General features: G+C 67.4%; 55 protein-coding genes, 7 tRNA genes and 1 pseudogene (2 of these 63 only partly in view). 54 read left to right on the top strand and 9 right to left on the bottom strand.

The genetic code is table 11. The features are described from left to right. The 3 genes from E3T34_RS15985 to E3T34_RS06200 all read left to right on the top strand — a co-directional run. Window positions 1–112: the final stretch of a LuxR C-terminal-related transcriptional regulator gene (locus E3T34_RS15985; RefSeq protein WP_198412266.1), read on the top strand. Its footprint begins 1,313 nt before the window's first position; the window shows 112 of its 1,425 coding nt (coding positions 1,314–1,425); its start codon lies beyond the left edge, outside the window; it ends in the stop codon at window positions 110–112. A gap of 132 nt (window positions 113–244) precedes the next feature. After that, a complete protein-coding gene (locus E3T34_RS06205) occupies window positions 245–1,690 on the top strand; it encodes a flotillin family protein (protein ID WP_166785842.1) in 1,446 nt (481 codons plus the stop codon). A 152-nt stretch (window positions 1,691–1,842) separates the two neighbouring features. Beyond that, complete coding sequence (locus E3T34_RS06200; protein ID WP_104099625.1) at window positions 1,843–2,574, top strand: YqjF family protein; 732 nt, start codon at window positions 1,843–1,845, stop codon at window positions 2,572–2,574. A gap of 574 nt (window positions 2,575–3,148) precedes the next feature. Here E3T34_RS06200 and E3T34_RS15780 read toward each other — a convergent pair. Further along, on the bottom strand, window positions 3,149–3,304 hold the full coding sequence (locus E3T34_RS15780) for a hypothetical protein (protein ID WP_166785841.1): 156 nt from the start codon (window positions 3,302–3,304) through the stop codon (window positions 3,149–3,151). A gap of 534 nt (window positions 3,305–3,838) precedes the next feature. Between E3T34_RS15780 and E3T34_RS06195 the strand changes: the two genes are divergently transcribed. After that, window positions 3,839–4,342 carry a GNAT family N-acetyltransferase gene (locus tag E3T34_RS06195; RefSeq protein WP_104171045.1) on the top strand — a complete coding sequence of 168 codons (504 nt, stop codon included), beginning with the start codon at window positions 3,839–3,841 and terminating at the stop codon, window positions 4,340–4,342. A gap of 24 nt (window positions 4,343–4,366) precedes the next feature. Here E3T34_RS06195 and E3T34_RS06190 read toward each other — a convergent pair whose 3' ends face one another. After that, a complete protein-coding gene (locus E3T34_RS06190) occupies window positions 4,367–5,077 on the bottom strand; it encodes a M50 family metallopeptidase (RefSeq protein WP_104100479.1) in 711 nt (236 codons plus the stop codon). Between the two features lie 78 nt (window positions 5,078–5,155). Here E3T34_RS06190 and E3T34_RS06185 point away from each other — a divergent pair, with 78 nt between their 5' ends. Next, the gene (locus E3T34_RS06185) at window positions 5,156–5,329 is read left to right on the top strand and encodes a CsbD family protein (RefSeq protein ID WP_104100480.1); all 174 of its coding nucleotides are present in this window, start codon (window positions 5,156–5,158) and stop codon (window positions 5,327–5,329) included. A 61-nt stretch (window positions 5,330–5,390) separates the two neighbouring features. Next, entirely contained in the window at window positions 5,391–5,552 is a 162-nt protein-coding gene (locus E3T34_RS06180; protein WP_134342478.1) for a hypothetical protein, read from the top strand. Between the two features lie 76 nt (window positions 5,553–5,628). Here the strand turns inward: E3T34_RS06180 and E3T34_RS06175 are convergent. Further along, window positions 5,629–5,701, bottom strand: a tRNA-Val gene (locus E3T34_RS06175). Between the two features lie 155 nt (window positions 5,702–5,856). Between E3T34_RS06175 and E3T34_RS06170 the strand changes: the two genes are divergently transcribed. The 19 genes from E3T34_RS06170 (at window position 5,857) to E3T34_RS06080 (ending at window position 20,289) form a co-directional block, all read left to right on the top strand. Continuing rightward, window positions 5,857–5,928, top strand: a tRNA-Gly gene (locus tag E3T34_RS06170). Between the two features lie 49 nt (window positions 5,929–5,977). Beyond that, a tRNA-Cys gene (locus E3T34_RS06165) sits at window positions 5,978–6,051 on the top strand. Between the two features lie 39 nt (window positions 6,052–6,090). Further along, a tRNA-Val gene (locus E3T34_RS06160) sits at window positions 6,091–6,162 on the top strand. A 178-nt stretch (window positions 6,163–6,340) separates the two neighbouring features. After that, a tRNA-Gly gene (locus tag E3T34_RS06155) sits at window positions 6,341–6,412 on the top strand. A 49-nt stretch (window positions 6,413–6,461) separates the two neighbouring features. Then, window positions 6,462–6,535: transfer RNA gene (locus tag E3T34_RS06150), tRNA-Cys, on the top strand. A gap of 25 nt (window positions 6,536–6,560) precedes the next feature. After that, a tRNA-Val gene (locus E3T34_RS06145) sits at window positions 6,561–6,632 on the top strand. 162 nt (window positions 6,633–6,794) lie between these two features. Continuing rightward, window positions 6,795–8,717 (top strand): threonine--tRNA ligase, encoded by a 1,923-nt coding sequence (gene thrS, locus E3T34_RS06140; protein WP_241977352.1) that lies wholly within the window; start codon window positions 6,795–6,797, stop codon window positions 8,715–8,717. A 1-nt stretch (window position 8,718) separates the two neighbouring features. Then, on the top strand, window positions 8,719–9,282 hold the full coding sequence (locus E3T34_RS06135) for an HIT domain-containing protein (protein ID WP_104100482.1): 564 nt from the start codon (window positions 8,719–8,721) through the stop codon (window positions 9,280–9,282). Window positions 9,283–9,350: 68 nt separating this feature from the next. Continuing rightward, complete coding sequence (gene pdxS, locus E3T34_RS06130; RefSeq protein WP_104100483.1) at window positions 9,351–10,247, top strand: pyridoxal 5'-phosphate synthase lyase subunit PdxS; 897 nt, start codon at window positions 9,351–9,353, stop codon at window positions 10,245–10,247. Window positions 10,248–10,257: 10 nt separating this feature from the next. Further along, a complete protein-coding gene (gene pdxT, locus E3T34_RS06125; RefSeq protein WP_134342476.1) occupies window positions 10,258–10,851 on the top strand; it encodes a pyridoxal 5'-phosphate synthase glutaminase subunit PdxT in 594 nt (197 codons plus the stop codon). Between the two features lie 9 nt (window positions 10,852–10,860). After that, window positions 10,861–11,403 (top strand): DUF1697 domain-containing protein, encoded by a 543-nt coding sequence (locus E3T34_RS06120; protein WP_134342475.1) that lies wholly within the window; start codon window positions 10,861–10,863, stop codon window positions 11,401–11,403. A gap of 150 nt (window positions 11,404–11,553) precedes the next feature. Beyond that, a complete protein-coding gene (locus E3T34_RS06115) occupies window positions 11,554–12,318 on the top strand; it encodes a YebC/PmpR family DNA-binding transcriptional regulator (protein WP_134342474.1) in 765 nt (254 codons plus the stop codon). 6 nt (window positions 12,319–12,324) lie between these two features. Next, window positions 12,325–12,927: a crossover junction endodeoxyribonuclease RuvC gene (gene ruvC / locus E3T34_RS06110; protein WP_104100487.1), complete on the top strand. Its 603-nt coding sequence runs from the start codon at window positions 12,325–12,327 to the stop codon at window positions 12,925–12,927. Continuing rightward, complete coding sequence (gene ruvA, locus E3T34_RS06105; protein WP_134342473.1) at window positions 12,924–13,547, top strand: Holliday junction branch migration protein RuvA; 624 nt, start codon at window positions 12,924–12,926, stop codon at window positions 13,545–13,547. Before ruvC ends, ruvA begins: the two co-directional genes overlap by 4 nt. A gap of 14 nt (window positions 13,548–13,561) precedes the next feature. Next, the gene (gene ruvB / locus E3T34_RS06100; RefSeq protein ID WP_369827955.1) at window positions 13,562–14,611 is read left to right on the top strand and encodes a Holliday junction branch migration DNA helicase RuvB; all 1,050 of its coding nucleotides are present in this window, start codon (window positions 13,562–13,564) and stop codon (window positions 14,609–14,611) included. 97 nt (window positions 14,612–14,708) lie between these two features. Then, window positions 14,709–15,095, top strand: a complete 387-nt coding sequence (gene yajC, locus E3T34_RS06095; RefSeq protein WP_104100489.1) for a preprotein translocase subunit YajC — start codon at window positions 14,709–14,711, stop codon at window positions 15,093–15,095. A 67-nt stretch (window positions 15,096–15,162) separates the two neighbouring features. Continuing rightward, complete coding sequence (gene secD, locus E3T34_RS06090) at window positions 15,163–16,899, top strand: protein translocase subunit SecD (protein WP_104100490.1); 1,737 nt, start codon at window positions 15,163–15,165, stop codon at window positions 16,897–16,899. Continuing rightward, a complete protein-coding gene (gene secF, locus E3T34_RS06085) occupies window positions 16,899–17,912 on the top strand; it encodes a protein translocase subunit SecF (RefSeq protein ID WP_104100491.1) in 1,014 nt (337 codons plus the stop codon). The genes secD and secF overlap by 1 nt, the downstream gene beginning before the upstream one ends. Before the next feature lie 103 nt (window positions 17,913–18,015). Continuing rightward, window positions 18,016–20,289, top strand: a complete 2,274-nt coding sequence (locus E3T34_RS06080; RefSeq protein WP_104100492.1) for a bifunctional (p)ppGpp synthetase/guanosine-3',5'-bis(diphosphate) 3'-pyrophosphohydrolase — start codon at window positions 18,016–18,018, stop codon at window positions 20,287–20,289. A gap of 38 nt (window positions 20,290–20,327) precedes the next feature. Here E3T34_RS06080 and E3T34_RS06075 read toward each other — a convergent pair whose 3' ends face one another. The 3 genes from E3T34_RS06075 to E3T34_RS06065 form a co-directional block, all read right to left on the bottom strand. Next, a complete protein-coding gene (locus E3T34_RS06075) occupies window positions 20,328–20,906 on the bottom strand; it encodes a hypothetical protein (protein WP_104100493.1) in 579 nt (192 codons plus the stop codon). A 105-nt stretch (window positions 20,907–21,011) separates the two neighbouring features. Continuing rightward, on the bottom strand, window positions 21,012–22,244 hold the full coding sequence (locus E3T34_RS06070) for a DUF349 domain-containing protein (RefSeq protein ID WP_134342472.1): 1,233 nt from the start codon (window positions 22,242–22,244) through the stop codon (window positions 21,012–21,014). Between the two features lie 89 nt (window positions 22,245–22,333). Continuing rightward, complete coding sequence (locus tag E3T34_RS06065) at window positions 22,334–23,134, bottom strand: peptidylprolyl isomerase (protein ID WP_134342471.1); 801 nt, start codon at window positions 23,132–23,134, stop codon at window positions 22,334–22,336. Window positions 23,135–23,309: 175 nt separating this feature from the next. Between E3T34_RS06065 and E3T34_RS06060 the strand changes: the two genes are divergently transcribed. The 13 genes and pseudogenes from E3T34_RS06060 to E3T34_RS06000 all read left to right on the top strand — a co-directional run bounded on the left by E3T34_RS06060 (window position 23,310) and on the right by E3T34_RS06000 (window position 37,826). After that, window positions 23,310–24,650, top strand: a complete 1,341-nt coding sequence (locus tag E3T34_RS06060) for a replication-associated recombination protein A (protein ID WP_104100496.1) — start codon at window positions 23,310–23,312, stop codon at window positions 24,648–24,650. A gap of 218 nt (window positions 24,651–24,868) precedes the next feature. Continuing rightward, entirely contained in the window at window positions 24,869–25,498 is a 630-nt protein-coding gene (rpsD, locus tag E3T34_RS06055; RefSeq protein WP_104100497.1) for a 30S ribosomal protein S4, read from the top strand. A gap of 134 nt (window positions 25,499–25,632) precedes the next feature. Next, window positions 25,633–26,010, top strand: a complete 378-nt coding sequence (locus E3T34_RS06050) for a DUF948 domain-containing protein (RefSeq protein WP_134342470.1) — start codon at window positions 25,633–25,635, stop codon at window positions 26,008–26,010. Window positions 26,011–26,141: 131 nt separating this feature from the next. Next, on the top strand, window positions 26,142–26,372 hold the full coding sequence (locus E3T34_RS06045; protein WP_104100499.1) for a hypothetical protein: 231 nt from the start codon (window positions 26,142–26,144) through the stop codon (window positions 26,370–26,372). A 72-nt stretch (window positions 26,373–26,444) separates the two neighbouring features. Further along, window positions 26,445–29,099, top strand: coding sequence for an alanine--tRNA ligase (gene alaS, locus E3T34_RS06040; protein ID WP_134342469.1), 2,655 nt, complete (start codon window positions 26,445–26,447; stop codon window positions 29,097–29,099). 3 nt (window positions 29,100–29,102) lie between these two features. Beyond that, on the top strand, window positions 29,103–29,627 hold the full coding sequence (ruvX, locus tag E3T34_RS06035; protein WP_174720173.1) for a Holliday junction resolvase RuvX: 525 nt from the start codon (window positions 29,103–29,105) through the stop codon (window positions 29,625–29,627). Beyond that, the gene (mltG, locus tag E3T34_RS06030; RefSeq protein ID WP_134342468.1) at window positions 29,624–30,865 is read left to right on the top strand and encodes an endolytic transglycosylase MltG; all 1,242 of its coding nucleotides are present in this window, start codon (window positions 29,624–29,626) and stop codon (window positions 30,863–30,865) included. Before ruvX ends, mltG begins: the two co-directional genes overlap by 4 nt. After that, a complete protein-coding gene (locus E3T34_RS06025) occupies window positions 30,858–31,763 on the top strand; it encodes a shikimate dehydrogenase (RefSeq protein WP_104100502.1) in 906 nt (301 codons plus the stop codon). Before mltG ends, E3T34_RS06025 begins: the two co-directional genes overlap by 8 nt. A gap of 5 nt (window positions 31,764–31,768) precedes the next feature. After that, entirely contained in the window at window positions 31,769–32,974 is a 1,206-nt protein-coding gene (gene aroC / locus E3T34_RS06020) for a chorismate synthase (RefSeq protein ID WP_104171053.1), read from the top strand. Window positions 32,975–32,992: 18 nt separating this feature from the next. Beyond that, window positions 32,993–33,508 (top strand): shikimate kinase, encoded by a 516-nt coding sequence (locus E3T34_RS06015; RefSeq protein ID WP_174720172.1) that lies wholly within the window; start codon window positions 32,993–32,995, stop codon window positions 33,506–33,508. Beyond that, the gene (aroB, locus tag E3T34_RS06010) at window positions 33,505–34,611 is read left to right on the top strand and encodes a 3-dehydroquinate synthase (RefSeq protein ID WP_104100503.1); all 1,107 of its coding nucleotides are present in this window, start codon (window positions 33,505–33,507) and stop codon (window positions 34,609–34,611) included. The genes E3T34_RS06015 and aroB overlap by 4 nt, the downstream gene beginning before the upstream one ends. 1,152 nt (window positions 34,612–35,763) lie before the next feature. Beyond that, a pseudogene (locus tag E3T34_RS16425) lies at window positions 35,764–36,810 on the top strand (aldehyde dehydrogenase family protein); the annotation flags it as partial. Between the two features lie 515 nt (window positions 36,811–37,325). Beyond that, window positions 37,326–37,826 (top strand): histidine phosphatase family protein, encoded by a 501-nt coding sequence (locus E3T34_RS06000; RefSeq protein WP_134342467.1) that lies wholly within the window; start codon window positions 37,326–37,328, stop codon window positions 37,824–37,826. Between the two features lie 454 nt (window positions 37,827–38,280). Here the strand turns inward: E3T34_RS06000 and lepB are convergent, their stop codons facing one another. Beyond that, window positions 38,281–39,015 carry a signal peptidase I gene (lepB, locus tag E3T34_RS05995; RefSeq protein ID WP_134342466.1) on the bottom strand — a complete coding sequence of 245 codons (735 nt, stop codon included), beginning with the start codon at window positions 39,013–39,015 and terminating at the stop codon, window positions 38,281–38,283. Window positions 39,016–39,143: 128 nt separating this feature from the next. Next, window positions 39,144–39,320 carry a DUF1508 domain-containing protein gene (locus E3T34_RS15775; protein ID WP_166784711.1) on the bottom strand — a complete coding sequence of 59 codons (177 nt, stop codon included), beginning with the start codon at window positions 39,318–39,320 and terminating at the stop codon, window positions 39,144–39,146. 185 nt (window positions 39,321–39,505) lie between these two features. Here E3T34_RS15775 and cyoE point away from each other — a divergent pair, with 185 nt between their 5' ends. From cyoE to E3T34_RS05965, 5 genes are all read left to right on the top strand, one after another. Beyond that, entirely contained in the window at window positions 39,506–40,456 is a 951-nt protein-coding gene (gene cyoE / locus E3T34_RS05985) for a heme o synthase (protein ID WP_166784712.1), read from the top strand. A gap of 46 nt (window positions 40,457–40,502) precedes the next feature. Next, a complete protein-coding gene (locus E3T34_RS05980) occupies window positions 40,503–40,952 on the top strand; it encodes a type II 3-dehydroquinate dehydratase (protein WP_104100508.1) in 450 nt (149 codons plus the stop codon). Window positions 40,953–41,062: 110 nt separating this feature from the next. Beyond that, window positions 41,063–41,623 carry an elongation factor P gene (gene efp, locus E3T34_RS05975; protein ID WP_104100509.1) on the top strand — a complete coding sequence of 187 codons (561 nt, stop codon included), beginning with the start codon at window positions 41,063–41,065 and terminating at the stop codon, window positions 41,621–41,623. Further along, the gene (nusB, locus tag E3T34_RS05970) at window positions 41,623–42,042 is read left to right on the top strand and encodes a transcription antitermination factor NusB (protein ID WP_104100510.1); all 420 of its coding nucleotides are present in this window, start codon (window positions 41,623–41,625) and stop codon (window positions 42,040–42,042) included. The genes efp and nusB overlap by 1 nt, the downstream gene beginning before the upstream one ends. Window positions 42,043–42,067: 25 nt before the next feature. Further along, window positions 42,068–43,057, top strand: a complete 990-nt coding sequence (locus tag E3T34_RS05965; RefSeq protein WP_134342463.1) for a DUF4190 domain-containing protein — start codon at window positions 42,068–42,070, stop codon at window positions 43,055–43,057. 17 nt (window positions 43,058–43,074) lie between these two features. Here E3T34_RS05965 and E3T34_RS05960 read toward each other — a convergent pair whose 3' ends face one another. Further along, on the bottom strand, window positions 43,075–43,284 hold the full coding sequence (locus tag E3T34_RS05960) for a hypothetical protein (RefSeq protein WP_134342462.1): 210 nt from the start codon (window positions 43,282–43,284) through the stop codon (window positions 43,075–43,077). Between the two features lie 170 nt (window positions 43,285–43,454). Here E3T34_RS05960 and pyrR point away from each other — a divergent pair, with 170 nt between their 5' ends. The 11 genes from pyrR to metK all read left to right on the top strand — a co-directional run. Then, entirely contained in the window at window positions 43,455–44,021 is a 567-nt protein-coding gene (gene pyrR, locus E3T34_RS05955) for a bifunctional pyr operon transcriptional regulator/uracil phosphoribosyltransferase PyrR (RefSeq protein WP_134342461.1), read from the top strand. Next, complete coding sequence (locus E3T34_RS05950; RefSeq protein ID WP_104100514.1) at window positions 44,021–44,971, top strand: aspartate carbamoyltransferase catalytic subunit; 951 nt, start codon at window positions 44,021–44,023, stop codon at window positions 44,969–44,971. Before pyrR ends, E3T34_RS05950 begins: the two co-directional genes overlap by 1 nt. Next, a complete protein-coding gene (locus E3T34_RS05945) occupies window positions 44,972–46,321 on the top strand; it encodes a dihydroorotase (protein ID WP_134342460.1) in 1,350 nt (449 codons plus the stop codon). Further along, window positions 46,314–46,847, top strand: a complete 534-nt coding sequence (locus tag E3T34_RS05940; protein ID WP_104194880.1) for a hypothetical protein — start codon at window positions 46,314–46,316, stop codon at window positions 46,845–46,847. The genes E3T34_RS05945 and E3T34_RS05940 overlap by 8 nt, the downstream gene beginning before the upstream one ends. After that, window positions 46,831–48,024: a glutamine-hydrolyzing carbamoyl-phosphate synthase small subunit gene (carA, locus tag E3T34_RS05935; RefSeq protein ID WP_174720171.1), complete on the top strand. Its 1,194-nt coding sequence runs from the start codon at window positions 46,831–46,833 to the stop codon at window positions 48,022–48,024. The genes E3T34_RS05940 and carA overlap by 17 nt, the downstream gene beginning before the upstream one ends. Continuing rightward, complete coding sequence (gene carB / locus E3T34_RS05930) at window positions 48,024–51,311, top strand: carbamoyl-phosphate synthase large subunit (protein ID WP_134342459.1); 3,288 nt, start codon at window positions 48,024–48,026, stop codon at window positions 51,309–51,311. Before carA ends, carB begins: the two co-directional genes overlap by 1 nt. After that, window positions 51,308–52,222: an orotidine-5'-phosphate decarboxylase gene (gene pyrF, locus E3T34_RS05925; protein ID WP_174720170.1), complete on the top strand. Its 915-nt coding sequence runs from the start codon at window positions 51,308–51,310 to the stop codon at window positions 52,220–52,222. Before carB ends, pyrF begins: the two co-directional genes overlap by 4 nt. Then, complete coding sequence (gene gmk / locus E3T34_RS05920) at window positions 52,215–53,135, top strand: guanylate kinase (RefSeq protein ID WP_134342458.1); 921 nt, start codon at window positions 52,215–52,217, stop codon at window positions 53,133–53,135. Before pyrF ends, gmk begins: the two co-directional genes overlap by 8 nt. Before the next feature lie 61 nt (window positions 53,136–53,196). Then, window positions 53,197–53,454, top strand: coding sequence for a DNA-directed RNA polymerase subunit omega (gene rpoZ, locus E3T34_RS05915; protein ID WP_104100518.1), 258 nt, complete (start codon window positions 53,197–53,199; stop codon window positions 53,452–53,454). 20 nt (window positions 53,455–53,474) lie between these two features. Beyond that, a complete protein-coding gene (gene coaBC, locus E3T34_RS05910) occupies window positions 53,475–54,689 on the top strand; it encodes a bifunctional phosphopantothenoylcysteine decarboxylase/phosphopantothenate--cysteine ligase CoaBC (protein WP_134342457.1) in 1,215 nt (404 codons plus the stop codon). A 167-nt stretch (window positions 54,690–54,856) separates the two neighbouring features. Next, window positions 54,857–55,954, top strand: partial view of a methionine adenosyltransferase gene (metK, locus tag E3T34_RS05905; protein WP_134342456.1) — the 5' portion only. It continues 96 nt past the right edge of the window; 1,098 of the gene's 1,194 nt are visible here — the first part of the coding sequence; its start codon is at window positions 54,857–54,859; its stop codon lies off the right edge, out of view.

Genomic DNA, 55,954 nt, shown 5'->3' with positions numbered 1-55,954 from the left:
CAATGTGAGCCCGAACACCGTCAAAACTTATCTGCGCAACATCTATCAGAAGCTTGAGGACACCGACCGCACCCGGGCCGTGACTATTGCTCAGGAGCGCGGCCTGCTCTGACCTGCACCCCCCGAATGGGAATGGTTCCGCCTGACCCAGACCACTAGGCTTCGAGGGTCTCGTGCCCGCGCGCGCCGCGCGAAGTGCCAGGCCACGTGCATGATCTTCGTGCCGGCGGAACGGAAGGACCCCATGTTTGAATTCCTGCTCAGCCCCATCCCCGGTCTCATCATGCTGTGTATCGTCGTCTTCCTGATCGGCCTGTTCTATGCCAAGAGCGTCTACAAGAACGCCGGGCCGGACGAAGCCCTGATCATCACCGGCAAGAAATCGAAGAAGACCATCGTCGACGGCGCCACGCTGGAGGAATCCGGGCAACGCGTCGTGCACGGCCAAGGCGTGTTCATCACCCCGTTCTTCCAGAAGGCGTTCAAGATCAGCCTGCGCAGCCGGGCGATCGAGATCACGGCCGTCGCCCAGGACCAGAACGGCGTCACTCTCACCGTGGAAGCAGTCGCCATTGTGAAGGTCGGCGACGACCCGGCCGCCATTCGTGCCGCCGCGCAGAGGTTTCTCGGCCAGGACAAGAACATCGACGGCTTCGCACAGGAAGTACTGTCGGGATCCCTGCGGTCGTCGATCGGTGGCACGAACGTGATGACCATCATCCAGAAGCGCGACGAGCTCGGCTCCTCGGTGCTGGCGACCGCCCGGGAGTCCCTGGCCAACCAGGGCGTCGACGTGGACTCGTTCGAGATTAAGGGCATCACTGACGAGAACGACTACATCCGGGACCTCGGACGCGCCGAGCAGGCTAAGGTGCGGCGCCAGGCCGAGGTTGCCGAGCACGCGGCCAACCGGGAGGCACAGGAGGCCGCCATTCTGGCCGAGCAGGCCATCGCCGAGGCCCAGAACACGCTCGCACTTCGAAAAGCGGCGCTGCAGCTGGACACCGACAAGGCCGCCGCCGAAGCCGCCGCGGCCAAGCCGCTGGCCGAGGCCAAGGCCCAGCAGGCCATCGTGCAGGAGCAGGAGCTCACCGCCCAGCGGCGCGCATCTCTCCGCAAGGCCGAGCTTGAGTCCGAGGTCAACGCGATCGCCGACGCCGAGGCGTACCGCATCCGGGTGACCGCCATCGCGGCGGCGGAGGCCGCCGTGGCCGGCGCGAACGCCGACCGCGACAGCCGCATCGCCAACGCCGAGGCCCTCCGCGCGGAGGGGCAGGCCGAGGCCGACGCCATCCTCGCCCGCGGTACCGCTGAGGCGACCGCTACCCGGCTGTCCGCCGAGGCCGTCGCCGAGCAGAGTGAGGCGCTGATCCAGCTTCGCATGGTGGAAATGCTGCCCGAGATCGCCCGCGAGCTGGCCGCTCCGATGTCGAACATCGACAACCTGACGGTCATCTCCACGGATGGCGCCAGCCAACTGACCAAGAATGTCGCTTCCGGTATCACCGAGGTCGACGGCGTGCTCAAGTCGACCATGGGTATCGGCATCCGGGAACTGCTCGGCAACCTCGTCGGTGGAGCCGCTGTCGGAGCGGCCGCGACCAAAACCGCCAAGCCACAGGCCTCACTCACGACCGCCCAGCAGGCCGACGTCGACAGCGCTCTGGCCGCGCCGGCCGTCGAGGCATAGCACGCAGTCAGGTCGGACGCTGATTCAGGCCTTCGCGCCTGGATCGCTCGCATTTCGAGGGCGTCGACCTGGTCCCGGTGCGAGTAGCGTTGATGTTCACAGAATGCCGCAGTCCGGTCCGCATGGGCTCGGGAACAAGGGGAGATTTCCAGATGACGGATGCCGCGATGGACCCGGTCTCGGCCGTTGCGCCCCTGCTGGCCGGGCGAGCGTCCTCGAGCCAGCGCTGGTCGAATCTGATATTCGTGCACTGGCGCGTGGACGCCGCTCTCGTGGCTCCGCTGCTGCCGGACGGTCTCGTGCCCGACGAATTCGACGGCGCTAGCTGGGTTGGGCTGATCCCGTTCGTGCTGGACCGGGCCACCGTCTTCGGCAGTCCGCCCATTCCCTACTTCGGCACCTTCGTTGAGGTGAACGTGCGCCTGTACGCGGTGGATGCGAACGGGCACCGCGGCGTGGTCTTCGTCTCGCTGGAGGCCTCCCGGCTGGCGGCTGTGCTGGCGGCCCGGGCATTGTTCTCGATCCCGTACATGTGGTCCCGCACCAAGCTTGAGGTCGGGGCGGGGGAGTACCGCTACACCGCGCGCCGACACCTGGCCGCCGGGGCGCACACCGAGATCGTGGTGCGGCCGACTGCCCGCCCGGTCGTCGGCGACCCGCTCGCCGATTTCCTGACCGCCCGCTGGGCTCTATTCACCCGTACGCGTGGCCGCACGGTGCACCTGCGCAACCACCATGAGCCGTGGGAGCTCTTCGAGGCCGAACTGGTGAGCCTTGACGACACCCTGCTCGCCGTGGCGGGGTTCCCCGGGCTGGCCGGACGCGAGCCGGATTCCGTGCTGTATTCGCCCGGGGTCACCACCTGGTTCGGCGCCGCCGGCTGAGTCGCGGGCCGACGCTATCGAGGCAAGGTAGGACGGGGCGTTCGCTCGGCGGGCGGAACCGGTCGAGGCGCGCGTCGCTTCGGGCTGGCCCGCGCCGTGTTGGAGCCGGGTGAGATCAGTTGTCAGCATGCGAGGGTGGTGATCGTTCAGGCGTGGTCGGTGCCGACGAGGTGAGGCCGGCGTTCGAGGTGGAGGTTCTGCGTTCGGCAGGCAGGTTGCCGGCGTCGAAGTTGACGTACCAGGCCCCGCGGCATGGCGTCGCGGACGCTCTACGACCGTGCTGAGAAGGTGGCGCTGCGGTCCGATCGCCGCGGAGACGGCCCGGCGGATCGCGGTCGGGTGCCGAGCTTCACCCGGATTCTGGTGCGTCCGGAGGCGGGGGCGGTGCTCTTGGTCGGCCGCGACCGGTAGATGGTGCCGGAAGACCCGAAACGGTTCCTGCGGGTGTGGGTCAAACCTGCCGGTTTCCAGGCTGCAACCGGTCGGTCGCAAACTGCGATATCGAGCATTCCCTGGATTGATAGTTCGATGGGCTGACCGCGCACGACAATCCGGCACGTCTGTCTGCGGGCTGTCATGCGCTGACGAGCGAGACCGGTTGGCGGGTGTTGCACCGCGGCGGCGGCTTACGTGAGTGGACGTCGCCGACGGGGCGCAGGCTCGTGAGCGAGCCTGCCAGGGTCATCCGCTCGGCTCCGACCGAACCGTCGAGCTCCTGGTGCGCCACCATGCCACGATCATGAGCGTAGTGCTGCTGGTCATCGGCGCGGCCCTGATCGGAGGGGGCCGGTCCGATCGGGGAAGCCCCCGGCCCGACCACCTGCGCCGAGGATGTCGCCTGGGTCGCACTCTCCCGGGTGCAGCCCCACGATCGACATCTCGTGCGCATGCTCGCGCATGGAGTCGACCGCAACCGTCAAGCCGCGTTACGCGGACTCAACGCGGTCTGACACAGCGCGGACTTCATGAGCGTTGTCGTCGCCAGCGTGAGAGCGGCAGGCTCTCCCGAACGAATTCGACGGTGATTTTGTCAAAATCGGCCCTAAATCGTTTGGAAATCCCGTTTTTCCGGAGAATCTCCGTCGAATTGGTTCCGGCTGCTCACCCAGCGAGACCCCAGTGGCACAATCATGGGCTGGGGCTGGGGCTGGGGCTGGGGCTGGGGCTGGGGCTGGGGCTGGGGCTGGGGCTGGGGCTCGGGCCCAGACCCGGGCCCAGCTCACCCGAGCACAGACGCGAAGGCGGCATTTGGGATACTCGGAGAATGGTCGACGTCACCCTCACCCTTCCCGCCGGCGCTGTGCTCCTTCGGCGCGCCCTGTCCCAGGATCTGTCTGCAATCGTGGGGCTTCTCGCCGACGACTCCATCAGCGCTTCCCGAGGCGACGCCGACCGGCCGGAAGATCGCGTCGCCTACGAACGGGCATTCGCCGCAATCGACGCAGATCCGGCCCAACAGTTGCTGGTCGCGACGTCGCTTTTGGGCGAGGTGCTGGCCACCATGCAGCTCACCGTCATCCCTGGGCTCGCCCGTGTCGGGTCCACCCGGTTGCAGATCGAGGCCGTCCGGGTTCGCTCGGATCAGAGGAGCCGCGGGCTCGGCGGAGCCATGATTCGGTGGGCCGTGCAGAATGCCCCGGCCTTCGGGGCTCAACTCGTCCAGCTCACGTCGGACGCAGCGCGCGTCGACGCGCACCGGTTCTATGAACGGCTGGGCTTCACCGCGTCCCACGTGGGCTTCAAACACGCCGTGCCGACGGTCTCCTGACGGCAGCACCCTCGCGGGGCAGGATCAGGCAAGCAGACCGAGGAGCCGTCCGGCGAACCCTGCGCATGCGATCGTCGCGGTGAAGAACACGGCCACCCAGACCACGCCCGGGATGTGGGTCAGACGGGCCAGCTGGTCGGCGTCGGAGGCGGTACCGCGGCTCCGCGACCGGGACCGCTGGAGCTCGACCACGGTGCGCACAGCCCCGAGCAGCAGAAACGCCGTGATCAGCAGGGCGAAGACGCTCTGCACCGGAGGAGTGCCGAACCAGGTGATGCCGAAGACCAGTCCAGCGGTAACGAGGACGGACCACAGTCCGAACCAGTTGCGGATCTGCACGAGCAGCAGTGCCAGGGCCGCCAGCGACAGCCACAACAGGCCGATGTCGTAGCCGAGGCTGAGCATCCGTGCCGCGCCGAGCCCCAGCAGGGCAGGGGCGGTATAGCCGGCCAGCAGGGTCAGCACCATGCCGGGTCCGCGCGGGCGTCCGCTGCTGACGGTCAACCCCGAGGTGTCGGAATGCAGACGGATACCGCCGAGCCGGCGACCGCTCACCGTCGCGACCACCGCATGGCCGCCCTCGTGCGCGATCGTGATGACGTGGCGGGTGACCCGCCACGCGGCCGGCACCAGCACGAGCACGGCAGCGGCCGCGATGGTCAGCCAGGCCGTGATCGCGGGCAGAGGCTCGTTTCGGGCGGAGAGTTGCCCCCAGAGATCGACAAGCCCGTCCATGGATTTCAGCCTAGATTACCTTGGGCGGGAGCTTTATACTGATCGCAAAAGCTGGATACGAGTGAAAGGACGGTCCCCATGAGTGCTTCGGACAAGATGAAGAACTCGGCCGAGGAAGCCGTGGGCAAGGCAAAGGAGGCCGCCGGCAAATTGACCGACAACGAGCGGCTGGAAGCCGAGGGCAAGGCTGAACAGGCCAGGGCAAACCTCAAGCAGGCCGGTGAGAACGTCAAGGACGCCGTCACTGATTGAGTCGAATCCGCATCTCCACACCATCAGTGCACGTCAATCAAAAGAAAGGACGGCGAGCAGGATGAACGTAATCCTCGTCATTGTTGCCATCATCGCCATCGCGCTTCTGTTCACCGGAGGGTTCGTCGAGTCGCTCAACTTCCTAATCTGGGTCGGCATCGTGCTCGTCGTGATCGCGCTGATCGTCTGGCTTGCCCGGACGATCTCCGGGAAGCGGGCCTGACCGGGCCGCGCATGTGGTCTCCAACCCGTACCGAGAAAAAGAAAAAGCCCCGACTTTCGGGGCTTTTTCTTGGCTGTGGGCGATACCGGACTCGAACCGATGACCTCTTCCGTGTGAAGGAAGCGCGCTACCAACTGCGCCAATCGCCCCTGTGGCCTCGTACTGTAGCCACAAGTCTCGATACTAACCCAGACCGGGTGGAAGGCGCACATCGTGGGGGCCTCAACACGCCGGAACGACTCGGTTTGAATATGAACAGGACTATCGGCTAGAGTCTTCCAAGCGCGCAGAAATGCGGGCAGTTGCGGATGTGGCGCAGTGGTAGCGCATCACCTTGCCAAGGTGAGGGTCGCGAGTTCGAATCTCGTCATCCGCTCGAATGGGATCGGCCGCGAGGCCGGTTTCTTTCGGTACGAATCCCAAGTGGTGGGTTGGCCGAGAGGCGAGGCAACGGCCTGCAAAGCCGTGTACACGGGTTCGAATCCCGTATCCACCTCCAATCCCGGAAGTCGCAATGCAGGAATGATTTTCAGGAAATGGGCGATTGGCGCAGCGGTAGCGCGCTTCCCTGACACGGAAGAGGTCACTGGTTCGATCCCAGTATCGCCCACAGAGTTGGGAAACAGATAACCCCCGGTAAAGCGGGGGTTTTTTTGCCCGCACAGCACCGGAAATCCAGGTGCAGTCGGGCCTTCCTCGGGCTCGCCGCGATGAATCGCCGGGGAGGGTGCGGCGGGTTCGGCCGGAATCGGCTAGAGTCTTTCAAGTCAGCGGAAACGTTGATAAGTGCGGATGTGGCGCAGTGGTAGCGCATCACCTTGCCAAGGTGAGGGTCGCGAGTTCGAATCTCGTCATCCGCTCGAATGGAATCGGCCGCAAAGCCGGTTCTTTTTGGTACGAATCGTATGTGGTGGGTTGGCCGAGAGGCGAGGCAGCGGCCTGCAAAGCCGTGTACACGGGTTCGAATCCCGTATCCACCTCCACTTCTGGATTGTCTTTTCAGAGAATGGGCGATTGGCGCAGCGGTAGCGCGCTTCCCTGACACGGAAGAGGTCACTGGTTCGATCCCAGTATCGCCCACAGGCAAACCCCCGGTAACTCGGGGGTTTTTCTTTGCCCAAAATGGCCGTGCCCGTCGTGGTCGAGGCGCGCCGCTAAAGTTATTGGGGTTCGAACAATACTGAAGGAGTAATACACGTGGCTGACGGCTTTGAGCTATTCACCGACCGGTCCGTTGTCGCAATGCGCGTCAACGGCGAGCTCAAGGATCTCGCCACGACGGTGACTCCGACGGATGTCGTCGAACCGGTGACCATCGGCTCGCCCGACGGCCTCAGCATCCTGCGCCACTCGGCCGCGCACGTGCTCGCACAGGCCGTGCAGACCGTGAACCCGGCGGCGCGCCTGGGCATCGGCCCGCCCGTCACCGATGGTTTCTACTACGACTTCGACGTTGAAGAGGCATTCACCCCCGAGGACATCAAGTCGCTCGAGAAGGCCATGGACCGCATCATCCGCCAGGGCCAGCGGTTCGTGCGCCGCGTCGTCACCGACGACCAGGCCCGGGACGAACTCGCCGCCGAGCCGTACAAGCTCGAACTGATCGGGCTCAAGGGCGGAGCCGCCGAGACCGTCGACAACGAGTCGGTCGAGGTCGGCGGCGCCGAACTCACCATTTACGACAACGTGGACCCGAAGACGGGGGAGACGCTCTGGAAAGACCTCTGCCGCGGTCCCCACCTGCCGAACACGCGCATGATCGGCAACGGCTACTCCCTGACCCGTCTGGCCGCCGCCTACTGGCGCGGGTCCGAGAAGAACCCGCAGCTGCAGCGCATCTACGGCACCGCCTGGGCCACCAAGGACGAACTGCGGGCCTACCAAGCCCGCCAGGAGGAGGCCGCCAAGCGCGACCATCGCAAGCTCGGCGCCGAACTCGACCTCTTCAGCTTCCCCGAGGAGATCGGCTCCGGCCTGCCCGTCTTCCACCCCAGGGGCGGCATCATCCGTCAGGAGATGGAGAACTACTCCCGCAAGCGCCACACCGAGGCCGGCTACGACTTCGTCTACACGCCGCACATCACCAAGTCGAACCTGTTCGAGACGTCCGGTCACCTCGACTGGTACGCCGATGGCATGTTCCCGCCGATGAGACTCGACGCGGAGTACGACGCCGACGGCCACATGACCCGTCAGGGCGTCGACTACTACCTCAAGCCGATGAACTGCCCGTTCCACAACCTGATCTTCCGCTCCAGTGGCCGCAGCTACCGCGACCTGCCCATGCGCCTGTTCGAATTCGGCTCGGTCTACCGCTACGAGAAGTCCGGCGTCGTGCACGGCCTCACCCGCGTGCGCGGCATGACCCAGGACGACGCGCACATCTACACGACCCGCGAAGGCATGAAAGAGGAGCTCACCAGCACCCTCAACTTCGTGCTCAAGCTGCTCGCCGACTACGGCCTCGAGGACTACTACCTCGAGCTCTCCACGAAGGACCCGAAGAAGTTCGTCGGCACCGACGAGGCCTGGGCGGAAGCGACCGACACCTTGCGCGAAGTCGCCGAAGCATCCGGTCTCGAACTCGTGGCCGACCCGGGCGGCGCCGCCTTCTACGGCCCGAAGATCTCCGTGCAGGCCCGCGACGCGATCGGCCGCACCTGGCAGATGTCCACCATCCAGCTGGACTTCAACCTGCCGGAACGGTTCGACCTCGAGTACACCGCCTCCGACGGCTCCCGCCAGCGCCCGGTGATGATCCACCGGGCCCTGTTCGGTTCGATCGAACGCTTCTTCGCCGTGCTCACCGAGCACTACGCCGGGGCGTTCCCGGTGTGGCTGTCCCCGGTGCAGGTCGTCGGCATCCCCGTGTCCGAGCAATACGGTCCATACCTCGACGAAATCATCGGCCGGCTCGAGACGGCAGGCGTGCGCGCCCAGGTCGACCACTCCGACGACCGCATGCAGAAGAAGATCCGCAACCACACCAAGGCGAAGGTGCCCTTCCAGCTGATCGTCGGCGAGGATGACCGCTCCAATCGCTCGGTGAGCTTCCGGTTCCGCGACGGCACCCAGGAGAACGGCGTACCGGCCGACGAGGCCATCCGTCGCATCATCGCCGCGATCCATGCGCGCGCGCAGGTCACGACCCAGGGCCAGGTCTGAGATGGACACGCACAGCGACGAGTTCGAGGGGCTCGAGCAGTCGTCCGAGTTCGCCGCGGTTCCGGATGCCTTCCAACGGCTATGGACCCCGCACCGCCTGGTCTACATCCAGGACGGCCAGCAGCCGCACCCGGATGACTGCCCCTTCTGCCTGGCCCCGAGCATGACCGACGAGAAGGCACTGATTGTGGCCCGCGGCACGCACGCCTACGTGTTGCTGAACCTGTTCCCGTATAACAGCGGGCATCTGCTGGTCTGTCCGTACCGGCACGTCGCGACTTACGATGAGGCCAGTCCGGAGGAGGTCGCCGAGATCGGCAGTCTCACCCAGGTGGCCATGCGTGTGCTCAAGGCGGTGTCGCACTGCGACGGCTTCAACATCGGCATGAACCAAGGCCGAATTGCCGGCGCGGGCATTGCCGAGCACCTACACCAGCACATCGTTCCCCGCTGGGCGCTCGACTCGAACTTCTTCCCGATCATCGCCGGAACGAAGGCGATTCCCCGTCTTCTGGGCGATGTGCGGCGCGAAGTCGCCGAGGGCTGGCCCCAGGATGGCAACTAGCCGTATATACCCCTCCACCGGCACCCGCCGGGCGGAATCGACACCACCCAAGGAATAGAATCAAAGCTATGACTGAAACCACTTCCGCCTTTGGTTCGAGCCGCGTCAAGCGTGGTCTCGCCGACATGATGAAGGGCGGCGTCATCATGGACGTCGTCAACGCCGAGCAGGCTCGCATCGCCGAGGACGCCGGTGCTGTCGCCGTCATGGCCCTTGAGCGCGTTCCCGCCGACATCCGTTCCCAGGGTGGCGTTGCCCGCATGAGCGACCCCGACCTGATCGACAGCATCATCGCCGAGGTATCCATCCCGGTGATGGCCAAGGCGCGCATCGGCCACTTCGTCGAAGCTCAAATCCTTCAGGCCCTGAACGTCGATTACATCGACGAGTCCGAGGTGCTGAGCCCGGCTGACTACGTCAACCACATCGACAAGTGGAACTTCACGGTCCCGTTCGTCTGTGGCGCGACCAACCTGGGTGAGGCGCTTCGCCGCATCAACGAGGGCGCGGCCATGATCAGGTCCAAGGGCGAAGCCGGCACCGGCGACGTCTCGGAGGCCATGAAGCACATCCGCACCATCAAGGGTGAGGTCGCCCGCCTGTCGGCTCTGACCAAGGACGAACTGTACGTCGCCGCGAAGGAACTGCAGGCGCCGTACGAACTCGTCGCCGAGATCGCCGCCACCGGCAAGCTCCCCGTCGTGCTCTTCGTCGCGGGTGGCGTGGCCACCCCCGCCGACGCGGCCCTGATGATGCAGATGGGTGCGGACGGTGTATTCGTCGGCTCCGGCATCTTCAAGTCGGGCAACCCGCAGGCCCGCGCCAACGCCATCGTCAAGGCCGTCACCTTCTACGACGACCCCAGCGTCATCGCATCCGTCTCGCGCGGACTCGGCGAGGCCATGGTCGGCATCAACGTGTCCGATCTGGCTGCGCCGCACCGCCTCTCAGAGCGCGGCTGGTAGATACCCGTTCGTGAGCGTTGGAGTTCTCGCCCTGCAGGGTGACTTTCGTGAGCACGCCGAGGTACTGCGGTCCCTCGGCGCCGAAGTCGAACTCATCCGCCGCCCAGAGGAACTGGACCGCATCAGCGGGCTCGTGATCCCCGGCGGCGAATCCAGCGTCATGGACAAACTGGCCCGCGCGTTCGGCGTGGCGGAACCGCTGGCCGAGGCCGTGCGGGCCGGCCTGCCCGTCTACGGCACCTGCGCGGGCCTGATCATGCTCGCCGACACCGTCATCGACGGGATCGAAGGGCAGCAGAGCATCGGCGGCTTCGACATCGCCGTGCGTCGCAACGCCTTCGGTTCGCAGACGCTCTCTTTCGAGACCGACCTCGACGTGCCGGTGCTCGGTGAGCCGCCGGTGCACGCCATTTTCATCCGCGCCCCCGTGGTGGAGTCCGTCGGGACCCGGGCCCGCGCGATAGCCACGCTCTCGGACGGGCGCTGCGTCGCGGTCGAGCAGGACAACCTGCTCGGAACCTCATTCCACCCCGAGATCACCGGGGAGCACCGGTTCCACGACTATTTCCTGCAGAAGGTGGCCACCGCCGGCTTCCGCTACTAGGCTCCGGTCATGGCCGGCTGGGTGGCGCTCCTGCGCGGAATCAACGTCAACGGGATCACGATCACGATGACGGACCTGCGGGCCGTGTTCCGCGGGCTCGGCTACACGGATGTCCGCACGGTTCTGGCCAGCGGTAACGTGCTCTTCACGGCGGGCGAGACGGATGCCGCGGCCCTCAAGGCCACAATCGAACGCGCTCTCTCCGACAACTTCGGTTATCAGGCGTGGATCGTGCTGCTCGGCGTCGACGCACTCGACATGGTGGCGCGGGCGTTCCCATTCGATGCGGAGCGGGACGGTTGGCATCCGTATGTCGTGTTCGGATCGGCGCGGACCGCGCTCGACGAACTGCTCGAGGCGGCTGGGGAACCGGACCCGGAAACGGAGCAGGTTCGGCCCGGAACCGGCGTGCTCTACTGGCAGGTGCGCCGAAGCATCGGCATCAACAGTCCGTTCAGCAAGCTGAGCGGCAAGGCCCGGTACCGGTCGACCACCACCACCCGCAACCTCCGCACCCTGAACAAACTGATCGCCGCGGCCCCGGGCGCGTGAAGCCCGGCCCATCAGGCATCGCGGGTTAGAATGAGGCGCACCTCACGGTGCAGCGACCAATGGCACCAGTAGTGCAGCGACCAGCACGGCGGCGGCACCTCCGCGCCAATCGACAGCCACGTCACGACAGCCAAAGACAACGGGAGACTTATGTCCGGACATTCCAAGTGGGCGACAACAAAGCACCAGAAGGCGGTCACCGACTCGCGTCGGGCCAAGGCCTTCGCCAAGTTGATCAAGAACATCGAAGTCGCGGCCCGCATGGGTGGCGCCGACCTGTCGGGCAACCCGACCCTGGTCGACGCGATCCAGAAAGCCAAGAAGACCTCTGTTCCCAACGACAACATTGACCGTGCCGTCAAGCGCGGCGCCGGCCTGTCTGGCGAAGTAGTCGACTACACCACCATCATGTATGAGGGCTACGCCGCGCACGGCGTCGCCGTCATGATCGAGTGTTTGACCGACAACAAGAACCGCGCGGCCGCCGAGGTGCGCACCACCATGTCCAGAAACGGCGGCAACATGGCCGACCCCGGCAGCGTCGCGTACAACTTCCACCGCAAGGGCATCGTCGTCGTGCCGAAGAGCAACGGCCTCAGCGAAGATGACGTGCTCCTCGCCGTGCTCGACGCGGGCGCCGAAGAGGTCGTCGACGACGGTGAGAAGTTCGAGGTTTTCAGCGAAGCGCACGATCTCGTCCCGACCCGGACCGCCCTGCAGACCGCCGGGATCGACTACGACTCCGCCGACATCGCGTTCGTGCCCCAGCTCAAGGTAGAGGTCGACGCCGAAACCGCCCGCAAGGTGTTCCGACTGATCGACGCCCTCGAAGAACTTGACGACGTGCAGAACATCTACAGTAACTACGACGTGTCGCCCGAGGTCGTCGCGGAGCTTCAGGCCGAAGCCGAGTAGCGCGCTGTGTCGGTCCGGGTTCTGGGCATCGATCCCGGGCTGACCCGCTGCGGCGTCGGAATCGTAGACGTCGCCGCCAACCGATCCGCGTCCCTGGTCGACGTGACCGTGCTGCGCAGCTCGCCGGACTTGCCGCTCGAGCAGAGGCTCCTGCTGATCAGCCGGGGCCTGGAAGACCTGCTCGACCGGCACAAGCCGGCGGTCGTCGCCATCGAGAGGGTGTTCGCTCAGGACAATGTCAGCACCGTGATGGGCACCGCCCAGCTGAGCGGCGTCGCGCTGCTCCTGGCCGCTCAGCGTGGGCTGACGGTCACCCTGCACACCCCGAGCGAGGTCAAGGCAGCCATCACCGGCTACGGGTCCGCCGACAAAGCCCAGGTCGGCGCCATGGTGGCGCGGGTGCTGGGCCTGGCCGAGGTGCCCAAGCCCGCGGATGCCGCAGACGCGCTGGCCATCGCGATCTGCCATGCCTGGCGCACCGGGGCGGCCGGCGGCACCCTGCCCACCAGCGCCGACGTGGTCCCCGGCACCCTGACCCCGGCCCAGAAGGCGTGGCGCGCCGCCGAGCGCAGCGCAGTGTCGCCGGTGCCCCGTAGTCTGAAGCGGTGATTGCTTCCGTTCGTGGCCTTGTCCTGTCTGCCGTGGGTTCCACGGCCGTGATCGAGGTCGGGGGAGTCGGTCTGGCCGTACAGGTCACCCCGGCCACTGCGCTCTCCCTGCGCGTCGGCACGGAGGCCCGGCTTTCGACCACCCTTATCGTGCGCGAGGACTCGCTCACCCTCTTCGGATTCCCGTCCGCCGACGAACTCGAGGTCTTCGAGCTTTTGGTCGGCGTCACCGGGGTCGGCCCGAAATCGGCCCTCGGCGTACTCGCGGTGCTCAGCCCCGTCCAGATCGCGCAGGCCGTCTCGGCAGAAGACGACGGCGCTTTCCGCAAGGTCAGCGGCATCGGCCCGAAAACGGCCAAACTGATCGTGCTCTCCCTGGCCGGCAAGGTGTTCGTGACCGTCACGGCCGCGGCATCCGCCCGCCCGGAGCCCACCAGCGTGTCGGCGAACGTGCAGGCCGCCCTGATCGGGCTCGGCTGGTCGGAGAAGGTGGCCGCCGAGGCCGTCGACGAGACCCTCGCGGAGACCGTGGAACCCGGGCAGGTCGGCGTCGCAGCGCTCCTTCGCCTCGTACTCGTCAGGCTCGGCCCGGCCCAGCAGGCATCGGAGCGTCGCCCGTGACCGGCGCACAGGGTCTGGCCGGAGATCCCGGCGTGGAGCTCACCAAGCCGGAACTCGGGGGCGACGCCGAACTTGCCTTCGAGGGTGCCCTCCGTCCGCGCAGCCTCGGCGAGTTCGTCGGCCAGCAGAAGGTTCGCGGGCAGCTGCAGCTGCTCCTGACCGCCGCTACCATGCAGAGCCGCACTCCCGACCACATCCTTCTGGCCGGCCCGCCCGGACTCGGCAAGACCACTTTGGCCATGATCATCGCCTACGAGGGCAACCGCCCGCTGCGGATGTCCAGCGGCCCGGCCATCCAGCACGCCGGTGATCTGGCGGCGGTACTCTCCTCGCTGGTGCCCGGCGAGGTGCTGTTCATCGACGAAATCCACCGCATGGCCCGCTCGGCCGAGGAGATGCTCTATCTGGCGATGGAGGACTTCCGCATCGACATCATGGTCGGCAAAGGCGCCGGCGCCACCTCGGTTCCCCTCGACCTGGCACCGTTCACCCTGGTTGGCGCCACGACCCGGTCCGGACTGCTGCCCAACCCACTGCGCGACCGGTTCGGCTTCACCGCCCACCTCGAGTTCTACACCGACGACGAACTCGAGCAGGTGCTCGGCCGGGCAGCCAAGCTGCTCGACCTGTCGATCGACACGGCCGCCACCGCCGAGATCGCCGGTCGGTGCCGCGGCACGCCCAGAATCGCCAACCGCCTGCTCCGGCGGGTGCGGGACTACGCGCTGGTGCACGGTGGAGACGCCGATGTGGCCGCGGTGCACGCGGCTCTCGAGCTGTACGACGTCGACGCCATCGGGCTCGACCGGCTCGACCGGGAGGTGATGCGCATCATCCTGACCCGTTTTGGGGGAGGGCCGGTGGGTCTGAACACGCTCGCGGTGTCCGTGGGGGAGGAGTCCGAGACCATCGAGGCCGTCGTGGAGCCGTTCCTGGTGCGGATCGGCTTCCTGATGCGCACCCCGCGCGGCCGGGTGGCGACCGCGGAAGCGTGGCGGCATTTCGGCCTGACGGCGCCTCTGGTGGGCGGGCCGCCAATCCCTCTTATGCTGGATGACCTATAATTCGAGTTGGTTCGCTTCGAACCACTCGTGCTGGTTCCCCCGAGCCAGACGCACAGACTTCGGCCCTCGCGCCGCAACCGGAAGGTCCCACAGTTTTATGGATCCGTTGACTCTCGTCATGCTCGCCGTTCTCGCGGCGCTCGTGTTCTTCATGTTCCGCAACAGCCGCAAACGCCAGAAGGACCTCGCTGCCCTGCAGGCCCAGATGGTCGTCGGCGCCGAGGTCATGACCAACTTCGGCATGTACGGAACCATTCTCGCGATTGACGAGGAGGCGAACAAGGTTGCCCTCGAGATCGCTCCGGGAACCGTCGTGCAGCTGCACCGTCAGACCATCGCCCGCGTGGTGGAACCGATCGTGGCCGAGCCCGAAGATGAGGGCGTCGCCGAGCTGAACCAGGGCAGCGCCACCGTTATGGGCGAACCTGACTTCGGTCAGCGCGTCGCCGACACCGACGAAGAGCCTAAAAAGGGCGACGCCTAACCAATCCCTCTCCATGCCCGCGCCTCGGCGCGGGCATGAGCATGAGCATAGAAAGCTGAGTTCTCTGGTGGCAAAGTCGTCTCCGGCCAAGAAGGCCTGGCGTTCCCTCACGTGGCTGGGTGTGATCATCGTCGGCCTGATTGCGCTCAACACGGCCGGCGTGCTCACCGGCGGCGGATCCTGGACGCCCAAGCTGGCACTGGACCTCGAGGGCGGCACGCAGATCATCCTCGCGCCGAAGCTCGAGTCCGGGCAGTCCGTCTCCTCGGAGCAGCTCAACGAGGCCGTGAAGATCATTCGGCAGCGCATCGACTCGGCAGGCGTCTCCGAGGCGGAGATCAACACCCAGGGCGGCCAGAACATCGTCGTGTCCATCCCCGGCGTGCCGGACGACGCGACGATCAACCGAATCGAGTCCTCAGCCAAGCTCGAGTTCCGCCCGGTGCTCGTGGCCGGTGCCCCGTCCGCGGCCAGCGTCGGTGAAAACGTTGTCGGAGAGGACGGGGTCGCGACCCCGGTACCGACCCCCACGGTCGACCCGAGTCTGGAAAGCACCCCGACCGCGGTGCCCACCGACGGGAGCGACCTGAACTGGATCACCCCCGCGCTCCAGGCCCAGTACGAGGCCTTCGATTGCAGCAAGATCGATACCACCAATGTGGCACCGGCGGCGGAGCCGCTTGTCACCTGTGAGGCCGACGGCTCCATCAAGTACATCCTCGGCCCGGTCGAAGTCAGCGGCGAGAACGTCTCCGACGCGACCAACGGCCAGCAGACCACGCAGAGCGGCGCCACGACCGGTGAATGGGTCGTCAACATCACCTTCGACGGAACCGGAACCAAGGCCTTCGCCGACGTCAGCACCCGGCTGAATGCGCTCACCGCAGCGCAGAACCAGTTCGCGATCGTGCTCGACGGCAACGTCATCTCGGCCCCGCGCACCCTGGCGGCCATCACCGACGGCAACGCGCAGATCAGCGGTGACTTCGACCAGGACTCGTCGAAGGCCCTCGCCGACCAGCTCAAGTTCGGCGCCCTGCCGATCAGCTTCACGGTGCAGAGCCAGGACACCATCTCGGCGACCCTGGGCTCGAGCCAGCTCACCGGCGGCCTGATCGCAGGCCTGATCGGACTCGTACTGGTCGTGCTCTACTCGCTGATCCAGTATCGCCTGCTCGGCCTCGTCACCGTGGCGTCGCTCACGGTCGCCGCGATCATCACCTACCTGCTGATCACGATCCTGTCCTGGCGCGAGGGCTACCGGCTGTCGTTGGCCGGCGTCGCGGGTCTGATCGTCGCGATCGGCATCACCGCCGACTCCTTCATCGTCTACTTCGAGCGGGTGCGTGATGAGCTGCGGGACGGACGAGGGCTCGAATCCTCCGTCGAGGCCGGCTGGAAGCGCGCCCTGCGCACCATCCTCGCCTCCGACGCGGTCAACATCTTGGCCGCCGGCGTCCTGTTCATCGTCGCCGTCGGCAACGTCAAGGGCTTCGCCCTCACCCTGGGGCTGACCACCCTCGTCGACGTGCTCGTGGTCATGCTCTTCACCCACCCGATGCTCCAGCTGCTGGCGCGCACGAAGTTCTTCAGCGACGGACACAAGTTCAGCGGCCTCGACCCGCGGGCCCTGGGCGCGACCTACCGCGGGCGGGCGAAATTCCGTCCCTCGGATGACCTCCCTTCCGCCAAACTGTCCTCGGCCAGCCGTGAGGCAGCCAAGCGCCAGACCATCGCCGAGCGCAAGGCGTCAGAACTCGTCGGTTCCAGTGCGGATCGAACGACCGACGGGAAGGATTCCTAATGGCTAGCTTTTCCCAGTTCGGCAACGACCTGCACACCGGCAAGCGCTCGTTCGACATCGTCGGGCGGCGCAAGACCTGGTACCTGGTCGCGGTCGTGGCACTCTTCGTGGCCATCGTCGTTCCCCAGCTGCGTGGCGGCTTCGTCTTCGGCATCGAGTTCACGGGAGGCTCCGAGTTCAAGATCTCCCAGGTCGCCGACCAGGACCAGCGAGCTGCCGCCGATGCCGTGACCGAGGTCGTCCCGTTGGCGACGCCCAGGGTGTCGAGCGTCAGCACCACCGGCATCCGCGTGCAGACCGACCAGCTCACCAGCGACGAGACTCGGGAGATTCGCGCCGCGCTGGCGGATGCCTACGCCGTGCCGATCGAGCAGGTCACCGCGTCCTTCATCGGTCCGGTCTGGGGCCAGGACATCACCGGCCAGGCCGTGCGCGGACTCCTCATCTTCCTCGTGCTCGCCGCCATCGGCATGGCACTGTACTTCCGCACCTGGAAGATGTCGGTCGCGGCCATGACCGCGCTGATGCACGACCTCGTCATCACCGCCGGGATCTACGGCATCACCGGTTTCGAAATCACCCCGGCCGCCGTGATCGGATTTCTCACGATCCTCGGCTACTCGCTCTACGACACGGTCGTGGTCTTCGACAAGATCCGCGAGAACACCTCGGAGGCGGGCGCCGAGACGCGCACGTTGGCCGAATCCGTGAACCTGGCCGTCAACCAGACCCTGGTGCGCTCGATCAACACCTCCGTCGTCGCGGTGCTGCCGGTCGCCTCGATCCTCTTCATCGGAACGCTCGTGCTCGGGGCAGGAACCCTTCGGGACATCTCGTTGGCACTTCTGATCGGCATCGTCGCCGGCGCCTACTCGACGATCTTCATCGCGTCGCCGCTGTACGCTCAAATCCGCTCCGCGGAGCCGGCCGTGCGCCGGGCCGACCAGAAGGTTCTCGCCCAGCGGGCGAAGGCCGGCCCCGCGCTGAAGGTGGCCGCCGAAGTCAGCACCTAGTCGGTCCCGATCACCGCCGGAGGAGGCCCGCACCCGAGCCGGAAGTGGTACCCGATCCGGCTCGGGAGCAGTAATAATTGATCAAGCGGATGGAGGTGGCCAGATGACCGAACTGACGACTCCTCCTGCCTACCCGGCTCCGCTCCCGCCGGCATCCTTGCGGCGCCTCGTGCCTCGGATCTTTTCCCGGGCCCAGCCGGTCGGCGCGGTCGACACGCTGCTGAAGACCGTGCGGATGCACCATCCCAAGGTGGACCTCTCGATCATCGAGCGGGCCTACGTCACCGCGGAGCAGGCGCATGAGGGCCAGTTTCGCCGCAGCGGAGAGCCGTACGTCACACATCCGGTCGCGGTCGCGCAGATCCTGGCGGATCTGGGCATCGGCCCCAAGACCGTCTCGGCGGCACTGCTGCACGACACCGTGGAGGACACCGAGTACACTCTCGACCAGTTGCGGCACGATTTCGGCGACGAGATCACCATGCTGGTCGACGGCGTCACCAAGCTGGACAAGGTCAAGTACGGCGACAGCACCCAGGCCGAGACCGTGCGCAAGATGATCGTGGCGATGTCTAAGGACATTCGTGTGCTGATCATCAAGCTCGCCGACCGGCTGCACAACGCGCGCACGTGGGGATTCGTGCCTGCCGAGTCCGCGGTTCGGAAGGCGACCGAGACGCTGGAGATTTACGCGCCGCTCGCGCATCGCCTGGGCATCCAGGCCATCAAGTGGGAGCTCGAAGACCTCTCGTTCGCGGTGCTGTACCCCAAGCTCTACGCCGAGATCGACAGTCTTGTCAAGCAGCGCACTCCGCAGCGCGAAGAGTTCGTGCAGCACGTCATCGACTCGATCGTCGACGACCTGAAGGCCGCCCGCATCCGGGGCAAGGTCGCCGGCCGGCCCAAGCAGTACTATTCGATCTACCAGAAGATGGTCGTGCGCGGGCGCGAGTTCGACGACATCTACGACCTGGTCGGCATTCGAGTTCTCGTCAACTCGGTGCGGGACTGCTACGCGGTTCTCGGCGCAATCCACGCCCGGTGGACGCCGCTTCCCGGCCGGTTCAAGGACTACATCGCCACCCCCAAATTCAACCTGTACCAGTCGCTGCACACCACGGTTCTCGGCCCGAGCGGGCGCGCCGTGGAGATCCAGATCCGCACCCAGGAAATGCACCAGCGCGCCGAATTCGGCGTGGCCTCGCACTGGAAGTACAAGGAGCAGACCACCGGCAAGAGTTCCGGTCCGGGCCCGCAGAGCGACACCGACATGGCTTGGCTCGCCCACATCTCCGACTGGCAGGCCGAAACGGCCGACCCGGGAGAGTTCCTCGACTCGCTGCGCTACGAGATCGGCGCCAAAGAGGTCTACGTCTTCACCCCCAAGGGCCGGGTGATCGGTCTGCCGGCCGACGCCACCCCGGTCGACTTCGCCTACGCCGTGCACACCGAGGTCGGCCATCGCACCATGGGCGCCAAGGTCAACGGGCGCCTCGTCCCGCTGGAGAGCCCTCTCGTCACCGGTGACGTCGTCGAGGTGTTCACGTCGAAGAATCCCGACTCCGGGCCGAGCAAGGACTGGCTGAACTTCGTCAAGAGCCCCAGGGCTCGCAACAAGATCCGCCAGTGGTTCACCAAGGAGCGCCGCGACGAGGCGATCGAGCAGGGCCGCGACGCCATCGCACGCGCTATGCGCAAGCAGAACCTGCCGCTGCAGAAACTGATGAACCAGGACTCCTTCGCCGAGGTTGCCGCGGTGATGAAGTATGAAGACGTCTCTGCGCTGTACGCCGCCGTCGGCGAGGGGCATGTGTCGACGCAGTCGGTGCTGGAGAAGGTGGTTGCCACCCTGCAGAGCGTCGAGGAGAGCGACGCCACGGACCTGCCGTTCGCGCCCCACGGCCGCACCCAGACGCTCCGCAACAGCGACTCGGGCATCCTCGTGCGCGGCGCCCCCGACATCCTGGTGAAGCTTGCCCGGTGCTGCACTCCCGTGCCGGGCGACAAAGTCGTGGGGTTTATCACGCGCGGCGCTGGGGTATCGGTGCACCAGGCATCCTGTCGCAACGTGCAGTCCCTGCTCAAGGAACCCGAGCGCATGATCGACGTCGATTGGGCGCCCACTTCCAAGAGCCTGTTCCTGGTGCAGATCCAGATCGAGGCTCTCGACCGCTCCGGGCTGCTTTCCGACGTCACCCGGGTGCTGTCGGAGCATCACGTCAACATCCTGTCGGCGACGGTGCACACCTCCTCCGACCGACTCGCGATCAGCCGGTTCGTCTTCGAGATGGGCGACACCACGCACCTCGATCGCGTGCTCAATGCGGTGCGCCGTATCGACGCCGTTTATGACGTCTATCGCGTCAACGAGGGCTGAGCGGCCATTCAGCTCGCATTGGCCTCCCGGTAGAGACATCAGGTGGGGCGCGGATGCTCGTCGAGGTACCGTTGCACCTCCCGCAGTCGGGTGAGGGCCGGAGCCTTGAACGGCAGGTTGGGTGCCGCGCATAGGCGACTCGCCGGGTCGGTGCTGGTGCAGCCGGCCAGGCGCAGCAGGGCGGCGATCAGGGCAACCCGGTCACCGTCGGTGGGCTCGTCGTGCCAGCGGACGAGGTCGACGGCGGTGCGCAGGGGCAGCGTGACCCGGAGGCCGGAGATCGCCTGAAGCTGGTCGGACGGGCAGCTCACCTCGCGGATCTGCATTCGGGGTGACGGGACCAGTTTCATTCGGGCGGAACTCTGCACGCAGAAGTGGTGGCGGCGAGGTTCCGGCGCCAGACCGTAGATCCAGGCAGCGGTCATCCGCTCGGCGATGGCCCTTGGGGACGCAAGCAGCAACCCGACGGCTCGGGCGCGTCGCACCCGGTCATCGACCTCGTCGACCGGGCACCAAAAGTCGCCCAGGGTGAAGAGTTCCCCGTCGAGACGGGCGCCGCACAGCTCCGCAAGCGGCAGGTCCTGGGCAGAGAGCACCACGGGAAGGCGTGAGTTCATCGATTGTGGGTTCATCGACTCAGCGTGCGCCGGGCGTGTTCTCCCGCCCACAAAAAGCGGGGATCTGTGGACAGATCCCCGCTGGTCGTGCTGTGGACGGCCGGGCTACTGGCCGATGGCCTTCAGCCACGCCTTGCGGGTCTCGAGAGCCTCGGTGGCTTCCGTGATCGCCGCGGCATCCCCGCCGGCTCGCGCCGCGGCCAGTTCGGCCTCGAGCTTGACGATGGCATCGTTCAGCTGACCGGCCAAACCCTCGGCGCGAGCCTTGGTCTCCGGGTTGTTGCGCTTCCAGTGGTCGTCGTCGAGCTTGCGCACGGCTGCCTCAACCTTGCGCATGCGGTCCTCGATGGACTTGACCGAGTCGCGCGGAACCTTGCCGATGGCGTCCCACCGGCGCTGGATGGAGCTCAGCGCGCTGCGCGCCTTGGCGCGGTCCGTCTCGGCCAGCAGAAGTTCGGCTTCGGTGAGCAGCTCGACCTTAAGAGTCAGGTTTCCCGCGAACTCCTCGTCGTCGTGCGCGTCGATTTCGGACTTGACCGAGTAAAGCACGTCGCCGGCTGCCTTGAACTTGGCCCACATGGCGTCGTCCTGCTTCTTGCCGCTGCGACCCGCGAGCTTCCACTCGTCGAGCAGATTGCGGTAGCCCGGGATGCCATCGGCGCCCTTGGGGGCGAGGGCCTCGGCCTGTTCGATCAGGTGTTGCTTGCGGTTGCGAACGTCCTTGTGGGCGCTGTCCAACTCGGCGAAGAATGCCTTGCGGTTCTGCTCGATCGTGGTGCGGGCCGCGCGGAACCGCTTCCAGAGGTCATTGGCCTCGCCCTTGGGAATGCGCGGAGCATCGTGCTGGTGGGCCTGCCATTTCGCGAACAGGGCTTCCAGAGCAGCGCTGGTCTGCTTCCACTGCGTCTTAGCCGGGTCTTCGGCGGCGAGAGCCTCGGCCTCGGCGACGATCGCGGCACGCTCGGCGACGGCGGCGGTCGCTGCGGCCTTCGCTTCGGCGCCCTGCTGCTCGGTGAGCTCGGTCACCGCGCCGCCGAGGGCACCCAGGCGGGTGGCCAGGGCTGCCAGGTTGCCGACCGCGTTGGCGTTCGCCACGGCCTCGGTCAGATGTTTGACGGACTTCGCGATATCTGCGGCAGGTGCGCCACCCTTGGCGCGCTGTTCGAGAAGCGTGACCTGGCCGTTGAGCTCAACGTATTTCCGTTCGAAGTAGGCAAGCGCCTCTTCCGGCGTCGCGTCGGGATACTGTCCCACGGCGCGCTCGCCTGTCGCTTCGCGCACGTAAACCGTGCCGGTTTCGTCTACGCGACCCCATGGTTGCTGATCTGTCGGAGTCAAGAGCCTCACCTTATCGATGTCGTTGTGTGCTCACAAGTGAGCCAATACCCGGTCAAGCCTATTGCAAGCCCGCGCGCTGTTCGTCTGTTCTACTGAACTGATACCTGAGTGATGCTGGTCGGCACCTGAGGGGTGCCGTCCGAAGAGCCGTCGGCGACGCCGGCAGCCGTGATCTGCGCTTTGATTTCGTCCAGTCCATCGGTCACCCGGCCGAGCACCGTGTAGCCGCCGACCGCGTCGGCGGGGATGGTCGTGTCGTCGTAGACGATGAAGAACTGGCTGCCCATACTGTAGGCGTTGCCGCCCTGGCGGGCCATGGCCAGTGTGCCAGCCGGGTACACATCGTCGGCCGGGGCGTTTTCAATCGGTCCATAACTGTAGCCGGGGCCACCCGATCCCGTTCCGGTCGGGTCCCCGCACTGCAGCACGAAGAAACCGCCGTCGGTGAGCCGGTGGCAGGTCACGTCCTGGTAGAAGCCGGTGGTGATCAGGTTGATGGTCGAGGACACCGCCTGAGGGGCGAGGGCTCCATCGAGCTCGATCTCGAGCGGAATGCCGTTGAGGGCCAGCGTGCCGGTCCAGGTGCGGTCTTCCGCCAGGGTGCTGGGCGGCACCTCGCCGCTGTTCGCGCTGTCGGACGGTGCGGCCGACGCGGAGGGGGAAGCGGTGTCGGCCACGGAGGGTGCCGGGCTGCCGGGGCCTCCGGTGAAGAACAGCACCTGGGCGCCGACGGCCAGCGCCACGACCACGGCCACGCTGACGCCGGCGATGAGGTTGTCCCGCCGGCGCCGCTTCACTTGGTGCGCATTCACCGAACGCCGGGCCTGAAAGGCGCGTACACGCACGCGCGCCTCGCGGGCTTCACGTTCTTGCTTCTTGTTCGGTACCACGTCGTAGCCTCCAGGCGGCCTCCATCGGAAGGCCCGATCGAACGGGGACGGCTCCAGCGTCTGGCGCCCGAACCATGTTGAACTCTACGCAACCCGGAGAGGGCAAACAAACATCCGCTCCGGGCAGCACCGGTTCAGGATCGGCCCGGTCACCGGCACAAACTACGCTGGACCCATGGTGGATTCACAACCGGGACTGCGCAGCGGGGCCACACCCCTCGCCGTACGGATGCGCCCGACGAGCCTCGAGGAGGTCGCCGGTCAGAAGCATCTGCTCACACCGGGCTCCCCGCTGGTCAGCCTGGCCAGTGACAAGACAGGGGAGCAGGGCGCGATCTCCGTCATCCTGTGGGGCCCGCCCGGCACCGGCAAGACCACCCTGGCCCAGGCCATCGCGCGCAGCTCGGGCCGCCGGTTCGTCGAGCTGTCCGCCGTGTCGGCCGGAGTGCGGGACGTGCGCCAGGTAATGGAAGAGGCGCGCACCAGCCGGGACCTCTACGGACTCTCCACCGTGCTCTTCCTGGACGAGATCCACCGGTTCAGCAAGGCGCAGCAGGACGCTCTCCTGCCCGGGGTGGAGAACGGGGTCATCATCCTCGTGGCCGCCACCACCGAGAACCCGTCCTTCTCCGTCATCTCGCCGCTGCTGTCCCGCTCCCTACTGCTCACCCTCGAAACGCTCAGCGACGACGACCTCGCTGTCGTTGTCGACCGGGCCGTGGTCGACCCGCGCGGCCTGGCCGACCGGTTCGTGCTCGACCCCGAAGCCAGGGCCGCGATCATCCGGCTCGCGTCCGGTGACGCCCGACGGGCGCTGACCGCCCTGGAAGCTGGGTCGGTGGCGGCGGCGTCCTCCGTCGACGCCGAGTCCGACGCGAAGCCGGTCATCACCACCGAGGTGGTCGCCCTCGCTGTCGACCGTGCGCTTCTGCGCTACGATCGCAACGGCGACGAGCACTACGACGTCATCAGCGCCTTCATCAAATCGGTACGCGGCTCGGATGTCGACGCGTCCCTCCACTATCTCGCGCGCATGATCGAGGCCGGCGAAGATCCCCGGTTCATCTGCCGCCGCATCATCGTGCTGGCCTCCGAAGACATCGGCATGGCCGACCCGCAGGCGCTGGTGATCGCCATCGCCGCCGCCGACGCCGTGCAATACATCGGCATGCCCGAGGGCCGCATCCCGCTCGCCCAGGCCGTCGTGCACCTGGCCACCGCACCCAAGTCCAACGCGGCCTACATGGCCCTGGATGCGGCGATCGCCGACGTGCGGAACGGCAAGACCGGCCGGGTGCCCAAACCGTTGCGGGATGCGCACTACCCAGGCGCCAAACGCCTCGGCCACGGCAAGGGCTACAAGTATCCCCACGACGACGCCCTCGGCGTGCTGGCCCAGCAGTACCCGCCGGACGAGCTCGCCGAGGTGCGCTATTACGAGCCCACCGAGCATGGCCACGAGCGCGAGGTCTCGGCCCGCCTCGCCAAGTTGCGCAAGATCATCCGTGCCCGCTGAACGGAACGGCCGAACAACCCGATGTGCTAACCTGAACGCTGCCTACAAATGGAATCGGCATGCGGCTGCGTCCGATTCCGGATTTGATGGTTTCGCCCTGTAGCCGGGCGTCCCGTGGCACCACCCCTCTGAACTCCCATGACGTTGAGCCCGTGCTGTCTCATCGCGCGGCCGCCGCCCTGGTTTCCCCTTGTTTGCAGTTCCATCGAAAGGACACCGTGTCTACCAAGTCACGTACCCGCAGTAAGACCCGCCTCTCGCGGGCCCTGGGCATCGCCCTGACCCCGAAGGCCGCGCGCTATCTGGAGAAGCGTCCGTACGCCCCGGGCGAGCACGGTCGCACCAAGCGCAAGACCGACTCCGACTACGCTGTCCGCCTCCGCGAAAAGCAGCGCTTACGCGCCCAGTACGGCATCCGCGAAGCCCAGCTCAAGATCGCGTTCGAGGAAGCTCGCCGTGCCCAGGGACTGACCGGTGAGAACCTCGTCGAGATCCTCGAGACCCGTCTCGACGCTCTTCTCGTTCGCTCCGCGATCGCCCGCACCACCGCCCAGGCCCGTCAGATGATCGTGCACCGTCACATCCTGATCGACGGCCAGCTGGTCGATCGTCCCTCCTTCCGCGTGAAGCCGGGACAGCTCATCCACGTCAAGCCCAAGAGCGAGGCCATGGAGCCGTTCCAGGTCGCAGCCGCCGGCGGTCACGTCGACGTTCTGCCCAAGCTCCCCGCCTACCTCGAGGTCGAGATCGACAAGCTGCAGGCCCGCCTCGTGCGCCGCCCGAAGCGCATCGAAATCCCCGTGACCTGTGAAGTCCAGCTCGTCGTCGAGTACTACGCGGCCCGCTAGGCTCCTTTTCACCCGCACCGCCGTCAGGCGCTGCAACTGAACTACGCTGGAGAGCGGATCACCCTGGGGTGGTCCGCTCTTTGCGTACGCGCACCAAGCTCGTGAATGTCGAATCTGGAATGGATGGTTGGTCAATGTCTGGTGGAGATATTGTCGGGCTCGTGTTCGCCGCTGCCTTCCTGATGTTGGTCGGGTTCCTGGCCCTGCCCCTGGTCAAGCTCGGCCGCGTCTTCGACGAGACGACGGTGGCCATCCGCGACCTGACCCACACCGTCACCCCACTGCTCGAGGAATCCACCAAGACCATTCAGGAGACCAACGCGCAGTTGGCCCGGGTGGACACCATCACCTCGAACGTGGCGGATGTCACGGGCAACGTCTCCGCCCTGGTCGCCCTCGTCGCGGCGACCGTCGGCGGCCCGCTGGTCAAACTGGCCGGCTTCTCCGCGGGGGTTCGCGCGGCGCTGAGGGCTGCCCGCCCGGGCGGCACCCGCCGCCGCCGCCACAGGTAGTCGGGTACTCTGGAGCGGAGCCGGCCCGTCAGGGATTCGCCGGTCAGACGGTCGTTCCAGACGTTCAACCGCCGTGAACCGACCTTTTCACCACTTTTCAGGGTCTCCACACATATTCAGGGAGCATTGCTATGAAGAATTTCATCTGGTTTGTCGTCGGTGTCACCACGGGGCTGCTCATCGCCCGCGAAGCCGGCAAGACGCGTCAGGGGAAGCAATTCTTCGCCGATCTGGACACCAAAGCGCGCGAGTTCGGTGAGGCCATCTCGGACGGCTACCGCAAGCGTGAGGCCGAGCTGCGGGATGCCATCGGCGACATCGAGTCGGAGACCGAAATCACGATCGAAAAACTTGCCAAGTAAGTACTCGCCAAGTATGTGCTCGCCAGGTAGGTATCATCCATATCTTTTTCACTACAACGAACTACGGAACTAATGCAGACTGCTGAAATTCGCGGGCGCTGGCTCGACTTCTTTGCCGATCGCGGTCACACCGTCGTCCCCTCCGCTTCGCTTGTCAGCGACGACCCCACACTCCTGTTCACGGTGGCCGGGATGGTTCCGTTCGTACCGTATTTGACCGGTCTCGTGCCGCCCCCCTACCCGCGAGCGACGAGTGTTCAGAAATGCATCCGCACCAACGACATCGAAGAGGTCGGCAAGACCCCGCGTCACGGCACCTTCTTCCAGATGAACGGCAACTTCTCGTTCGGCGACTACTTCAAGGAACAGGCGATCGGTTACGCCTGGGAGCTGCTCACCAGCTCGGATGCCGACGGCGGCTACGGCTTCGCCGAGAAGGACCTCTGGGTCACCGTCTACGAGGACGACGACGAGGCCTTTCGGTACTGGCGCGCCCTCGGCCTGCCCGAGCACCGCATCCAGCGTCTCGGCATGGACTCCAACTACTGGTCGACCGGTCAGCCCGGGCCCGCCGGACCCTGCTCCGAGATCTTCTTCGACCGCGGCCCGGCCTACGGCATCGACGGCGGCCCGGCCACCGACGACGACCGGTACGTCGAAATCTGGAACCTCGTCTTCATGCAGTACCTCCGCGGCGAGGGCACCAGCAAGAACGACTTTGTCATCCTCGGCGACCTGCCGAAGAAGAACATCGACACCGGCATGGGGCTCGAACGTGTCGCCTTCCTCAAACAGGGCGTTCAGAACATGTACGAGATCGACCAGGTGCGCCCGGTCCTCGACCGGGCCGCGGAACTGTCCGGTCGCCGCTACGGGGCCGTCCACGACGACGACGTGCGGATGCGCATCGTCGCCGACCATGTGCGGTCGTCCCTGATGCTGATGAGCGACGGAGTGATGCCGTCCAACGAGGGCCGCGGGTACATCCTGCGCCGCTTGATGCGCCGCAGCGTGCGCGCCATGCGCCTCCTCGGCGTCGACGCCGCGACCTTTCCCGAATTGTTTCCGGCCTCGCGCGACGCCATGGCCGGCGCGTACCCCGAGATCAAGGCGGACTACGCCCGCATCAGCCAGGCTGCGTATGCCGAAGAGGAGACCTTCCTGCGCACCCTCGCCAGTGGCAGCGCCGTGCTCGACCTCGCCGTCGCGAAGACCAAGAAGGCCGACAAGGTCGTTCTGCCGGGCGACACCGCGTTCCTCCTGCATGACACCTACGGCTTCCCGATCGAGATCACCCTCGAGATGGCCGAGGAGGCCGGGCTCAGCGTCAACCGCGAGGCCTTCGACACGCTGATGGCCAAGCAGCGCGCGATGGCCAAGGCCGACGCCAAGGCCAAGAAGACGCACCTCGCCGACCTGTCGGTCTACAGCGCATTCCGCGCGGCGGGGGAGACCGTCTTCACGGGCTACGACGCTCTGCAGACCGAATCCAGCGTGCTTGGGATCATCGTCAACGGTCTCTCCGTCGACCGCGCCGTCTCCGGTGACATCGCCGAGGTGATCCTCGCCGAGACGGCCCTGTACGCGGAGTCCGGCGGCCAGGAGGCCGATGCCGGTTTGATCGTGGGCACCGGCTACGAGCTCGAGGTGCTCGACGTGCAGAAGCCCGTCAAGGGCCTGATCAGTCACAAGGTTCAGGTGCGGACCGGCGAAGTCGGCGTCGGGGACTCCGCCACCAGCGTCGTCGACCCCGACTGGCGCCGCGGTGCCCGACAGGCGCACTCCGGCACACACGTGCTGCATGCCGCCCTCCGCCAGGTGCTCGGCCCGAACGCCCACCAGTCCGGCTCGTACAACAAGGCCGGCTTCTTCCGCCTCGACTTCTCCTGGAACCAGGCACTGTCCCCGGCGACCCGAAGCGAGATCGAAGAGATCTCCAACAACGCCATCCGGGACAACCTGCCCGTGCTCACCCGGGAGCTGCCCCTGGCCGAGGCGAAGGCGCTCGGCGCGATGGCCCTGTTCAGCGAGAAGTACGGCGACCGAGTGCGCGTCGTCGATATCGGCGGCCCCTGGTCTCGCGAACTCTGCGCGGGAACCCACGTCGCCTCCAGCGCCGAGATCGGCATGATCAACCTTGTCAGCGAGGGTTCTGTCGGTTCCACGAACCGCCGGGTGGAGTCGTTGGTCGGCCTCGAGGCCTTCCGCGACCTGGCCACCGAGCGCGCCCTCGTCTCCCAGCTGACCTCACACCTGAAGACGCCGCGGGAGCAGTTGCCAGAGCGCATCAACGAGCTCGTGCAGAGCCTCAAGGCCGCCGAGAAGAAGATCGCCGCGTTCGAGGCGCGGGCCCTCTCCGACAGGGTGCCGGCCCTCGTCGCCTCGGCAAAGCTGGCCGGTTCCGTCAATGTCGTGGCCGAGCAGGTCGGCACGCTGGGCTCCGCTGACGACCTGCGGATGCTGGTCATGGCCACCCGCACGCAGCTCGGCAGCACGCCGGCGGTCGTAGCCCTCGCGGCCGTGGTCGCCGACAAGCCCGTCGTCATCGTGGCCACCAACCCCGCGGCCCGGGAGGCCGGCCAGCGTGCGGGAGCCCTGGCGAAGCAGGTCGCCGGCATCCTCGGCGGCGGCGGCGGCGGCAAGGACGACCTCGCCCAGGGCGGCGGCACCGACGCAGCAGCCATCCCGAACGCCCTCGCGGCCGTTCGATCCGCCGTAGCAGGCTGAACCATGCGTCACGGTGTGCGGGTGGGAGTCGACGTCGGGAAAGCCCGGATCGGCCTGGCCCGCAGCGACGCGCACGGCCTGCTGGCGATCCCGGTCGAGACCGTGGGCCGCGACCACTCCGGCAGCCTGGACGTGGCCCGGATCGTGGCCGTGGTGGCCGAGCTCGACGCCGTTGAGGTGGTGGTCGGGCTGCCGCTCGCGCTCTCCGGCAACCGCACGGCGTCGACCAACGATGCGGTGGGGTTCGCCGAGCTGCTGGCCCGGTCCCTGGCCGTTCCGGTTCGCCTGGTCGATGAGCGCCTTTCCACCGTCGCGGCGCAGTCGGTCCTGCGCTCCGCGGGGCGGAAGGCCAAAACCCAAAAACCCGTGATCGACCAAGTCGCCGCGGTCATCATCCTCCAGCATGCCCTCGACACCGAACGCACCCTGGGCACACCCGCCGGCACCGCCGTCGATCTCGTGCGCGACCAGTTTCCAGCCGGGTCCCCGCCAGCTGCCGCACCGAATGAAGGGCAGCCTCAACGATGACACCGCCTCCCGCCGACAGCACCGGAGCCCCGGCCGAGCCGGGCGACCCGACAAGCCCCATCGACCCGGCGGACCCTCTCAGTTCGCGTCGGGCCATCCGTGAGTCACGGGGCGAAGGCACCCGGTCCAGTCGTCGCGCCCTGCTGGACTCCGCTCCGGTGCCGCAGAAGAGGGGCCGCCGGGGCGCCTGGGGCTGCCTGATCGTCTTCCTGATCCTGGCCGGACTCGCCGGTGCCGCCGCCCTCCTGCTCCAGGAGCCGATCGGCACCGTGATCGGCATGGTGCAGGGCCCGGCGGACTACGACGGCGCCGGAGGCGACGAGGTCATCGTGATGATCCACGACGGTGAAACCGGTCAGGACGTCGCGAACTCCCTCCTCGCCCAGGACGTGGTGAAGAGCTACGACGCGTTCTACGAGGTGCTCCGCGCGGAGAGCCCGGCACCCGTCTTCCAGCCCGGCGCCTATCGTTTGGCCGGCAAGATGAGCGGCCGTGCCGCCCTCGACGCCCTGCTCGACCCGGACAACAAGCTCGAACAGACCGTGGTGATACCCGAGGGAACCACGACTGCCTCGGTGCTCCAGCTGATCAGCGAGGGCACCAGCATTCCCTTGGTCGATCTCGAGGCCGCGGCCGCCGACGTCGAGCCCTACGGCCTGCCGGGCGAGGCAACCACCCTCGAGGGGTTCCTGTTCCCGGCCACCTACACGTTCCCCCCGGAGACCACGGCGCCCGAGGCCATCCGCACGCTCGTCGACCGACAGTTCGAGGCTCTCGACGCTGCCGAGGTCGCGCCCGAGAACCGCTGGAAGACCATCGTTGTCGCGGCCCTGATCCAACGCGAAGCGGGGCTCACGGAGGATTTCTACAAGGTTTCGCGCGTGTTCCTGAACCGGCTCGACCCGGCAAAGTGGCAGAGCGGGCTCCTGCAGTCCGACGCTACCGTGGCCTACGGGACCGGGGCGACCGACCGGGTGAAGACAACGGATGCCGAACGCGCCGACGCCGCCAACGCCTACAACACCTATGTGCACCCCGGGCTTCCCGTGGGGCCGATCTCGAACCCCGGCGACATCGCGATCGACGCCGCCGTGAACCCCGCCGACGGCACCTGGCTGTACTTCGTGTCCTGGAACCTCGACACGGGGGAGACGATCTTCTCCACCACGATCGCGGAGCACGACGCCGCCGTGAACAAATGGCTGGCCTGGATGGACGAGCACCCCGAATATGGTTGAGCCCGAAGCATCCGTGCCGGCCCCCGCCCGTGACTCTGCCCGCGTGCGTCGTCTCGCGGTGCTGGGCTCGCCCGTCGAGCATTCCCTCTCCCCGGCACTGCACCGGGCCGCGTACCAGGCGCTCGGCCTGGACTGGCGCTACGACGCCGTGCGGGTGCCGGCGGGCGGACTGCCGGACTTCCTCGCGTCCCGGGGCGCAGACTGGCGCGGCCTCTCCCTCACGATGCCCCTCAAGCACGAGGTCCAGGCGCAGCTCGACGGCATCGACCGGGTCGCCGCTCAGACCGGCTCCGTCAACACGGTGCTGTTCGGTGAAGCCGACGGCAGGCGAACGTTGCAGGGTTTCAACACGGACGTCACCGGCCTGGTGCGTGCCCTTGCCGAAGCCGGAGTGCGCCGCGCGGTGCACGTGTGCCTGCTCGGCGCCGGCGCCACCGCGGCATCCGCCCTGGTCGCCGCGGCTGAGCTGGGCGCGGAGCTGGTCGACGTGCTCGTGCGTACCCCGGCGAAGGCGGCCGATCTGGTCGAACTGGGGCAGAGCCTCGGGGTCGTGGTACGGGTATACCCGCTCACCGACCTGCCCGACCCTGCCCGCGTCAGCGAGCTGGTGATCAGCACCCTGCCCGGGGGCAGCGACCCGGGCGCCGAGTTTCCCGCCGGGCTGCGCCGGCAGGCGCTCCTGTTCGACGTCAGCTATTCCCCCTGGCCCAGCGCCCTCGCCCGGTCCTGGTCGTCGGTGGGCGGCACCGCGGTGTCCGGAGAGGGGATGCTGCTGCACCAGGCCCTGATCCAGGTGCGCATCTTCGTCTCCGGCAACCCGTTCGAGCCGCTCCCGAATGAGGACGTGGTGCTGCACGCCATGCGCGGCGCCCTGACCGGGAAGGCTGTGACAGGATAGTGGTCATGCTTCGTTGGCTCACCGCCGGAGAGTCCCACGGCCCCGAACTCATCGCCATTGTCGAGGGTTTGCCCGCTGGAATCCCGGTTACTCTAGATGCGATCCGCCTCGACTTGGCACGCCGCAAACTCGGCTACGGCCGAGGCGCGCGCCAGAAGTTCGAGCAGGACGAACTGAACATCTCGGGCGGCGTGCGCCACGGCCTCACCATGGGCGGACCGGTTGCCCTGCGGATCGGCAACACTGAATGGCCCAAGTGGGCCGAGGTGATGAGTCCCGCACCGGTGGAGACCACGTCCGCGCGCGGACGCGGCGCCCCCCTGACCCGTCCCCGGCCCGGCCACGCCGATCTGGTCGGCATGCAGAAGTACGGCTTCGGCGAGGCCCGCCCGGTACTGGAGCGCGCCAGCGCCCGGGAGACCGCGGCACGCGTCGCGCTCGGCGCCGTCGCCCGGTCGTTCCTGGCCGAGCTCGGCATCACCCTGGTCAGCCACACCCTGTCGATCGGGCCGGTTCGCGTGCCCGTCGACGCCCCGCTACCGCTACCCGGCGACGTCGACGCCCTCGACGCCGACCCGCTGCGCTGCTTCGACGCCGTCACCTCCGCCCGGATGGTGGCCGAGGTCGACCTGGCCCACAAGGAGGGCGACACCCTCGGCGGGGTCGTCGAGGTGCTGGCCTACAACCTTCCTCCCGGACTCGGTTCGTTCGTGCACTGGGATCGCCGCCTCGATTCGCAGCTGGCGGCCGCGCTGATGGGCATCCAGGCCATCAAGGGGGTCGAGGTCGGGGACGGTTTCCTGACCACCACCCGGCGCGGCTCGGAGGCGCACGACGAGCTTGTGCAGGCCGACGGTCGCATCCAGCGGGTCAGCGACCGGGCCGGCGGCACCGAAGGCGGCATGAGCACCGGAACCGTGTTGCGCGTGCGCGCCGGCATGAAGCCCATCTCCACGATCCCGCGCGCCCTCCGCACGGTTGACGTGGCCACGAGCGAGGCTGCCCCCGCGCACCACCAGCGGTCGGATGTCTGTGCCGTGCCGGCCGCCGGCGTGGTCGCGGAAGCCATGGTCGCTCTGGTGCTGGCCAACTCGGTCCTGGAGAAGTTCGGTGGTGACTCCATCGTGGAGACGCGCCGCAACCTGGATTCCTACCTGGCCGGAATGCCGGCGAATCTCCAGACGGGCGCGTCCAGCGACGCTTCCCTTTAGAGGCGCCGGAGAATCACAATGGCCGCGCCGACGCATCCGATCCTGCCCCTCGTCTTCATCGGTCCCATGGCCGCCGGCAAGACCAAGATCGGCCGGAAAGTGGCGAAGTCCCTCGATGTGCCGTTCATCGACACCGACCACCGGATCGTCGCCCTGCACGGGCCGATCACGGACCTCTTCGGGCAGCACGGTGAAGAGCACTTCCGGGTGCTCGAACGCCAGGCCGTGGTGCAGGCCCTCACCGAGCAGGCCGTGGTTTCGCTCGGCGGGGGAGCCGTGCTCGACGAGGAGACTCAGGCCGACCTTGCTGAGTGCTCCGTGGTGTACCTGAGCGTGTCCGCTCGAGCCGTCGGGGCCCGGATCGGCGGGGCGAAACGGCCGCTGCTCACGGGCGGAATCGCCGATTGGAAGCGCATCTACGCCCTCCGGCGCCCGATCTATGAGGCGCTGGCCGGCATCCGTTTCGACACCTCGCACCGTCCCCTGGGCGCCATCGCTGATGACGTCGTGAAATGGACCAAGAAAAGATCATGACCGGAGCACCTGTGCCTGATTCCACCGAGCCCGCCACCACCGTTATCACGGTTGCCGGCGCCGACAGCTACCCCGTTCTGATCGGTCGCGGCCTCGTCGACGACGTCGTCGAACAGCTCGGCCCGAAGGTGGCGAAGGTGCTCATCGTGCACACCTCACACCTGGGCGCCCGCGCCGTCGCCCTGCGCGAGAGCCTGCTCGGCAGATTCGAGGTGCTGATCGCCGAGGTGCCCGACGCCGAGGCTGCCAAGCGCGTCGAGGTGGCCGCGTTCTGCTGGCAGGTCATGGGTCAGGCCGACTTCAGTCGTACGGATGCCGTGATCGGCTTCGGCGGCGGCGCCGTCACCGACCTGGCCGGCTTCGTCGCCGCGACCTGGCTCCGTGGCGTGCGCCTGGTGCAGATCCCGACCAGCGTGCTCGGCATGGTCGACGCCGCCGTCGGCGGCAAGAACGGCATCAACACCGCCGAGGGCAAGAACCTTGTCGGCACCTTCTACGCGCCCGCCGCCGTCATCTGCGATTTGGACGTGCTCGACGACCTGCCGCGTAACGAGATCCTGGCCGGCTTCGCCGAGATCGTGAAGGCCGGGTTCATCCAGCTGCCCGAGATCCTGGACATCGTCGAAGCGGATGTCACGGCCGTCACCGACCCGCACACCCCGCAGTTCCGGCGCGTGCTCGAACTCGCGATCGGGATGAAGGCCCGGGTCGTGGGGGAAGACTTCAGGGAGTCCGGCCTGCGTGAGATTCTGAACTACGGGCACACCCTCGGCCACGCCGTCGAGCACGCCGAACGCTATGGCTGGCGGCACGGGGCGGCCGTTGCCGTCGGCATGATGTTCGCGGCGGAGGTCGCCCGGCTGAGCGGCCGGCTCTCGGACGAGGCCGTCGACCGGCACCGTCGCATCCTCGAATCGCTCACCCTGCCCACCACCTATCCGGTCGGCCGCTGGAGCACCCTGCTCGCCACCATGCAGCGCGACAAGAAGACCCGCAGCGGCATGCTGCGATTCATCGTGCTCGACGACATCGGGAAGCCGACCGTGCTCGAAGGACCGGACTCGTCGTTGTTGTTCGCCGCCTACCAGGAGATCGGCTCCTAACCATTCGCGCCGCATCCGTGGGCCCAGACTGATTCCCAGACCGGCGCAGCCGGTCGCCGCTGACCGAAGCTGTTCGGAGGCTTCAGGACGAGTCCGTGGATCGTCCGTGCGGCCGGCGAGAGCGGAGGCGGAGACTTCGCGGACCTGACGGCGGCCCAGGAGGCGGCAGTCACGGAACGGTTCGTCGGTCCGGGCGTGCGCAAGCTGGTGCAGGAGTCCTGGCAACGGTCGCTCGCCCTCAGCCTTGATTCGCTGAGGCTCGTCCACTAACACGAACTCAGCTCCGACGAGCTGCGCGACCGGCATCCGCTGGCCGCCGTGCTCCCGGTCGTGCACAACCTGCTCATCCGGCACGCCTTTCACTCCGGCCTGATCGTGGCCATCGGTGACGAGTTCGGTCGCCCGCTCTGGATCGACGGTGACCGAACCGTGCGGAGTAAGGCGGAGGGGATGCTGTTCGTCGAGGGGGCGGACTGGTCCGAGCGCCGGGTCGGCACGAGCGCGCCGGGCACGGCCCTGGCCCTCGATCACGGAATCCAGATTCAGCGGGCCGAGTATTTCAACCAGTTGGCGCATCCGTGGAGTTGCACGGCCGTGCGCATCCCCGACCCGCATTCCGGCTCCATCCTCGGCGTCATCGACATCACGGGCGGCGACGAGGCGGTGGCCCCGCAGACTCTCCCGCTCGTGGAGGCGGCCGTCGCGGCCCTGGAAGCGGAACTGCGCATCCAACGACCGGCACTCGCTGCTGCTCACCGACCAAACCAACGCGGTCGACAACCTGCGTGCCGAGATGGTGCGGCTGCGCGGGGTGCTGTAGCAGACCAGCCCCCGTGGCGGCATTGCCTCGCGGCCCTACCGGCTCGAGACATCCGTCGAACTGGACGCCCAGCGCGTGCTGGCATCCCTGGAGCCCGGCACGCACCGGGTGGCGTTGGGGGCCTACCGGGGGCCCGTGCTACCGAGCTCGACCGCGCCGGGAATCGTCCAGATCCGCGCCGGGATCTCTGCGCGGCTGCGGCAGGCCATGCTCAGCGACGCGTCCGCCCGCAATATCCCGCAACGCTGAAGCAACGTTCTCCTTCCTCGGATCAAGGTCCAGGTCCGCGTCCCGCGGTTCCACACCGACGACGTCGTCGACGAGGAGACATCATGACCGTCTATTCCAACCCCGGAACACCGGGCGCCCTCGTCACCTTCAAGCCCCGCTACGAGAACTGGATCGGCGGCGAGTGGGTCAAGCCCGTCAGGGGCCAGTACTTCGAAGACATCTCACCCGTCAACGGGAAGCCGTTCGCCGAGGTGGCCCGCGGCACCGCGGAGGATATCGAACTGGCCCTGGACGCCGCGCATAGTGCAGCGCCGCTATGGGGCAAGACCTCGTCGACCGAGCGCGCGGCCGTGCTCAACAAGATCGCCGACATCATCGGTGCGAACCTCGACCTGCTCTCGGTCGACGAGACCTGGGAGAACGGCAAGCCGGTGCGCGAGACGTTGAACGCGGACATCCCAATCTGTTCCGACGACTTCCGCTATTTCGCTGCCTCCATCCGCGCCTAGGATGGCGACCACGCCGAGCTGGGCGGCGACATGGTCTCCGACCAGTTCCACGAGCCGCTCGGCGTCGTCGGGCAGATCATCCCGTGGGACTTCCCACTCCTGATGGCCGTCTGGAAGCTGGCCCCGGCCCTGGCCGCCGGCAACGCGATCGTGCTGAAGCCGGCCGATCAGACCCCGGTGTCGATCCTCGTGCTGATCGAACTGATCGGCGATGTGCTGCCGACGGGAGGGCTCAACGTCGTCAACGGTTTCGGCATCGAGGCCGGCAAGCCGCTCGCGTCGTCCAACCGTATCCGCAAGATCGCGTTCATGGGAGAGACCTCGACCGGGCGTCGGATCATGCAGTACGCGAGCTCCAATATCATCCCGTCGACCATGAAGCTCGGCAGAAAGAGCCCCAACATCTTCTTCGGCGACGTCGCCCAGGAGAAGGATGCGTTCTACGACAAGGCCCTGGAAGGGTTCGTGCTCTTCGCGTTCAACCAGGGCGAGGTGTGCACCGCGCCCAGCCGGGCGGTGCTGCAGAAGCCGATCTACGATGACTCCCTGAGCGACGCCGTCGAGTTCACTCTCCTCCACCGCTCCCTCCCGAGCCCGGCCCTGTGGACGGGGACCGCGACGGATGTCCGCGCGTCCAGTCTGGGTGGCATGACAACCCCTCTGCGCGTCGAAGACGCTGCCCCAGTGACCACGACCGAGCAGGCGCGAGACCGGGTGGCCGACCTCGTCGGCCACGCGATTAGCCGCCAGCTCTGGTTCATGCTGCTCGACGCCTGCGGGCGGCAGATTCCCCTGCTGATTCCCGTCGACGACATCCCGCTCCGTCCGAAACCCGGCGGTGCCGCCGTCATGGCCGCGGCGGTCGGTCGGCTCCTGTCCGAGCACGGCCCGTGCGGCAGCGTCATCCTCACCCTCGAGCGACCGGGCACCGCGGCGCTAACCGCGCCCGACCAGGCCTGGGCCCGGGAACTCGCCGAATCCTTCGGCAAAGTGGTGCGCATCACGGGCATGTTCGTCGCCCACGACGAGGGCGTCTGCGAACTCCCGGCCACCGTCGTGGATGCAGTGGCAGACTGACAGGATGATGATCAGCGGTGAGCGATTGGAAAGTGTCAACGTCTGTGTTGCCGGCCGGGTGGGCGCGGGGCCGGGCGATGCCTGAACGCACCCTGATCCTGTTGCGGCACGCCAAGTCGGACTGGGCGGGCGGCCAGGCCGACGTCGACCGGCCGCTGGCAAAACGTGGGGTACGGCAGGCGCCGCTCACCGGAGCGTGGCTGTCCCACAGCGGCTACCGCATCGATCTCGCGGTCGTGTCACCGGCGGAGCGAGCGCGGGCCACCTGGGACCTCGTGGCGGCCGAGTTCGAGAGCACTCCGCCGATCCGTGTCGAACATGCGGTGTATGCCACCTCGGCCGGCGAACTGCAGAGCATTGTTCGGGCGCTGCCGGGCACCATGCACACCGTCGTCCTGGTGGGCCACAATCCCGGCCTCGAGGATCTGGCCACCGCTCTCGCCGGCACGACCGTGTCCCTGCCGACCTCGGCTTTCGCCGTGATCGGCTGGGAGGGTCCCTGGTCGTCCGCCGGAGAGTCCCCGGCGGCCCTCCTGGCCCAGGGCCGGCCGCCCGGGGTGAACGCGCCTCCTCGCTAGCGGCGCAGGGCTGCCTGAACGCGCCGAGAAAGAGGACGACCGCGGCGGCAACCGATCCCGTGGTCAGGCCGCGGGGCACGCCACGACGTTCCAGGGCGTTGCGGAGCGTCGGGAAGCGCTGGGGAGCGCGCCAACGGATGCCGGTGCTCTCGCGCCGGGAGGCACTCGAGGGTGCCAGCGCTGGCATCTGCTTTTGACTCGTCGTCTCGTCGTATCCGGCTTGTGCGACGCTGGCCAGAGGGCGCTTTTTCTCCGACGTAGTCCCACGCAGCGCGGCCGAATGGAACGAACGAATTCGACGGAGATTTTGCGCAATCTGGCACGGTTTGGCCGGTTTGGGACGCGTGGGGCCAAAATCTCCGTCGAATTCGCCCGAGACTGGGGGTCTGGTATTGGGGCGGGGCGGGGGCGGGGGCGGGAACGGGATCGGCGGGGGCGGTGTCGGGGCGGCGGGTCAGCCGCCGAGCCAGGACCAGTGGCTGAGCGGCCAGTTGATCACGAACGCCCGGCCGACCACATGGGAGACGGGCACGAATCCGTTGCCGGGTGTGTCTGTGTGCAGCCGGCTGTCCGCCGAGTTGTATCGGTTGTCGCCCTCGACCCAGAGACCGCCGGCCGGCACGGTCACGGAAAAGTCGTACTCCGACGTTCGGATGGCCCCGGGCGGCAGCTTGAGGTAGGGCTCGGTGATCGGCTCGCCGTTGACGGTGGTGCTGCCCGCCGCGTCGCAACAGGCCACATCGTCGCCGGGGAGGCCGATGACGCGTTTCACGAGGTGGTCATCGGAATCCGAAACCCGGAGGCCGGCCTCAGCGGCGAGCCACTGGATGCCGTCGACAACGGTGTTCCCTGCCTCGATCGGGGCCGGAGCGACCGGACCGAGCCATCCGCCGGGATCCCTGAAAACGACGATGTCGCCGCGATCGATGTCGACGACGTCGGGGACGAGCTCGTTCACGATAATGCGGTCGTCGATCTGCAGGGTGTCCTGCATCGATCCGGTCGGGATGTAGAACGTGCGGATCAGGAAGGCCTCGGTCAGAAACGAGACGACCAGGGCGCTGGCCAGGATGACGAGGAGGTTTCGGAGGACGCGACGCCTCCGTGGTGTGCGGGCGTTGGCGCTACCCGACGCAGATCCTCGCCAGGCGGCGCGGGGCCGACGACCCGCGCTTTCGTGGTCTGTCAATTTCTCCCCTGACGTGACGCGTGGTGGGCCAATTCGACCGATGCAGGGCGACTGCAAGGCCAGGGTGAGTAGAACGCGGTTGCACCCCTGTCGCCACGGGGATGACGGTTCGGAGACAGGCGCTGGCCTCAGTGCGTGCGGCGGCTGCGTGGGCTGACGTTGGAGCGCAGAGAGTCAACCATTTTCCGGGCCTCGTCCTCCGTGCAATAGGTCTCCGGCGACGGGATGCTCTGCCCGTTGTCCGCGGAGAAACAGAATCGGTAGCGGCCCGACTGGTCCCGATAGATGGTGAATCTTCCGGCCATGTCACACCCTTGTTCTTGGCCTGGCGCCGACCAAACGACCGGCTTCGACACCCTACCGCCCTGGATCAGCGCCGGATAGAGGCGCCGCGACGCGCGCCAGTGTGATGTCGGCCGGCACGGGTCGTGCACAGATTCGGCGGCATATGATTGATCACGACCGACGACCCGATGGGACCCCTTTCCGCATGACTGCGCGCGTACCATTCTTCGTTCGCAATCGGGTGGACGGCACCGACGGGGCTCTCGCCGGCCGGGCCGACGGCACGGGCATCCGTGACACGGTCACGCTGTACTACTCCCTGACCAAACCCGGCGTTCTCTACGGCAACGCGTTGACAGCCGCGGCGGGCTTTCTACTCGCGGCCCGGGGCCAGGTGGATCTTTTCCTGTTCGCGGCTCTCTGCCTGGGCACCACGCTCGTGATTGCTTCGGCCACCGTGCTCAACAACGTACTCGACCGCGACATCGACACGGTGATGGAACGCACGAAGAAGCGGGCCACGGTCACCGGCCGCATCGGCGTGCGGAACGCGGTCACCTTCTCAAGCCTGCTGTTCGTTTTCGGCATGGCGACGCTCATCGCCTGGACGAACTGGCTCGTCGTCGCCGTCGGCCTGGTCGGCTTCCTCGTCTATGTCGTGCTCTACGGCATGCTGTCCAAGCGCATGTCGATCCACGGCACCCTGGTCGGCAGCGTCTCGGGCGCAGCGCCCATTCTGGCCGGCTACGTCGCCGTCACCGGCGCCATCGACATCGCAGCCGTGCTCGCCTTCCTGGCCGTGTTCCTCTGGCAGATGCCCGAGTTCTACTCCATCGCCATCTACCGCCACGACGAATACGCCCGTGCCGGCGTGCCCGTCATTTCCGTGGTGCGGGGCGTCCCGAACACCACAGTTCAGATCCTCGTCTACACGGTCGGATTCGTTGTCTCCACCCTCCTCTTGTCGGTATTCGGCTACGTGGGCTACGTCTATACGGCGGTCATGGGTGTGCTCGGCGCTTACTGGATCTGGCTGGGTGTCATCGGCCTGCGCGCCGCCGATCCCGCCGCCTGGGCCAGGCGGATGTTCCGCTACTCGCTGGTGATGATCCTGGTGTACTGCGTGATGATCTCGGTCGGGCCGATCCTGCCCTGATCCTGCCCTGGCCTTCGGCGCCCGCGTACTCCCTTAGGCTGTGGGAATGAGTACAGTTCTCGTTCTGAACGGCCCGAACCTGGGGCGGCTCGGCAGTCGCGAACCCGACGTTTACGGGTCGGCCGATCTCGATCAGCTGCGCGCGATGCTGACGCGGGCCGCCCCGGCGGGGACGACGGTCGACGTGCGCCAGACGGATGACGAGGCCGAGCTCATCCACTGGCTGTACGAGGCCGTCGACGAGCGCATCCCCGTCATCCTGAACCCGGCGGCGTTCACGCACTACAGCTACGCGCTGCGGGATGCCGCCGCTCTCGTGACGAAGGCCGGCGTCACCCTGGTCGAGGTGCACCTGTCCAACCCGCACGCCCGGGAAACGTTCCGCCACACGAGCGTCGTCAGCGCCGTGGCCACCGGGGTGATCGCCGGGTTCGGCTTCGATTCCTACCGTCTGGCCCTGGACTTCATCGCGAGGTCGGTGCCGGCGACCGCCTGACCGGCCGGGTCTCGCGCCTTTGGTGCGCGGGCTGCGGGCAACTACACTCGATGATGGCCGATTCGGCCGCGCACCTTTCTAATTGAACCCAGTGAACGGAACACATTTTCATGGCATCAACCGCCGATATCCGGAATGGCGTCGTGCTCAACATCGATGGCCAGCTGTGGGCAGTCACCGATTTCCAGCACGTCAAGCCGGGCAAGGGCGGCGCCTTCGTCCGCACCAAGCTGAAGAACGTCGTGACGGGCAAGACCGTCGACCGCACCTTCAACGCCGGCGCGAAGATCGAGACCGAGAACGTCGACCGCCAGGACTTCCAGTACCTGTACGCGGACGGCGACTCCTACGTCTTCATGGACGTGTCCGATTTCGATCAGCTGCACGTTCCGGCCGTCGTTGTGGGCGACGCCGTCAACTTCATGCTCGAGAACCAGAACGTGACGATCGCCCTGCACAACGGCAACCCCCTCTATGTCGAGCTGCCGGCCTCCGTCGTTCTCGAAATCACCTACACCGAGCCGGGCCTTCAGGGCGACCGCTCAACTGGCGGCACCAAGCCGGCCACCGTCGAAACGGGCTTCCAGATCCAGGTTCCCCTGTTCCTCGAGCAGGGCACCCGAGTCAAGGTCGACACCCGCACCGGGGACTACCTGGGCCGCGTCAACTAGTGAGCGCTCGGACCAAGGCACGCAAGCGTGCGATCGACATCCTGTATGCCGCAGACGTGCGGCAGAGCACCATCCCGGAGTCGCTCGCCCTCGAGGCGCAGCGCGCCGCGAGCGAGCCGGCCCGGATGGCCTCCTGGCTCTACGCCCGGGACATCATCGACGGCGTCGTGGATCACCGCGAGGAGATCGACGAACTCATCGAGACGTACTCGCAGGGCTGGACGCTGGCTCGCATGCCCGTCCTCGACCGCGCCATCCTGCGCATCGGCATCTGGGAGATCCTCTTCAACGACGCCGTCCCGCACGCTGTCGCCATCGACGAGGCGGTCGAGGCCGCCAAAATCCTGTCGACGGATGACTCGGCCGGATTCGTGAACGGACTCCTCGGGCGCATCGCCCAGACCGCACCATCCGCGTAATCCGTTCTGCCAGGGGGGGGAACGCATGACCAACACCGAGCCCGCCCCGCCCCGCGCCCCGGAGCCGTATCCGCCGGCCTACGGACAGTCGCCCTTCCCGGCGGCGCCGAAGACGAACACACTGGCGATCATCTCCCTGGTGTCGGCGTTCTTCGTGTCCCTGGCGGCCGTGATCACCGGGCACCTCGCCCTGGGGCAGATCAGGCGCACCCATGAGGGCGGCCGGGGTCTGGCGATCACCGGGCTCGTTCTCGGCTACGTGGGCATCGCCGCCACCACCCTGGCGCTTGTGATCGCCCTCGTCGTCACCGCGACCGTGATTCCGCTCATCGTGGCGGCCGTGAACGGAGCCGTGGGCGACCAGCCGTGGAGTTCGTCCACGAGCGAGCCGCAGGCGGATGAGGCGAACGGGGATGCGTCGCAGGAAGCCCTGCCCACCGGCACCGTCGGTGCGGCCCACTTCGACGACGGCTACCTGTCGGTCGGCACCGGCGCCGCGCTCGTCGACGTCTACTTCGACCCGATGTGCCCGTACTGCCGGCAGTTCGAGGAGACGAACGGCGGCGAGCTGGCTGCCTTCGCCTCTGACGGGACCATCACCCTGCGGCTGCACTCGCTCACTTTCCTCGACCGGGTCTCGCAGGGAACGGCCTACTCGACCAGGGCATCCGCCGCGCTTACCTGCCAAACCACCCTCAACCCGGAGAACCTGCTCGCCTACCAGGCGGCCATGTTTGCGAACCAGCCCGCCGAGAACACCGCGGGGCTCGGCGATCCGGAGCTTGCGGCCCTCGTCGACAACCCCGTCGACATCGACGACTGCCTCGCGGCCGGCGAGTACCAGGCCTGGTCCCGGGCCAACACCGAGCAAGCCCTGAACGGCGTGATTGCGGATGCCGAGATCACCCGGATCCGGGGCACGCCGACCGTGCTCGTCAACGGCAGGGTCTACGACGGCGGACTGACCGACCCGGCGGAATTCCTGGACTTCCTCAGTAGCAACTCGGTCGGCTGAGCTCAGCCGCGAAGGTCTCAGGTGGAGACCGTGATGCCGGCAACGGTGCCGGCGATGAAGGATGGCCAGGCCGAGCGCATAGGGGTGGTGCCCTGCAGCTGCAGGGTGACGTCGAGGTCCGTGAATGCCCACCGCTGGCTGCTGACGGCCGGGGCGCTCACCTCGGACGCGGACGGGGATGGGCCCGGGGACCTCTCGATGTTCTTCTCGCTGCCATGGGGCGACATGGCGTCGTCCTCCCTCGCCTGGGGCCGGCAACCAATCAAGGTCGGCAGCCACTTCGGCGCCCCTGGGGGCGGTTAGGCCCAGCACGAGGGAGCCCGCGTCGGGTGCTAGTGTAAAATCCGGAAATGACATCCTTTAACAGCCGTCCGGTGAGGCGGGGAAGGAGGTCGGGTTGATGGCACGCACCGTGTTGAACCAGGCTGATATCGCTCGAGCGTTGACTCGGATCTCCCACGAGATCCTGGAGTCCAATCGAGGCGCCGAGAACCTTGTGATCCTCGGCATCCCCACTCGCGGGGTCGTTCTGGCCCGGCGCATCGCCGAGACCATCGCGCGCATCGAGCCCATGGCGACGGATGTCCGGGTCGGCTCCCTCGACGTCACCATGTACCGCGATGACCTCGGCCACACCCGCACCCGCACGCCGACCCGCACCCTGGTGCCCGGCAGCGTCGACGGCGTCACGGTGGTGCTCGTCGACGATGTGCTCTACTCGGGCCGCACCATCCGCGCCGCCCTCGACGCACTCGGCGACCACGGGCGGCCGACCGTCGTGCGCCTGGCGGTGCTCGTGGACCGCGGCCACCGCGAACTGCCGATCCGGGCCGACTTCGTGGGCAAGAACCTGCCCAGCTCCACCGCGGAACGCATCAACCTGCACCTGCTCGAGGTCGACGGCGACGAGTTCGTCAGCATCGACGGCGGACCCCTCGAAGGCGCTGACGAGGGGGTCGCGTGATGAGGCACCTCCTCTCGACCAAGGGCATGAGTCGCGACGAGGCGATCCTGCTGCTCGACATCGCCGAGGACATGGCTGATGTCGCCAACCGCGAGGTGAAGAAGCTGCCCACCCTGCGCGGCAAGACCGTGGTCAACCTGTTCTTCGAGGATTCGACGCGGACCCGGATCTCCTTCGAGGCCGCCGCGAAACGGCTGAGCGCGGACGTGATCAACTTCAGCGCCAAGGGCTCGAGCGTGTCGAAGGGCGAAAGCCTCAAGGACACCGCTCAAACCCTCGCCGCGATGGGTGCCGACGGGGTCGTCATCCGCCATCCGGCCTCCGGGGCACCCCACGTGCTGGCCGAAAGCGGCTGGATCGACGCCGGCATCATCAACGCGGGCGACGGCACCCATGAGCATCCGACCCAGGCGCTGCTGGACGCGTTCACCATCCGTCGTCGGCTGCACCAGGGTGCCGCGCGCGGTCGGGACCTGGACGGCGTCACGGTCACCATCGTCGGTGACATCCTGCACTCCCGGGTGGCCCGCTCGAACCTCTGGCTGCTCACCACGCTCGGCGCGCACGTGAGCCTGATCGCTCCGCCCACCCTGCTGCCGATGGACATGAGCGGTTGGCCGGCCGAGTCGGGCTTCGACCTGGACGCGGCCATCGACGCCGGGCCCGACGTGGTGATGATGCTGCGCATCCAGCAGGAACGCATGGACGCCGCTTTCTTCCCGAACAGCCGCGAGTACTCGCGCCGCTGGGGCCTGGACGATGAGCGCTTCGGCCGTCTGGCCCCGACTACCATTGTGATGCACCCCGGCCCCATGAATCGCGGCTTGGAAATATCTTCAGCGGCGGCCGATTCGGCCGGCTCAACCGTGCGCGAACAGGTCGCAAACGGGGTTTCAGTGCGGATGGCGGCACTGTACCTGCTGTTGTCCGGCGATCGGGAGGATTCATAGATGTCCAGCGACAGCGCGGCCAGCACGCCGTACCTGATTCGAGGTGCGACACTCGCGGACGGCACCCGCACTGACCTTATCCTCGCCGACGGCAAGATTGTGGAGATCGGTTCCAAGCTTTCTGGTGCCGGCGCAACCGTCGTCGACGCGGCCGGCCTGATCGCTCTGCCCGGCCTGGTCGACCTGCACACGCACCTGCGCGAACCGGGCTTCGAACAGAGTGAAACCATCCTGACCGGCAGTCAGGCCGCGGCCGTGGGCGGCTTCACCAGCGTGTTTGCGATGGCCAACACCTCGCCCGTGCAGGACACCGCCGGCGTCGTCGACCAGGTTCTCGCCCTCGGTGAGCGCGCCGGCTATGTCACCGTGCAGCCGATCGGCGCCGTCACCGTCGGGCTTGCGGGGGAGCGCCTGGCCGAACTGGGCGCCATGGCCACCAGTCGTGCCCGGGTTCGGGTCTTCTCCGACGACGGCTTCTGCGTCTCCGACCCGCTGTTGATGCGCCGGGCCCTCGAGTACGTGAAGGCGTTCGACGGCGTTGTCGCCCAGCACTCCCAGGAACCGCGCCTGACCGAGAAGGCGCAGATGAACGAGGGGGCACTCTCAAGCGAACTCGGGATGGTCGGCTGGCCCGCGGTCGCCGAGGAGTCGATCATCGCCCGCGATGTGCTGCTCGCCGAGCACGTCGGGTCGCGTCTGCACGTGTGCCACGTGTCGACGGCCGGCTCGGTCGACGTCATCCGCTGGGCCAAGGCCCGCGGCATCCAGGTGACCGCCGAGGCCACCCCGCACCACCTGCTGCTCACCGAGGACCTGGTCGTCGGCTACGACGCCCGGTTCAAAGTCAACCCGCCGCTCCGCCGCCGCGAAGACGTCGAAGCCCTGCGCGCCGGCCTCGCCGACGGCACCATCGACATCGTTGCCACCGACCACGCCCCGCACCCGGTCGAGGCGAAGGACTGCGAGTGGGACGCCGCGGCGAACGGCATGGTCGGCCTCGAATCCGCCCTCTCCGTGGTGCACGCGGCCGTCGTCAACACCGGGCTGCTCGACTGGACGGACATCGCTCGCGTGCTTTCCAGCAGCCCCGCCCGGATCGGCCGGCTCGCCGGCCAGGGCCAGGGTCTGCTCGTCGGGGCTCCCGCCGAGCTCACCCTCTACGATCCCGCCGCGAGCCGCGTCTTCGAGCGCGGCAACCTGGCCGGCAGGAGCGCCAACTCGCCCTACCTGGCGATGACCCTGCCGGGTCGGGTGCTGGCCACATTCCACCGGGGCTACGCCACGGTTCTGGACGGTGCGCTGCGGCCCGCCGACGAGATCGCGGCACTCGAGGAGCGAACCCATGGCTAGGACCATCGCCACCGTCATCACCGTCGCCGTGCTGCTCGGCCTGCTCGGCCTCATGCTGCGCAGCTGGCGGGGCCGCAGCCGCCGGGACGCCGCCCTGCCGGCCGGCTACCCGCTGCCCGTCGACGCGGCACTAGAGCTGGCCTCCGCCGCCGTGTTCTACGTCGCCACGACCCTCCGCGCCCAGCCGCTCGAACGCCTGAACATCCCTGGCCTGGGTTTCCGGGCCCGGGCCCGCCTGACCGTGACCGACGCGGGTCTGATCCTGGCCCTGGCCGGCGAGGAGGCGGTGTTCATCCCTGCCTCGGCCATCGCCGTGCTGGAAGACGCCACCGTGGCAATCGACCGCGCCGTCGAGACCGACGGCCTGCTGCTGCTCGGCTGGCGGCTGCCCGGCGCCGACAGACAGATCGTCGACAGCTATTTCCGAATCCTTGACCCATCCGACCGCGTCAGCGTGAACGACGCCATTCGAACCATTGCGGCCGACGCCCGGCGCCCGGCCGCGCGCGATGAAAGCGAGGCGTAGCGTGAGCAACGCAACGACCCCCGACCGACCGACTCCTGCCGTGCTCGTACTCGAGGACGGCCGCCGCTACGAAGGCCGTTCCTACGGCAGCGTGGGGCAGACCCTCGGCGAGATCGTCTTCGCCACCGGCATGACCGGCTACCAGGAGACCCTCACCGACCCGTCCTACGCCGGGCAGATCGTGCTGATGACGGCGCCGCACATCGGCAACACGGGTGCCAACGACGAGGACATGGAATCCCGCCGCATCTGGGTCTCCGGCTTCGTCGTGCGCGAGCCTGCCCGCATGGCCTCCAACTTCCGGTCCACCCGCAGCCTCGATGACGACCTGACGGGCGGGGGAGTGGTCGGGATCAGCGGTGTCGACACGCGTGCGATCACCCGTCACATCCGCTCGTCCGGGGCCATGAAGAGCGGGATCTTCTCCGGCGACCGTTTCGGCCTCTCCGATGGCGAGCAGCTCGAGCTGGTGCGTGCCGGCGCCGGCATGCGTGGCCGCAACCTGTCCGATGAGGTCTCCACGGTCGAACCGTTCTCGGTGCCCGCGCAGGGCGAGCGCATCGGCTCGGTCGCCGTGCTCGACCTCGGGGTCAAGACCTCCACCCTGGGCCACCTCGCCGCGCGCGGCTTCGAGGTGCTGGTGCTGCCCCAGTCAGTGACCGCCGAGCACGTGCTGTCCCTCACCCCGTCGGCCCTGTTCTTCTCCAACGGCCCCGGCGACCCGGCAGCCTCCGACCTACACGTGAACCTCCTACAGGAGGTGCTGCGAGCCGGTGTGCCCTACTTCGGGATCTGCTTCGGCAACCAGCTGCTCGGCCGCGCCCTCGGCTTCCGCACCTACAAGCTGCCATTCGGGCACCGGGGAATCAACCAGCCCGTGCTCGACAAGACCACCGGCCGGGTGGAAATCACCTCGCAGAACCACGGGTTCGCCGTGGACATGCCCATCGAGGGAGTGCATGAGTCCCGCACCGGCTTCGGCCGGGTGGAGGTGAGCCACTACAGCCTCAACGACCAGGTGGTCGAGGGCATCCGCTGCCTCGATATCCCCGCTTTCTCGGTGCAGTACCACCCGGAGTCGGCGGCCGGCCCACACGACGCCGAGTACCTTTTCGATCGGTTCAGGGATGTGGTGGTCGCGCATCGTGCGGCCACCGGAGCAGGAGACGCCAAGTAATGCCCAAGCGCGACGACATCAACAGCGTTCTCGTCATCGGATCGGGTCCGATCGTGATCGGCCAGGCCTGCGAGTTCGACTATTCCGGAACTCAGGCCTGCCGGGTGCTGCGGGCCGAGGGGGTCAGGGTCATCCTGGTCAACTCCAACCCGGCCACGATCATGACCGACCCCGACTTCGCCGACGCCACCTACATCGAGCCGATCACCCCGGAGATCCTCGAGACGATCATCGCCAAGGAACGCCCCGACGCGATTCTGCCGACCCTCGGCGGGCAGACAGCGCTGAACGCCGCCATCCAGCTTCACGAGCGCGGCATCCTGGCCAGGTACGACGTCGAACTCATCGGTGCCTCCTTCGACGCCATCCAGAAGGGTGAGGACCGCCAGATCTTCAAGCAACTGGTGCTGGACACGGGCGCCGGCGTCGCCCGGTCCTACATCGCCCACACGGTCGAGGAGGCCGTCGGCTTCGCCGAGGACCTCGGCTACCCGCTCGTCGTGCGCCCCTCCTTCACCATGGGCGGCCTCGGCTCCGGCTTCGCCTACACCGAGCCGGAACTGCGCCGCATCGTCGGCGACGGGCTGCACCAGAGCCCCACCAGCGAGGTCCTGCTCGAGGAATCCATCCTCGGCTGGAAGGAATTCGAGCTCGAGATGATGCGCGACACGGCCGACAACACGGTCGTCGTGTGCTCGATCGAGAACGTCGACCCGGTCGGCGTACACACCGGCGACTCGATCACCGTCGCCCCGGCGCTGACCCTGACCGACCGTGAGTACCAGAAGCTGCGCGACATCAGCATCGACATCATCCGCGCCGTGGGAGTGGACACCGGCGGCTGCAACATCCAGTTCGCGATCAACCCGGCCGACGGTCGCATCATCGTGATCGAGATGAACCCGCGCGTGTCCCGCTCCTCCGCCCTGGCGAGCAAGGCGACGGGCTTCCCGATCGCCAAAATCGCCGCGAAGCTCGCGCTCGGCTACCGGCTCGACGAGATCCCGAACGACATCACCGGTGTCACCCCGGCCAGCTTCGAACCCACCCTCGACTACGTCGTGGTCAAGGTGCCCCGGTTCGCGTTCGAGAAGTTTCCCGGCGCCGACCAGCGCCTGACCACCACCATGAAGTCCGTCGGCGAGGCGATGGCCATCGGCCGCAGTTACGCCTCCGCGCTGCAGAAGGCGCTCCGCTCGCTCGAGAAGCGCGGTTCGTCGTTCCACTGGGGAGCCGAGACCCGCACGGTCGACGAGTTGCTCACGGTCGCCGAAGTACCCACCGACGGCCGGATCGTCACCGTGCAGCAGGCGCTCCGCAAGGGTGCCACCACCGAGCAGGTTTTCGACGCCACCAAGATCGACCCGTGGTTCATCGACCAGATCGTGCTGATCAACGAGATCGCGGACGAGATCGCCGCCGCCGAGCGCCTCGACACAGACATCCTCCGCACCGCCAAAGACCACGGCTTCTCCGACGCCCAGATCGGCGAGCTTCGCGGCTTCGGCGAAGCGGATGTGCGCACGGTGCGCCACATCCTCGGCGTGCGCCCGGTCTTCAAGACCGTCGACACGTGCGCGGGGGAGTTCCCCGCACTCACGCCGTACCACTACTCCAGCTACGACCAGGAGACCGAGGTCGTGCCCAGTGACCGCAAAAAGGTCGTCATCATCGGCTCCGGCCCGAACCGCATCGGCCAGGGCGTCGAGTTCGACTACTCCTGCGTGCACGCCTCGTTTGCCCTCTCCGAGGCTGGCTACGAGACCATCATGATCAACTGCAACCCGGAGACGGTCTCGACCGACTACGACACCTCCGACCGGCTCTACTTCGAGCCGCTCACCCTCGAGGACGTGCTCGAGGTCATTCACGCAGAAAGCCAGAGCGGCGAGCTCGTCGGCGTGGTCGTGCAGCTGGGAGGCCAGACCGCGCTCGGCCTCGCCAAGGGCCTCGAGGCCGAGGGCATCCCGATACTCGGCACCACCCCGGAGGCCATCGACCTGGCGGAGGAGCGCGGACTTTTCTCCGGCATCCTCGACCAGGCCGGCCTGCTCGCCCCCCGCAACGGCGTCGCCACCGACTACGCCGGCGCTGTGGTCGTTGCCGAGGAGATCGGCTATCCCGTGCTCGTGCGCCCGAGCTACGTGCTCGGCGGCCGCGGCATGGAGATCGTCTACGACTCCGCAGCGTTGGCCGACTACTTCAACCGGATGGCCGGACAGGGCATCATCGGCCCGTCGCATCCGCTGCTCGTGGACCGGTTTCTCGACGACGCCATCGAGATCGACGTGGACGCCATCTACGACGGCACCGAGCTCTACATCGGCGGCGTGATGGAGCATATCGAGGAGGCCGGGATCCACTCCGGCGACTCGAGCTGCACCCTGCCTCCGGTCACCCTCGGCCGTGCGGAGATCGACCGCGTGCGCGAGGCGACGCTGGGCATCGCCCGCGGCATCGGCGTGCGCGGCCTGCTCAACGTGCAGTTCGCGATCGGCGCCGGCGTGCTCTACGTGCTCGAAGCGAACCCGCGCGCCTCGCGTACGGTACCGTTCGTGGCCAAGGCCCTCGGCATCACCTTGGCCAAGGCCGCCGCGCTGATCATGGTCGGCAAGACCATCGCCGAACTCAAGGCCGAGGGCAAGCTACCTCTGATCGACGGCTCGCGGGTGCCGATGGATGCTCCGGTCGCCGTGAAGGAAGCCGTGCTGCCGTTCAACCGGTTCCGCACGCCCGAGGGTCTCGTCGTGGACTCCGTGCTCGGCCCGGAGATGCGCTCAACCGGTGAGGTCATGGGCATCGACCGCGACTTCCCGCGGGCCTTCGCCAAGAGCCAGCTCGCCGCCTACGGCGGAATCCCGCTCACCGGCACCGTGTTCGTGTCGGTCTCCGACCGGGACAAGCGCGCGATCATCCTGCCCATGCTGCGCCTCCAGCAGCTCGGCTACTCGATCACCGCCACGGAGGGGACCGCCGAAGTTCTGCAACGCAACGGCATCCGCGCCGCCATCGTCACCAAGTTCAGTGAGAAGGCCGACGAGGCGGACGTGTCGATCGTGGAACTGATCCGCCGCGAAGAGGTGCAGATCGTCATCAACACCCCCGGCGGTCGCACCGCCCGAGCCGACGGCTACGAGATCCGCGCGGCCGCGGTCGCCGCGGACCTGCCGCTGTTCACCACCATCGCCGAGTTGAGCGCCGCAGTGGCCTCGATCGACGCGATTCGCGGCGGCTTCGAGGTGACCTCGCTGCAGGACTACGCCCTCACCCGGACGGCGGCCCTGTGAGCCGCGCGCACGAACAGGACGGGTCGACCGCAGCGGTCGGCCCGGCCGCACCGGCCGCCTTCGGCGACCGGCTGGGTGATGTCTTCTCGGTCCGGGGACAAGTCTGCGTCGGCATCGACCCGCACACCTGGCTCCTGACCGACTGGGGTCTGCCGGACACGGCCGCCGGGGCGGAGTCTTTCGGCCGCCAGGTCGTGGCCGCCGCTGCCGGCCAGGTCGGCCTGGTGAAGCCCCAGGTGGCCTTCTACGAGCGTTTCGGCTCCGCCGGGTACCTCGCCCTGGAACGGGTGCTGGCGGATGCCCGCGCCGCCGGACTGCTCACGATCGCGGACGTCAAGCGCGGCGACCTCGGTACCAGCGTGGAGGCGTACGGCCAGGCCTGGCTGAGCGAGGAGTCCCCCCTGGAGGTCGACGCCATCACCGTGAACGCGTATATGGGCGTCGGGTCGCTGGAACCGGTGTTCCGCCTTGCAGCCCAGACCGGCAAGGGGATCTTTGTGCTGGCCGCCACCTCGAACCCCGAGGCGGCGGCGCTTCAGCGGGCCGTGATCGCCGAGGGGAATCAGACCGGCCAAAGCGTCGCCCAATCCGTCTTCGGCGCCGTGACCGAGCGGAATGCCCGGTCCGGGGCTTCCTCTCTCGGCTCGGTCGGGGTGGTGCTCGGCGCCACACTGGACCTGGCCACGTTCGGACTGGACCTCTCCGTGGCGCCCGCCCGCGGTCTCACCCCCATCCTCGCTCCCGGCTTCGGCCACCAGGGCGCGCAGGTCGCCGATCTGAAGAACTTGTACGGGGGGTACGCGGAAGGCGTTATCGTGAGTGAATCGCGCAGCGTTCTAGAGGTCGGCCCCGACCGAATCAAACAAGCGATTGCGCGCCGAGTAGTTGAAGCAGGAGCTGCCCGTGGCTGAGAATCGCCCCACCCCACCCGACGTCGATCGGGTTGCCGCCTCGCGCGCCGCCGTGGCGGCTCGCCGCGCACGCGCCGCAGTTAAAAGCCAGATTGCGCAGGGAAAACGTAGCGCGCTCGACGTGTTGTCCGCCGCGACCGAGAGCCCGGACGGCGTCGAAGGGCGCCTGCGGGTGACCGAGTTCCTGATCAGCATTCCGGCGATCGGCGTCACCAAGATGCACCGAATCATGGGGCGGCTCGAGATCTCGCCGTCGAAGCGATTGGGGGGGCTGGGCAAGCACCAACGCGATCGGTTGCGAGATTTTCTCACCACGCGCACCGTCGCGAGGCGCGGCGATTCCTCCGCGAAGCTTGTCGTGCTGGCCGGTCCCACCGCGGTCGGCAAGGGAACCGTCGCGGCGCACATCCGTCAGCATCACCCGGGCGTGCACCTGTCGGTGTCGGCCACGACCCGGGCACCTCGCCCAGGCGAGACCGCGGGCGTGAGCTACTTCTTCGTCGACGACGCCGAATTCGACCGGATGGTCGCGGCCGGCGACCTGCTCGAGTGGGCGACCGTGCACAACGCGCACCGCTACGGCACCCCGCGGGGTCCAGTCACGGAGGCCTTGAACGAGGGTCACAGCGTGCTCCTCGAGATCGACATCCAAGGAGCCCGGGCCGTTCGCCGGGCCATGCCGGAGGCCAGACTGGTCTTCCTGCTTCCGCCGAGCTGGGACGAACTGGTGCGCCGGCTGATCGGTCGGGACACCGAGGCGCCCGCCGAACAGGCCCGCCGGCTCGAGACGGCCAAACTCGAATTGGCCGCCCAGGGGGAGTTCGATTATCGGGTCGTAAACCACGACGTGGGCGAAGCGGCGCGCGAGGTCGTAGACTTGATGAATCTGCGTACGGCGCCGTTGCTGCCGTAGCGCCCGTTTTCCGTGATTCTGCGCGTCCCGCAGCACAAACCGCTCTGAAGGAGTGACACCAATGGCTACCAAGCTCACTGGCATCATTGACCCGCCCATCGACGACCTGCTCACCAAGGCCGACTCCAAGTACGCCCTCGTGGTCTTCGCCTCCAAGCGCGCGCGTCAGATCAACGACTACTATGCGGACCTGCACGAAGGCAGCCTGTTCGACAATGTCGGCCCGCTCGTCGACTCGACCGTCGACGACAAGCCGCTGTCCGTCGCTCTCCGCGAGATCAACGAAGACAAGCTCACCTCCCGCCCCATCGCCGAGTAACGCACCCACAAGCGCGCAGGATGTCGTCAGGTCGCACGATCGTCGTCGGGATAACCGGCGGCATTGCTGCCTACAAGGCCGTGAACGTCGTGCGCGCTTTCGTGTTGCGGGGGGACTGCGTGCACGTCGTGGCGACGCCGGCGGCGCTGCGATTCGTCGGCAAGCCCACCCTCGAGGCTATCTCCCGCAACCCCGTGCACATGGATCTCTATGAGGGCGTCGCCGAGGTGCGGCACGTGGCCATCGGCCAATCCGCCGACCTGATCGTCGTGGCCCCGGCCACCGCGAACACCATCGCGAAGCTCGCCACCGGCCTCGCCGACGACCTGCTCGGCAACACCATCCTGGCCAGCACCGCCCCGCTCGTGATCGCCCCGGCGATGCACACGGAGATGTGGAACAACGCGGCTACGGTCGCCAATGTGGCCACCCTCCGCGCCCGCGGCGTCATCGTCGTCGGGCCTGGGGTCGGCCAGCTCACCGGCGCCGACGCCGGAGCCGGCCGGATGGAAGAGCCCGACACCATCGTCGCCGCGGCCCTCGCCGCCCTTGCCTTGGCCGACCGCACCGATGGGCCAGGGGCCGACCTGGTCGGCAAGCACGTCGTGATCACCGCTGGCGGCACTCGCGAGCCCCTCGACCCCGTGCGCTTCCTCGGCAACCGTTCCAGCGGTAAGCAGGGGGTCGCCCTGGCGCAGGCCGCCCTGGCTCGGGGTGCGTCCGTGACCCTGATCGCCGCGAATCTCGAGGTTGCCGCACCAACAGCGGTGGAACTGCGGCTCGTGGGCACCGCGCTCGAGCTCGAGGCGGCCGTCACGGATGCCGCCGCCGGGGCCGACGCCGTGATCATGGCGGCCGCGGTCGCCGACTACCGGCCGGTGCAGGTGAGCGCCGGCAAGATCAAGAAAGACGAGACCGGCGACACCCTGCTGCTCGAACTGACCCGCAATCCCGATATCCTCGCCGGGCTCGCCCGGACGAAGCGCACGGGCCAGGTACTGATCGGGTTCGCCGCGGAGACGGAGCCGGATCCGGTTCGCCTGCTTGTACTCGGCCGCGAGAAAATGGCGCGCAAGGGCTGCGACTTCCTGGTGGTCAACCGCGTGGGCTGGGCGGAGGGTTTCGCCTCGGACCGTAACGCGATCACGGTGCTCGATCACGACGGAGATATAGTGTGTGAGGTCTCCGGAACCAAAATGTCGGTGGCCGGGCGCATCCTTGACCTAATCGGCTGAGACCGCTCGGGCATCCGGTCACCTGGGTTGCCGTCGCCGGCAAGGGCAGGGTCTCCGGCGCTTCCCGACCGGCACGACCGGGTGCCCGGTCGGCTCGGCCCGGTCTCAGCGGAGAATTTTTCACGTTCATTTCTTCTACACGTTGTTCTGCAACAGAGACGGGCAAGATGCGCGATCTACGCCTTTTCACTTCGGAGTCGGTAACCGAAGGTCACCCCGACAAGATCTGCGACCAGATCTCCGACAGCATTCTGGATGCGCTCCTGACGGAAGACCCGCACAGCCGGGTCGCCGTCGAGACCCTCGTCACCACCGGGCTCGTACACGTCGCCGGCGAGGTCAGCACCGAGGCCTACGTCGAGATCCCCTCAATCGTGCGCAAGTGCATCACCGATATCGGCTACGACTCTTCGGACGTCTGGTTCGACGGCCGCTCCTGCGGCGTGGAGATCTCCATCGGCGGCCAGTCGCCCGACATCGCGCAGGGCGTGGACAACGCCTTCGAGCGTCGGGAAGAGTCCAGTGTCGAGGACTTCGACCGCCAGGGGGCCGGCGACCAGGGCATCATGTTCGGATACGCCACCCGGGAGACCCCCCAGCTGATGCCGATCCCGATCTGGATCGCACACCGCCTCGCCGAACGCCTCGCCGAGGTGCGCAAGTCCGGCGAACTCGACTACCTTCGGCCCGACGGCAAGACCCAGGTCACCATCGGCTACGACGGCATCACGCCGCGCTCGGTCGAGACCGTCGTGCTGTCGACCCAGCACTCGCCGAAGGTGTCCAACGAGCGGCTGCGTGCGGAGGTCGAGGAACTCGTCATCCGCCCGGTGCTCGACCGCGTGGAACTGGACTCGTCTGAACTGAATACGCTGATCAACCCGACCGGGCGGTTCGAGATCGGCGGCCCTCAGGGCGACGCCGGCCTCACCGGGCGCAAGATCATCATCGACACCTACGGCGGTTCCAGCCGGCACGGCGGGGGTGCGTTCAGCGGCAAGGACCCGTCGAAGGTCGACCGCTCCGCAGCGTACGCGATGCGCTGGGTGGCCAAGAACGCCGTGGCCGCCGGGCTGGCTGACCGTCTCGAGATTCAGGTGGCCTACGCCATCGGCAAGGCCTCGCCCGTCGGACTTTACGTGGAGACCTTCGGCACCGGGGTGATGGCCGACCGGGACATCACCGCGGCGATCCGCGCGGTCTTCGACCTGCGCCCGGCCGCGATCATCCATTCCCTTGACCTGCTGCGCCCGATCTACGCGCAG

Source organism: Cryobacterium sp. TMT1-62 (assembly GCF_004403145.1).
GTDB classification, from domain to species: Bacteria; Actinomycetota; Actinomycetes; order Actinomycetales; family Microbacteriaceae; genus Cryobacterium; species Cryobacterium sandaracinum.
Note: the sequence above shows the minus strand (reverse complement) of the source record. Positions and strands in the feature narration are given on the sequence as shown.

What these genes read in the sequence shown, in the direction of transcription:
- E3T34_RS06205 (WP_166785842.1), top strand. Translation starts at nt 245, where the DNA reads ATGTTTGAATTCCTGCTCAGCCCCATCCCCGGTCTCATCATGCTGTGT.
- E3T34_RS06200 (WP_104099625.1), top strand. Translation starts at nt 1,843, where the DNA reads ATGACGGATGCCGCGATGGACCCGGTCTCGGCCGTTGCGCCCCTGCTG.
- E3T34_RS15780 (WP_166785841.1), bottom strand. Translation starts at nt 3,304, where the DNA reads ATGGTGGCGCACCAGGAGCTCGACGGTTCGGTCGGAGCCGAGCGGATG.
- E3T34_RS06195 (WP_104171045.1), top strand. Translation starts at nt 3,839, where the DNA reads ATGGTCGACGTCACCCTCACCCTTCCCGCCGGCGCTGTGCTCCTTCGG.
- E3T34_RS06190 (WP_104100479.1), bottom strand. Translation starts at nt 5,077, where the DNA reads ATGGACGGGCTTGTCGATCTCTGGGGGCAACTCTCCGCCCGAAACGAG.
- E3T34_RS06185 (WP_104100480.1), top strand. Translation starts at nt 5,156, where the DNA reads ATGAGTGCTTCGGACAAGATGAAGAACTCGGCCGAGGAAGCCGTGGGC.
- E3T34_RS06180 (WP_134342478.1), top strand. Translation starts at nt 5,391, where the DNA reads ATGAACGTAATCCTCGTCATTGTTGCCATCATCGCCATCGCGCTTCTG.
- thrS (WP_241977352.1), top strand. Translation starts at nt 6,795, where the DNA reads ATGCGCGTCAACGGCGAGCTCAAGGATCTCGCCACGACGGTGACTCCG.
- E3T34_RS06135 (WP_104100482.1), top strand. Translation starts at nt 8,719, where the DNA reads ATGGACACGCACAGCGACGAGTTCGAGGGGCTCGAGCAGTCGTCCGAG.
- pdxS (WP_104100483.1), top strand. Translation starts at nt 9,351, where the DNA reads ATGACTGAAACCACTTCCGCCTTTGGTTCGAGCCGCGTCAAGCGTGGT.
- E3T34_RS06120 (WP_134342475.1), top strand. Translation starts at nt 10,861, where the DNA reads ATGGCCGGCTGGGTGGCGCTCCTGCGCGGAATCAACGTCAACGGGATC.
- E3T34_RS06115 (WP_134342474.1), top strand. Translation starts at nt 11,554, where the DNA reads ATGTCCGGACATTCCAAGTGGGCGACAACAAAGCACCAGAAGGCGGTC.
- yajC (WP_104100489.1), top strand. Translation starts at nt 14,709, where the DNA reads ATGGATCCGTTGACTCTCGTCATGCTCGCCGTTCTCGCGGCGCTCGTG.
- secF (WP_104100491.1), top strand. Translation starts at nt 16,899, where the DNA reads ATGGCTAGCTTTTCCCAGTTCGGCAACGACCTGCACACCGGCAAGCGC.
- E3T34_RS06080 (WP_104100492.1), top strand. Translation starts at nt 18,016, where the DNA reads ATGACCGAACTGACGACTCCTCCTGCCTACCCGGCTCCGCTCCCGCCG.
- E3T34_RS06075 (WP_104100493.1), bottom strand. Translation starts at nt 20,906, where the DNA reads ATGAACTCACGCCTTCCCGTGGTGCTCTCTGCCCAGGACCTGCCGCTT.
- E3T34_RS06060 (WP_104100496.1), top strand. Translation starts at nt 23,310, where the DNA reads ATGGTGGATTCACAACCGGGACTGCGCAGCGGGGCCACACCCCTCGCC.
- E3T34_RS06050 (WP_134342470.1), top strand. Translation starts at nt 25,633, where the DNA reads ATGTCTGGTGGAGATATTGTCGGGCTCGTGTTCGCCGCTGCCTTCCTG.
- E3T34_RS06045 (WP_104100499.1), top strand. Translation starts at nt 26,142, where the DNA reads ATGAAGAATTTCATCTGGTTTGTCGTCGGTGTCACCACGGGGCTGCTC.
- alaS (WP_134342469.1), top strand. Translation starts at nt 26,445, where the DNA reads ATGCAGACTGCTGAAATTCGCGGGCGCTGGCTCGACTTCTTTGCCGAT.
- ruvX (WP_174720173.1), top strand. Translation starts at nt 29,103, where the DNA reads ATGCGTCACGGTGTGCGGGTGGGAGTCGACGTCGGGAAAGCCCGGATC.
- mltG (WP_134342468.1), top strand. Translation starts at nt 29,624, where the DNA reads ATGACACCGCCTCCCGCCGACAGCACCGGAGCCCCGGCCGAGCCGGGC.
- E3T34_RS06025 (WP_104100502.1), top strand. Translation starts at nt 30,858, where the DNA reads ATGGTTGAGCCCGAAGCATCCGTGCCGGCCCCCGCCCGTGACTCTGCC.
- aroC (WP_104171053.1), top strand. Translation starts at nt 31,769, where the DNA reads ATGCTTCGTTGGCTCACCGCCGGAGAGTCCCACGGCCCCGAACTCATC.
- E3T34_RS06015 (WP_174720172.1), top strand. Translation starts at nt 32,993, where the DNA reads ATGGCCGCGCCGACGCATCCGATCCTGCCCCTCGTCTTCATCGGTCCC.
- aroB (WP_104100503.1), top strand. Translation starts at nt 33,505, where the DNA reads ATGACCGGAGCACCTGTGCCTGATTCCACCGAGCCCGCCACCACCGTT.
- E3T34_RS06000 (WP_134342467.1), top strand. Translation starts at nt 37,326, where the DNA reads ATGCCTGAACGCACCCTGATCCTGTTGCGGCACGCCAAGTCGGACTGG.
- E3T34_RS15775 (WP_166784711.1), bottom strand. Translation starts at nt 39,320, where the DNA reads ATGGCCGGAAGATTCACCATCTATCGGGACCAGTCGGGCCGCTACCGA.
- cyoE (WP_166784712.1), top strand. Translation starts at nt 39,506, where the DNA reads ATGACTGCGCGCGTACCATTCTTCGTTCGCAATCGGGTGGACGGCACC.
- E3T34_RS05980 (WP_104100508.1), top strand. Translation starts at nt 40,503, where the DNA reads ATGAGTACAGTTCTCGTTCTGAACGGCCCGAACCTGGGGCGGCTCGGC.
- efp (WP_104100509.1), top strand. Translation starts at nt 41,063, where the DNA reads ATGGCATCAACCGCCGATATCCGGAATGGCGTCGTGCTCAACATCGAT.
- E3T34_RS05965 (WP_134342463.1), top strand. Translation starts at nt 42,068, where the DNA reads ATGACCAACACCGAGCCCGCCCCGCCCCGCGCCCCGGAGCCGTATCCG.
- E3T34_RS05960 (WP_134342462.1), bottom strand. Translation starts at nt 43,284, where the DNA reads ATGTCGCCCCATGGCAGCGAGAAGAACATCGAGAGGTCCCCGGGCCCA.
- E3T34_RS05950 (WP_104100514.1), top strand. Translation starts at nt 44,021, where the DNA reads ATGAGGCACCTCCTCTCGACCAAGGGCATGAGTCGCGACGAGGCGATC.
- E3T34_RS05945 (WP_134342460.1), top strand. Translation starts at nt 44,972, where the DNA reads ATGTCCAGCGACAGCGCGGCCAGCACGCCGTACCTGATTCGAGGTGCG.
- E3T34_RS05940 (WP_104194880.1), top strand. Translation starts at nt 46,314, where the DNA reads ATGGCTAGGACCATCGCCACCGTCATCACCGTCGCCGTGCTGCTCGGC.
- carA (WP_174720171.1), top strand. Translation starts at nt 46,831, where the DNA reads ATGAAAGCGAGGCGTAGCGTGAGCAACGCAACGACCCCCGACCGACCG.
- carB (WP_134342459.1), top strand. Translation starts at nt 48,024, where the DNA reads ATGCCCAAGCGCGACGACATCAACAGCGTTCTCGTCATCGGATCGGGT.
- rpoZ (WP_104100518.1), top strand. Translation starts at nt 53,197, where the DNA reads ATGGCTACCAAGCTCACTGGCATCATTGACCCGCCCATCGACGACCTG.
- coaBC (WP_134342457.1), top strand. Translation starts at nt 53,475, where the DNA reads ATGTCGTCAGGTCGCACGATCGTCGTCGGGATAACCGGCGGCATTGCT.